51 protein-coding genes and 1 pseudogene (2 of these 52 running past the window's edge) are annotated in these 56,916 nt (G+C 62.1%); 30 read left to right on the plus strand and 22 right to left on the minus strand.

What is annotated here, in order from left to right; genetic code table 11:
- The 8 genes from ACYU81_RS15295 to ACYU81_RS15330 form a co-directional block, all read left to right on the plus strand.
- Positions 1-783: the 3' portion of a spinster family MFS transporter gene (locus ACYU81_RS15295; RefSeq protein WP_460988474.1), read on the plus strand. The gene continues 600 nt to the left of window position 1, outside the view; 783 of the gene's 1,383 nt are visible here — the last part of the coding sequence; its start codon lies beyond the left edge, outside the window; the stop codon is at positions 781-783.
- A gap of 49 nt (positions 784-832) precedes the next feature.
- Positions 833-1,762: a phytanoyl-CoA dioxygenase family protein gene (locus ACYU81_RS15300; RefSeq protein WP_460988475.1), complete on the plus strand. Its 930-nt coding sequence runs from the start codon at positions 833-835 to the stop codon at positions 1,760-1,762.
- A gap of 210 nt (positions 1,763-1,972) precedes the next feature.
- Complete coding sequence (locus ACYU81_RS15305; RefSeq protein WP_460988476.1) at positions 1,973-3,718, plus strand: N-acyl-D-amino-acid deacylase family protein; 1,746 nt, start codon at positions 1,973-1,975, stop codon at positions 3,716-3,718.
- A 20-nt stretch (positions 3,719-3,738) separates the two neighbouring features.
- A complete protein-coding gene (locus tag ACYU81_RS15310) occupies positions 3,739-4,587 on the plus strand; it encodes a TauD/TfdA dioxygenase family protein (RefSeq protein ID WP_460988477.1) in 849 nt (282 codons plus the stop codon).
- A gap of 161 nt (positions 4,588-4,748) precedes the next feature.
- Complete coding sequence (locus tag ACYU81_RS15315) at positions 4,749-6,107, plus strand: spinster family MFS transporter (RefSeq protein WP_460988478.1); 1,359 nt, start codon at positions 4,749-4,751, stop codon at positions 6,105-6,107.
- 23 nt (positions 6,108-6,130) lie between these two features.
- Entirely contained in the window at positions 6,131-6,805 is a 675-nt protein-coding gene (locus ACYU81_RS15320; RefSeq protein ID WP_460988479.1) for an SDR family NAD(P)-dependent oxidoreductase, read from the plus strand.
- The gene (locus ACYU81_RS15325; RefSeq protein WP_460988480.1) at positions 6,805-7,827 is read left to right on the plus strand and encodes a zinc-dependent alcohol dehydrogenase; all 1,023 of its coding nucleotides are present in this window, start codon (positions 6,805-6,807) and stop codon (positions 7,825-7,827) included. The genes ACYU81_RS15320 and ACYU81_RS15325 overlap by 1 nt, the downstream gene beginning before the upstream one ends.
- Positions 7,828-7,994: 167 nt before the next feature.
- Positions 7,995-9,683 carry an FAD-binding protein gene (locus tag ACYU81_RS15330; protein ID WP_460988481.1) on the plus strand — a complete coding sequence of 563 codons (1,689 nt, stop codon included), beginning with the start codon at positions 7,995-7,997 and terminating at the stop codon, positions 9,681-9,683.
- Positions 9,684-9,902: 219 nt separating this feature from the next.
- Here the strand turns inward: ACYU81_RS15330 and ACYU81_RS15335 are convergent, their stop codons facing one another.
- Together ACYU81_RS15335 and ACYU81_RS15340 are read right to left on the minus strand one after the other, a co-directional pair.
- The gene (locus tag ACYU81_RS15335; RefSeq protein ID WP_460988482.1) at positions 9,903-10,406 is read right to left on the minus strand and encodes a lipocalin-like domain-containing protein; all 504 of its coding nucleotides are present in this window, start codon (positions 10,404-10,406) and stop codon (positions 9,903-9,905) included.
- A 102-nt stretch (positions 10,407-10,508) separates the two neighbouring features.
- A complete protein-coding gene (locus tag ACYU81_RS15340; protein ID WP_460988483.1) occupies positions 10,509-13,070 on the minus strand; it encodes a TonB-dependent receptor in 2,562 nt (853 codons plus the stop codon).
- A gap of 523 nt (positions 13,071-13,593) precedes the next feature.
- On the opposite strand from ACYU81_RS15340, the gene ACYU81_RS15345 reads away from it, so the two are divergent.
- A complete protein-coding gene (locus tag ACYU81_RS15345) occupies positions 13,594-14,595 on the plus strand; it encodes a cyclase family protein (RefSeq protein WP_460988484.1) in 1,002 nt (333 codons plus the stop codon).
- Between the two features lie 18 nt (positions 14,596-14,613).
- On the opposite strand, the gene ACYU81_RS15350 is transcribed toward ACYU81_RS15345, so the two are convergent.
- Both ACYU81_RS15350 and ACYU81_RS15355 read right to left on the minus strand, forming a co-directional pair.
- A complete protein-coding gene (locus ACYU81_RS15350; protein ID WP_460988485.1) occupies positions 14,614-15,282 on the minus strand; it encodes a TetR/AcrR family transcriptional regulator in 669 nt (222 codons plus the stop codon).
- Positions 15,283-15,467: 185 nt separating this feature from the next.
- Positions 15,468-15,926: a nuclear transport factor 2 family protein gene (locus ACYU81_RS15355; RefSeq protein WP_449469716.1), complete on the minus strand. Its 459-nt coding sequence runs from the start codon at positions 15,924-15,926 to the stop codon at positions 15,468-15,470.
- Between the two features lie 143 nt (positions 15,927-16,069).
- Here ACYU81_RS15355 and ACYU81_RS15360 point away from each other — a divergent pair, with 143 nt between their 5' ends.
- From ACYU81_RS15360 to ACYU81_RS15370, 3 genes are read left to right on the plus strand one after another with little or no spacing between them, the layout of a single operon-like run.
- Positions 16,070-16,816, plus strand: coding sequence for an SDR family NAD(P)-dependent oxidoreductase (locus tag ACYU81_RS15360; RefSeq protein ID WP_460988486.1), 747 nt, complete (start codon positions 16,070-16,072; stop codon positions 16,814-16,816).
- Between the two features lie 40 nt (positions 16,817-16,856).
- Complete coding sequence (locus ACYU81_RS15365) at positions 16,857-18,032, plus strand: sulfotransferase family protein (RefSeq protein ID WP_460988487.1); 1,176 nt, start codon at positions 16,857-16,859, stop codon at positions 18,030-18,032.
- A 2-nt stretch (positions 18,033-18,034) separates the two neighbouring features.
- Positions 18,035-18,976 carry a haloalkane dehalogenase gene (locus ACYU81_RS15370; RefSeq protein ID WP_460988488.1) on the plus strand — a complete coding sequence of 314 codons (942 nt, stop codon included), beginning with the start codon at positions 18,035-18,037 and terminating at the stop codon, positions 18,974-18,976.
- Between the two features lie 98 nt (positions 18,977-19,074).
- On the opposite strand, the gene ACYU81_RS15375 is transcribed toward ACYU81_RS15370, so the two are convergent.
- Entirely contained in the window at positions 19,075-19,962 is an 888-nt protein-coding gene (locus tag ACYU81_RS15375; protein ID WP_460988490.1) for a helix-turn-helix domain-containing protein, read from the minus strand.
- 102 nt (positions 19,963-20,064) lie between these two features.
- Between ACYU81_RS15375 and ACYU81_RS15380 the strand changes: the two genes are divergently transcribed.
- The 3 genes from ACYU81_RS15380 to hsh3 are packed head-to-tail and all read left to right on the plus strand — an operon-like array spanning position 20,065 to position 22,394.
- Complete coding sequence (locus ACYU81_RS15380) at positions 20,065-20,829, plus strand: SDR family oxidoreductase (RefSeq protein ID WP_460988491.1); 765 nt, start codon at positions 20,065-20,067, stop codon at positions 20,827-20,829.
- 57 nt (positions 20,830-20,886) lie between these two features.
- Entirely contained in the window at positions 20,887-21,648 is a 762-nt protein-coding gene (locus tag ACYU81_RS15385) for an SDR family NAD(P)-dependent oxidoreductase (RefSeq protein WP_460988492.1), read from the plus strand.
- 26 nt (positions 21,649-21,674) lie between these two features.
- A complete protein-coding gene (gene hsh3 / locus ACYU81_RS15390) occupies positions 21,675-22,394 on the plus strand; it encodes a 7-beta-hydroxysteroid dehydratase Hsh3 (RefSeq protein ID WP_460988493.1) in 720 nt (239 codons plus the stop codon).
- Between the two features lie 18 nt (positions 22,395-22,412).
- On the opposite strand, the gene maiA is transcribed toward hsh3, so the two are convergent.
- Genes maiA through phhA form a run of 5 tightly spaced genes read right to left on the minus strand, consistent with a single transcriptional unit; the run spans position 22,413 to position 27,546 of the window.
- Positions 22,413-23,057 carry a maleylacetoacetate isomerase gene (gene maiA / locus ACYU81_RS15395; protein ID WP_460988494.1) on the minus strand — a complete coding sequence of 215 codons (645 nt, stop codon included), beginning with the start codon at positions 23,055-23,057 and terminating at the stop codon, positions 22,413-22,415.
- Positions 23,054-24,352 carry a fumarylacetoacetase gene (gene fahA / locus ACYU81_RS15400; protein WP_460988495.1) on the minus strand — a complete coding sequence of 433 codons (1,299 nt, stop codon included), beginning with the start codon at positions 24,350-24,352 and terminating at the stop codon, positions 23,054-23,056. The genes maiA and fahA overlap by 4 nt, the downstream gene beginning before the upstream one ends.
- Positions 24,352-25,653 carry a homogentisate 1,2-dioxygenase gene (hmgA, locus tag ACYU81_RS15405; protein ID WP_460989115.1) on the minus strand — a complete coding sequence of 434 codons (1,302 nt, stop codon included), beginning with the start codon at positions 25,651-25,653 and terminating at the stop codon, positions 24,352-24,354. Before hmgA ends, fahA begins: the two co-directional genes overlap by 1 nt.
- Before the next feature lie 7 nt (positions 25,654-25,660).
- Positions 25,661-26,692: a 4-hydroxyphenylpyruvate dioxygenase gene (gene hppD, locus ACYU81_RS15410; RefSeq protein ID WP_460988496.1), complete on the minus strand. Its 1,032-nt coding sequence runs from the start codon at positions 26,690-26,692 to the stop codon at positions 25,661-25,663.
- A 5-nt stretch (positions 26,693-26,697) separates the two neighbouring features.
- Positions 26,698-27,546, minus strand: coding sequence for a phenylalanine 4-monooxygenase (gene phhA / locus ACYU81_RS15415; protein WP_460988497.1), 849 nt, complete (start codon positions 27,544-27,546; stop codon positions 26,698-26,700).
- Positions 27,547-27,655: 109 nt separating this feature from the next.
- Between phhA and ACYU81_RS15420 the strand changes: the two genes are divergently transcribed.
- Both ACYU81_RS15420 and ACYU81_RS15425 read left to right on the plus strand, forming a co-directional pair.
- Positions 27,656-28,126 carry an Lrp/AsnC family transcriptional regulator gene (locus tag ACYU81_RS15420; protein WP_460988498.1) on the plus strand — a complete coding sequence of 157 codons (471 nt, stop codon included), beginning with the start codon at positions 27,656-27,658 and terminating at the stop codon, positions 28,124-28,126.
- Positions 28,127-28,249: 123 nt separating this feature from the next.
- On the plus strand, positions 28,250-28,912 hold the full coding sequence (locus tag ACYU81_RS15425) for a TetR/AcrR family transcriptional regulator (RefSeq protein WP_460988499.1): 663 nt from the start codon (positions 28,250-28,252) through the stop codon (positions 28,910-28,912).
- A gap of 43 nt (positions 28,913-28,955) precedes the next feature.
- Here ACYU81_RS15425 and ACYU81_RS15430 read toward each other — a convergent pair whose 3' ends face one another.
- On the minus strand, positions 28,956-29,765 hold the full coding sequence (locus ACYU81_RS15430; RefSeq protein ID WP_460988500.1) for an SDR family NAD(P)-dependent oxidoreductase: 810 nt from the start codon (positions 29,763-29,765) through the stop codon (positions 28,956-28,958).
- A 163-nt stretch (positions 29,766-29,928) separates the two neighbouring features.
- On the opposite strand from ACYU81_RS15430, the gene ACYU81_RS15435 reads away from it, so the two are divergent.
- Together ACYU81_RS15435 and ACYU81_RS15440 are read left to right on the plus strand one after the other, a co-directional pair.
- Complete coding sequence (locus ACYU81_RS15435; protein ID WP_460988501.1) at positions 29,929-31,077, plus strand: JmjC domain-containing protein; 1,149 nt, start codon at positions 29,929-29,931, stop codon at positions 31,075-31,077.
- Positions 31,078-31,080: 3 nt separating this feature from the next.
- Complete coding sequence (locus tag ACYU81_RS15440; RefSeq protein ID WP_460988502.1) at positions 31,081-31,620, plus strand: pseudouridine synthase; 540 nt, start codon at positions 31,081-31,083, stop codon at positions 31,618-31,620.
- 15 nt (positions 31,621-31,635) lie between these two features.
- Here ACYU81_RS15440 and ACYU81_RS15445 read toward each other — a convergent pair whose 3' ends face one another.
- Positions 31,636-32,031, minus strand: coding sequence for a polyketide cyclase (locus tag ACYU81_RS15445; protein ID WP_460988503.1), 396 nt, complete (start codon positions 32,029-32,031; stop codon positions 31,636-31,638).
- Positions 32,032-32,236: 205 nt separating this feature from the next.
- Here ACYU81_RS15445 and ACYU81_RS15450 point away from each other — a divergent pair, with 205 nt between their 5' ends.
- The 4 genes from ACYU81_RS15450 (at position 32,237) to ACYU81_RS15465 (ending at position 35,468) form a co-directional block, all read left to right on the plus strand.
- Positions 32,237-33,820 (plus strand): hypothetical protein, encoded by a 1,584-nt coding sequence (locus ACYU81_RS15450; RefSeq protein ID WP_460988504.1) that lies wholly within the window; start codon positions 32,237-32,239, stop codon positions 33,818-33,820.
- A 78-nt stretch (positions 33,821-33,898) separates the two neighbouring features.
- Positions 33,899-34,312, plus strand: a complete 414-nt coding sequence (locus ACYU81_RS15455) for a GlcG/HbpS family heme-binding protein (RefSeq protein ID WP_460988505.1) — start codon at positions 33,899-33,901, stop codon at positions 34,310-34,312.
- Between the two features lie 164 nt (positions 34,313-34,476).
- Positions 34,477-35,034, plus strand: coding sequence for a PRC-barrel domain-containing protein (locus tag ACYU81_RS15460; protein WP_460988506.1), 558 nt, complete (start codon positions 34,477-34,479; stop codon positions 35,032-35,034).
- 110 nt (positions 35,035-35,144) lie between these two features.
- Positions 35,145-35,468 carry a hypothetical protein gene (locus ACYU81_RS15465; protein ID WP_460988507.1) on the plus strand — a complete coding sequence of 108 codons (324 nt, stop codon included), beginning with the start codon at positions 35,145-35,147 and terminating at the stop codon, positions 35,466-35,468.
- 58 nt (positions 35,469-35,526) lie between these two features.
- Here the strand turns inward: ACYU81_RS15465 and ACYU81_RS15470 are convergent, their stop codons facing one another.
- Positions 35,527-36,231, minus strand: a complete 705-nt coding sequence (locus tag ACYU81_RS15470; protein ID WP_460988508.1) for a pentapeptide repeat-containing protein — start codon at positions 36,229-36,231, stop codon at positions 35,527-35,529.
- A 24-nt stretch (positions 36,232-36,255) separates the two neighbouring features.
- Positions 36,256-37,002, minus strand: coding sequence for an SDR family NAD(P)-dependent oxidoreductase (locus ACYU81_RS15475; protein WP_460988509.1), 747 nt, complete (start codon positions 37,000-37,002; stop codon positions 36,256-36,258).
- Positions 37,003-37,216: 214 nt separating this feature from the next.
- Here ACYU81_RS15475 and ACYU81_RS15480 point away from each other — a divergent pair, with 214 nt between their 5' ends.
- The 5 genes and pseudogenes from ACYU81_RS15480 (at position 37,217) to ACYU81_RS15500 (ending at position 42,107) form a co-directional block, all read left to right on the plus strand.
- A complete protein-coding gene (locus tag ACYU81_RS15480; protein WP_460988510.1) occupies positions 37,217-37,951 on the plus strand; it encodes a TetR/AcrR family transcriptional regulator in 735 nt (244 codons plus the stop codon).
- Positions 37,952-37,953: 2 nt separating this feature from the next.
- Positions 37,954-38,367, plus strand: a complete 414-nt coding sequence (locus tag ACYU81_RS15485) for a VOC family protein (protein ID WP_460988511.1) — start codon at positions 37,954-37,956, stop codon at positions 38,365-38,367.
- Between the two features lie 59 nt (positions 38,368-38,426).
- Positions 38,427-40,373, plus strand: a complete 1,947-nt coding sequence (locus ACYU81_RS15490) for a flavin-containing monooxygenase (RefSeq protein WP_460988512.1) — start codon at positions 38,427-38,429, stop codon at positions 40,371-40,373.
- Between the two features lie 147 nt (positions 40,374-40,520).
- Entirely contained in the window at positions 40,521-41,705 is a 1,185-nt protein-coding gene (locus ACYU81_RS15495; RefSeq protein ID WP_460988513.1) for a cytochrome P450, read from the plus strand.
- Between the two features lie 18 nt (positions 41,706-41,723).
- A pseudogene (locus tag ACYU81_RS15500) lies at positions 41,724-42,107 on the plus strand (group III truncated hemoglobin).
- Positions 42,108-42,158: 51 nt separating this feature from the next.
- On the opposite strand, the gene ACYU81_RS15505 reads toward ACYU81_RS15500, so the two are convergent.
- From ACYU81_RS15505 to ACYU81_RS15535, 7 genes are all read right to left on the minus strand, one after another.
- On the minus strand, positions 42,159-43,463 hold the full coding sequence (locus ACYU81_RS15505; RefSeq protein ID WP_460988514.1) for an NtaA/DmoA family FMN-dependent monooxygenase: 1,305 nt from the start codon (positions 43,461-43,463) through the stop codon (positions 42,159-42,161).
- Between the two features lie 186 nt (positions 43,464-43,649).
- Positions 43,650-44,924, minus strand: a complete 1,275-nt coding sequence (locus ACYU81_RS15510; protein ID WP_460988515.1) for an MFS transporter — start codon at positions 44,922-44,924, stop codon at positions 43,650-43,652.
- Positions 44,921-45,136 carry a hypothetical protein gene (locus tag ACYU81_RS15515; RefSeq protein WP_460988516.1) on the minus strand — a complete coding sequence of 72 codons (216 nt, stop codon included), beginning with the start codon at positions 45,134-45,136 and terminating at the stop codon, positions 44,921-44,923. The genes ACYU81_RS15510 and ACYU81_RS15515 overlap by 4 nt, the downstream gene beginning before the upstream one ends.
- Positions 45,137-45,402: 266 nt before the next feature.
- Complete coding sequence (locus tag ACYU81_RS15520) at positions 45,403-49,140, minus strand: cadherin domain-containing protein (protein ID WP_460988517.1); 3,738 nt, start codon at positions 49,138-49,140, stop codon at positions 45,403-45,405.
- 145 nt (positions 49,141-49,285) lie between these two features.
- The gene (locus ACYU81_RS15525; RefSeq protein WP_460988518.1) at positions 49,286-50,653 is read right to left on the minus strand and encodes an HlyD family type I secretion periplasmic adaptor subunit; all 1,368 of its coding nucleotides are present in this window, start codon (positions 50,651-50,653) and stop codon (positions 49,286-49,288) included.
- Positions 50,653-52,365: a type I secretion system permease/ATPase gene (locus tag ACYU81_RS15530; RefSeq protein WP_460988519.1), complete on the minus strand. Its 1,713-nt coding sequence runs from the start codon at positions 52,363-52,365 to the stop codon at positions 50,653-50,655. Before ACYU81_RS15530 ends, ACYU81_RS15525 begins: the two co-directional genes overlap by 1 nt.
- Positions 52,366-52,602: 237 nt before the next feature.
- The gene (locus ACYU81_RS15535; protein WP_449469658.1) at positions 52,603-53,406 is read right to left on the minus strand and encodes an SDR family NAD(P)-dependent oxidoreductase; all 804 of its coding nucleotides are present in this window, start codon (positions 53,404-53,406) and stop codon (positions 52,603-52,605) included.
- A gap of 156 nt (positions 53,407-53,562) precedes the next feature.
- Between ACYU81_RS15535 and ACYU81_RS15540 the strand changes: the two genes are divergently transcribed.
- A complete protein-coding gene (locus tag ACYU81_RS15540) occupies positions 53,563-54,405 on the plus strand; it encodes an SDR family NAD(P)-dependent oxidoreductase (protein ID WP_460988520.1) in 843 nt (280 codons plus the stop codon).
- Between the two features lie 668 nt (positions 54,406-55,073).
- A complete protein-coding gene (locus ACYU81_RS15545; protein WP_460988521.1) occupies positions 55,074-55,442 on the plus strand; it encodes a cupin domain-containing protein in 369 nt (122 codons plus the stop codon).
- 406 nt (positions 55,443-55,848) lie between these two features.
- Here ACYU81_RS15545 and ACYU81_RS15550 read toward each other — a convergent pair whose 3' ends face one another.
- Positions 55,849-56,916 carry the 3' portion of a helix-turn-helix transcriptional regulator gene (locus tag ACYU81_RS15550; protein ID WP_460988522.1) on the minus strand. 27 nt of this gene lie beyond the right edge of the window, so the window shows 1,068 of its 1,095 coding nt (coding positions 28-1,095); the start codon falls outside the window, past its right edge; it ends in the stop codon at positions 55,849-55,851.

Raw genomic sequence — 56,916 nt, forward strand, 5'->3', positions numbered from 1 at the left:
ATCCTGATCGCGATCCTCTTCCCCCTTATCGCCCGCGAGCCGATCCGTGGCGGCACGGAAGACCCCTCCGATCAACCGGCCGAAGCGCCCGCGACACTCAATTTCTTTCAAAGCCTGCGTGTCCTCTCACAACGGCGCGCCTTCCTGCACATCGTCGCCGGGACCGCGATCATGGCCTTTGCCCAAACCGGCATTTCGACCTGGCTGCCCTCCTTCCTCATCCGCAACCATGGCATGAGCCTGGCGCATGTCGGCGTCGGCCTCGGCCTGCTGACCGGCATATGTGGAGCTATCGGCACCTGGGCAGGCGGCTGGCAAGGAACGCGGCTTGCCAAATCGGGCCTCCATATGGCGCTCTGGCTGCCGATCGCGGGCATGCTCCTCTGCATCCCGCTGGACATCATCGCGCTCAGCATGGCGGATGGGCAGGCGGTTCTCCTCGTCCTCATCCCCAGCTACATCGTCGGCTCCTTCTGGACCGCACCCTCGATCGCCCTCACCCAAAGCCTCGCGCCGGTATCGATGCGCGCGCGGGCAAGCGCCATGAACATCGTTGCGGCGAACCTGATCGGCGTATCGATGGGGCCTCTTGTGGCAGGCGTGCTGAGCGACGCCTTCGCCTATCTGCGCGGCGGCGACGCGGCGCTCGGCCTGCGGGACGCCATGATCTGCCTCACCGCCTTCTTCCTGTGGGCCGCCTGGCACTGGACCATGGCGATGCGCGCGCTGAAGCAAGAAAGTACAACGACTGTACGAATTGATTGCACAGCGCAACGGTTATAAAATACAGGTGAACCGAAACACCGGACGAATATCGGAGAGAGGATAAGCCATGGCTACCGGAAACGCGAAAAGGCAGGTCACGCACAATATGGGCGCAATGGACACGCGCCCCGTAAAGCCTCTGGAATTTGACGGCCCCCTGCCGCAACCGACCAAGGACATGGACCAGATCCGCGCCGATCTTGACCGCGCGGGCTACGCCGTCGCGGCCGAGGTCGTCAGCAAGGACAAGGCGCGCGAAATGCGCGACTTCCTCGCCGCCGAAATCGCCCGCGAAGAAGCGATCGATGAAGAGCGCGTCCGCCGCTTCTACACCGATAATGACGACCTTAATCGCCGCATGTCGGGTTGCCATCTGATGAACCGGGAACGCTTCTTCCGCGACATCCTCGAACATGAACTGCCGCTTCAGCTCACCCGCGAACTGCTGGGGCCGCAGACGCTGGACGAATCCTATCTGGTGCACAGCTATGGCGCCAACGTCACCCGCCCCGGCAGCGCGCAACAGGGCATCCACCGCGACCGCAGCGGCGCGATGCCGCTGTCGGCAGGCGCCGCGCAGACCCGCTTCATCTGGTGCCTGGATGATTTCGTCGAAGCCAATGGCGCGACCCGCATGGTTCCGGGCAGCCACCGCGACACGGAGCCACAATCCTGGGCCGTCCAATATGAATCCGTGCCCGCCGAAGCGCCCGCCGGATCGGTGCTGATCTATACCGACCTGCTGCTGCACGGCACGGGCGCGAACACGTCAACGGACCTTGAACGCGCTGGCGTGATCATCGGATATTGCCCGCCCTGGTGGAAGCCTATGATCAACTTCCCGATGACGATCGACCCCGAAGTGATGAAGGGATCGTCCAAAATCCTGCGCCAGATCCTTGGCTACAGCTCGGTCTCCGTCGGCTTCGACGAACCCTGGACCTATGCTCCCGACGCGGTGAAGGAACTGATCGTCACGCCCGAGATGGAATGGTGAGGTAAGAATGCGGGGCCTGCCGCGACCGTTCCGGCCAGGCCCGCTTCTCCGCTTTCAGCCCCTCTGCACATCAACGGCTTCACCTTCGGCCGATGAGCTGCCGCACGCCTTTTCCGGATAGGCGGCAAAGCTGCGCCTATGGGTGAACCCTATTCCATATTGGGAATAAATCTTCGCCGTACAGCAGAACCAACGAGAGCGACCCGGCGCATGACATCGCAGACATTCGATTTGATCATTCGCGGCGGCTTGGTGATCGACGGCACCGGCCTCCCCCGCCGCCGGATCGATGTCGGCGTCAAGGACGGCCATATCACCGCCCTGGGCCTCCTCGCCGAAGCGACGGCGGAGCAGGAGATCGACGCCACCGGCATGATCGTCGCACCGGGCATAGTAGATCCGCACACCCATTATGATCCGCAGATCACCTTCGATCCCTACGCCACCATGTCCTGCTTCCATGGCGTCACAACCGTACTGGCGGGCAATTGCGGCTTCTCGGCGGCGCCCGTGCGCAAGGATGACCGGGAATTCCTGACCGACATCTTCGCCAGCGTAGAGGATATGAACCCCATCGCCCTGTCCGGCGTACCGTGGGACAATTTCGAAACCTTCCCCGAGTATCTGGCGTCCTTGAAAGGCAGGCTAGGCGTCAATTTCGCCTGCTATGTCGGCCATTCCAATATCCGCCGCTGGGTCATGGGCGAAGGCGCCTACGACCGCGACGCAACGGCCGAAGAGATCGCCGCCATGCAGGCGATTGTGGATGAAGCAGTCAAGGCGGGCGCCGCTGGCCTCTCCTCTTCGGCCGCCCCCACGCATCTCGATATCAAGGGACGCCCAGTACCCTCCCGCCGCGCCAGCCGGGACGAACTTCTGGCGCTCAGCGCCGCCGCCGGACGGACGCGGCCGGGCACCATCTGCTACCTGCCCGCCAGCGCCATCGGCGGCATGACGCAGGAGGATTATGACCTCCTGCTCCAGATCGGCGAGGCATCGGGCCTCCCCGTGATCATTCAGGGCATCGGCGGGGCGAGCAAGGTCGATGTGCCAACCGCCAGCTGGGACAGGGCGTCCCGCTTCCTCGACGATGCAACCGCGCGCGGTACGCCTGTCTATTCGCTGCTGATGAGCCGCCCGTTCGACCGCACCGTCGAAATCGGCCCCAACAATGTCCACTATAAGGCGTGCTTCGCCTTCAACGACCTGTTGAACTTGCCCGACGCGGAAAGGCGCGCCGCACTGCGCGACACAATATGGCGCGACCGGGTTCGCAACTCCGTCGAAGAGTGCAACCGTGACCCGTCAAAGGGCACCACACTCCCCCCGCCGCAATGGCCCGACGTCTATGTGGTGCAAGTCGCCGAGGAACGGAATCGCTCCCTCGAAGGCAAGTCGATCGGCGCGCTGGCGCAGGATTGGGGCGTCGCGCCGATGGACGCGATGCTCGACCTGGCGCAGGATGAGGATCTGCGCACCACCTTCCGCTGGCGCACCGAAAGCCCCGAATGGGCCGCAGCAGTCGATGTGGCACAGGGGCATCCCAACATGATCGTCGGCGTGTCGGACGGCGGCGCACATCTGCACAAGGATGATGGCGCGGACTGGAGCTCCTATTTCCTGCGCTCCTGGGTTCTCCAGCGCAAACGCTGGACGCTGGAAGAAGGCATCCGCCAGATAACGCAAGTCCCGGCCGCGATGCTCGGTTTCGCCGATCGCGGCACGCTGCGCGTCGGCGGCTGGGCCGACATCATGATCTTCGACCCCGAAACCATCGGCCCGTGGCGCAAGGAATTCGTGCACGACCTGCCGGGCGGCATCGGCCGTTGGAAGGCGCTGGGCACCGGGGTCAAGGCGACCATCGTCAACGGCCAGCCGATCGTCATCAATGGACAGCTGACCGGCGCCCTGCCGGGCCATGTCGTGGCGCCGGGCGCCCCGCTGGCCGCTGCCTGAATCATCGGAAGGAAATCGTCATGATCGAAGTCATCAAGCTGACCGGCGCGATCGGCGCGGAAATAAGGGGCGTCGACCTCTCCACCGATCTTTCGCCCGAAACCGTCGCCGCGATCAGCGACGCGCTCTATGACAATTATGTCGTCTTCTTCCGCAATCAAAAGTCCTTGTCGGAGGAAGAACATATGCGCGCCGGGCGTCATTTCGGCACGCTCGACCTCTCGGAGATTCAGCCCGATCCCGCCGCCCGGCGCGAAGTGCTGTGGATGGAAAGCAATTCAGCAAAAGGCGCGGGCGCTGAATATCTCCATCGGGATCGCACCTATCTCGAAGCGCCGCCCATGGGCTCGCTGCTCCAATGCATGGTGAAGCCCGACGTCGGCGGCGACACCTGCTGGATCAGCTCGGTCGCCGCCTATGAAGCGCTGTCCCAGCCGATCAAGGACCTGATCGACGGCCTCAGCGCCCTTCATTCCATCCAGCCGCTCGCCGCCCGCAGCCAATCGATGCGCGACATGCTGGGGGACAAGGTGCACAGCTTTTCCACCGCCATCCACCCGCTGGTGGAAGTGCACCCGGTCAGCGGACGCAAGGCGCTCAACATCAACGCCAACTGGACGACGCAGATCATGGGCGTGTCGCAGGAGGAAAGCCGCATGCTGCTCGACTTCCTGCTCAATCATGTGAAGCGGCCGGAATTTCAGGTCCGCTTCTCCTGGAATGTTGGCGACATCGCCTTTTGGGACAATCGCACGACCCAGCATTGCGCGATCGCGGATTACAACACCCGCCGCGTCATGAAGCGCGTCGCGCTCGTAGGCCATCCGCCCAAAGGTCCGCATGATCCCATAACTGCCTCAGCGCACTGACAACCGTCGCATATTCACGGGCAGCACTTCATATTTGCGGATTGGATGACCTCCGCGCTTGCGAATCCGATGCATCTGCGCCATCCCTCCCTGAATAATTGCATTCGGCCATGAAGTTTTTGCGACGCGGACCGGCTGCCTGCCAATGTGAGGAGAGAATGATGGCGCCGACGGAGGAACGCCCGGCCCACGCGGGCTATGCGCTCTATATCTTGCTGCTGCTGCTCGCGATCAATTCGTTGAGCTACGCGGATCGCCACGTCTTCTCCGTCCTTATTCCCGCGATCAAATCGGAATTCGGCGCGTCCGATTCGCTCCTCGGCCTCGTCGGCGGACCCGGCTTCGTCGCCAGTTACGTGTTGTTCAGCATGCCGCTCGCGCGCCTCGCAGACCGTTGGTCGCGACGCGGGGTCCTCACCCTGTCCGCGACCTTGTGGAGCGCGGCAACGGCAGCATGCGGCGCGGCTGGCAATATATTACAGATGAGCGTCGCTCGCCTGATGGTCGGCATCGGCGAAGCGGGCGGCCTGCCGCCTGCGCAATCCCTCCTCGCCAGCCTTTATGACGAGCGTCGCCGGTCTAGCGCCATGGGCGTCCTTTCCGCCTCCACCTATATCGGCGTCGTGCTCGGCCTGACCGGCGGCGCAGCCGTGGCCGCGATGTGGGGCTGGCGCTGGGCCTTTTTCGCGCTCGCCATTCCCGGCTTCCCCCTGGCGCTGCTGCTCTGGCTTACCGGCCCTCGCCGCAGCAAGGCTATGCAGGTTACCCGCGATGGGCCGTCCGAAAGCCTGTGGCGCGCCATCCGCCGCTGCTGGTCGATCCCGTCCTTGCGCCTGCTTGGCCTGGGCGTCGGCACCTTCAACATATTCGGCTATGCCGCCGCCATCTGGACGCCCGCCTTCTTCATGCGCTCCCATGGCATGACCCTTGTCGAGGCAGGCACTTGGCTCGGCATCGGCGCGGCGATCGGCGGCATCACGGGCAGCTTGCTCAGCGGCGTCATCGTGGACCGCCTGCGCGTCCGTGGCGAAGCTTGGCAACTGCGCGTGCCCGCCATCGCCTTCCTCCTCGCCTTCCCGGTCTTCATCGTCATGTTCACCCTGCCGGGCGGAACGGCGGTGCAGATCGGCGGCCTGCGCGTCCCTGGCGTCGCGCTGCTTTCCATCCTCACCGGCATGATGGCGGCCATGTGGGCAGGCCCTTCCTTCGGAGCCGCCGCCCGCCTCGTCCTGCCGCATCAACGGGCGCAGGCAACCGCGATGCTGGTCGTCATCATCAACGTGATCGGCAGCGCATTTGGCCCAGTGATAGGCGGGGTCGTCAGCGACTTGCTGGCTGACCGGTTCGGCGCCGAATCCCTCCGCGTCAGCCTCTTCTTGCTTTCGGTACTGACAATTTTCGGCGGGCTGCTTTTCTGGCGGGCTTCGGTTCATTATCCCCACGATCTGACCCGCGTCGGCGGCCCTGATGAAGCCCCCTCGCCGCTCGGCCAAGGGAAGCTGAAAGAATCGACGCTCTGATCGCAGAGACAGGAGAAGAGAGCATGAAAACGCACGCAATCGTGACCGGCGCCGCCGGCATATTGGGCCAGGCCGTCACTCAGGCGCTAAGCCAGGCAGGCTATAAAGTGACCGGCATCGACCGCGCCGACAGCGCAGGCGCCGCGATGCAGGGCACCTATCTGGGCGGCGTCGACCTCGCCGATCCCGACGCAACGGCAACTGCGGTCAATCAGGCGATCAACGCCAACGGCCCGGTCGCAGCGCTCGTCAATGTCGCAGGCACCTTTCGCTGGGAAACCGTCGCGGATGGCGATGTCGCGACCTGGGCGACGCTGTTCGACATCAACCTGCGCACCGCCGTCAACGCCGTCCGCGCCGCCCTCCCCTCCCTGCGCGACGGCGGCGGCGCCATCGTCAGCATCGGCGCGGCCTCCGCGATCAAGGCTGGGGCAGGCATGGGCGCCTATGCCGCCAGCAAGGCGGGCATCGCAAAGCTCACCGAAGCGCTGGCCGAAGAAGAAAAGGACAATGGCGTTCGCGTCAACGCCGTCCAGCCCTCCATCATCGACACACCCGCCAACCGCGCGGACATGAGCGATGCGGACTTCAGCCGCTGGGTGTCCCCCGCGCAGGTCGCCAGCGTCATCGCCTTCCTCCTGTCGGACGGCGCAGCCGCTGTGACGGGCGCCTGCATCCCCGTGACGGGCCGCTGCTGATGCGCGCCGCCATCTTCCGCGGAGCAGGCCAGCCGCTCGCCATCGAAACCGTCGCCGATCCGGTGCCAGCCGCCGACCAGGTCATATTGGAAGTCGCCAATGCCGGGATTTGCGGGTCAGACCTCCACATGGCGGAAAGCGCCCATACGCCCTCGGGCCTCATATTGGGGCATGAGTTCGCCGGCACCATCGCCGCCCTTGGCCGCGACGTGAAAGGCCCGTGGAAAGTCGGCGACCGCGTGACCGCCCTTCCCTTGAACGCCTGCCATCACTGCCCGGCCTGCGATGCCGATCTGCCCGCGCTCTGCCCGACCAACCTGTTCACCGGCACCAACCTCCTCGCGCAGGGAGCCTATGCGCAGCTCGTGTCGGCCCGCGCCGACATGGTCCAGCGCCTGCCCGAAGGCGTCACCCTTGAGGAAGGCGCGCTGGTCGAGCCGCTCGCCGTCGGCCACCATATCGTGTCCCTGGCCCACATGCCCAAGGATGCGGCCGTTCTGGTGCTCGGCGCTGGCCCCATCGGCATTGCGGTCGCCCTGTTCGCCCGCCACGCCGGTGCGCGCCATGTGGTGGTGAGCGAGCGCTCTCCCGAACGCCGCGCGCTGGCGCAGCAAGTCGGCGCCACCGCCGTCATCGATCCACAGGCGCAGGACGTCGCCGCCGCCTTCGCTCAGGCAACCGGCGAAAATGCGCCCCGGATCATCTTCGAATGCATTGGCGTTCCCGGCATCTTCAACCAGGCGATGCAGCTCGCCGCCGTCCGCGCGCAGATCATCGTCGCGGGCGTGGTGTTGCACGACGAAACGATCACCCCCGTCATCGCCCTCGGCAAGGAACTGACCATCCGCTACAGCCAGGCCTACAACGAACGGGATTTCGAGGCAGTGATCCACGCCATCGCCACCGGCACGATCAAGCCAAAGCCTATCCACACCTCCACCGTTAGCCTGGATGAACTGCCCGCCGCCTTTGAGGCGCTGCGCAGCCAGCCGCGCGAATGCAAGGTGCTGATTCGCCCCTGAACCGTCATCCTTGCATGCTAAAATCACCCGCCAGCTACGCAAGAAGTTGACATTATAGCCCGGAAGGGCACAGTTCGCGTGAATATTGCGGGAGGGGATTAGCGCAGCGGCCTGATGGCGGCAGCGCTCCTCGTCCGCTTTGGAACCCGGATCGGAATGGGGCTATAATGAGCAATTGGGACAAAGAAGTCGACATTCTGGTGGTGGGGTCGGGCGCGGGCGGCCTGCTCGCGGGCCTCGTCGGCGCGCACAACCGCGCCGACGTGCTGATCGTCGAAAAGGCCGACCTGTGGGGCGGCACGTCGGCGACATCGGGCGGCGGCATCTGGATTCCGGGCAGCGACGTCGCCAGGGCGGCGGGCTTTGAGGACAATCTCGACAACGCCTTCACCTATCTGCGCGGTCTGTCCGCCGACAATGTCCCCGACGAAAATATCCGCGCCTATGTCGATAATGCCGCGCCCATGCTGCGCTGGGTCATGGCGAACACGCCGGTCCAGTACATGGCCTTCCCCTATCCCGATTATCATGCGGAAAATCCCGGCGGATCGGCGCAGGGCTATCGCACCCATCTGCCCATGCCGATCGATGGCAAGCCGCTCGGCAAGGAAATCCGCACCCTGCGCTTCGCTTCCCCTGCGGCCAGCCTGTTCGGCTATCTCAACTGGCATTTCAGCGAAACGAGCGAACTGCTCTACCGCACGAAGGGCTGGGTGAAGAACCTCGTCGTCAACATGTCGCGCTACTGGCTCGACCTTCCCTTCCGCCTGACTTCGCGCAAGGATCGCCGCCTGACGCTCGGCAATGCGCTGACCGGCGGCCTGCGCATGGCGCTCGATAAGGCGGGCGTGCCCGTCTGGCTCAACACCCCGCTCAGCGAACTGATCCGCGAAGGTGGCCGCGTCACCGGCGCCGTGGTCGAAAAGGATGGCAAGCCCTACCGCATCGGCGTGCGCAAGGGCGTGGTCCTCGCCGCTGGCGGCTTCGACAAGAACCAGACGATGCGCGACGCCAATTCGCCGCTTTACCCGACGTCGCGCTACTCGGGCGGCGTCACCAGCAACACCGGCGACGCAATCCGCGCGGGTGAAGCCGTCGGCGCGAACATGCTGAACCTGCAATCGGCCTGGGCCGCGCCCGTCTTCTACGTGCCCGGCGAGGATCGGGGACGGCTCTGCACCGTCGAGCGCGCGCTCCCCGGCTGCCTCATGGTCAACCAGAGCGGCAAGCGCTACCTCAACGAAGCCGCCTCCTACCATATCGTCGGCCAGCAAATGGCCCGGCGGGAAGCGGAACATAATGACGCCAGCCCCAGCTGGATGATCTTCGACCACACCTATCGCCATAAATTCCCGATGGGTCCGCTCTACCCGCTCATGCCGACGTTCATCCACAACAAGGGCGTGCGCAGCATCTTGAAACAGGGCCGCTCTATCGAGGAACTGGCAGGCAAGATCGGCATCAATCCTGCGGCCCTTTCGGCCACCATCGCCCAGTTCAACACCCATGCGGCCAAGGGCGAAGACCCCGAATTTCATCGCGGCGAAGCGGCCTATGACAAAATGTATGGCGACTTCCGCCACGGCCCCAACCCCTGCCTGCGCCCACTCGACAAAGGCCCCTTCTACGCCATGCCGATCTATCCGGGCGACATCGGCACCAATGGCGGCCTGCTCACCAATGCCAAGGCGCAGGTTCTGGACGACACAGGCGCACCGATCACCGGTCTGTACGCGGTCGGCAACAACGCCGCCTCAGCCATGGGCGAAAGCTATCCCGGCGCAGGCGTCACCATCGGCCCCGCCATGACCTTCGCCTATGTCGCCGCCCGCGACATGACGGGCGGCAACGCCTGATCCTGACAAGCTGAAGAGGCGGCCTGCCCGGCTGACCGGCAAGGTCACCTTTTCAGCGGGGAGGTGAAGGCTGGAGCATGATCATGTTCTAGTGGTCGTCACCCCAGACTTGATCCGGGGTCCCGCTTCTTATCTGACGCTGCCGAGGCAGCGGCACCCCGGGTCAAACCCGGGGTGACGGAAAAGCAGCCTTAATGACGATGCTTCCGTGTAAGAAGATCACGCACCGCCCATCGCCCGAGCCACATCCGTAACCACACGCCGCCATTCGATCCGCACCAGATCATCGCCAATCGCGGCCTCCAGGAACAGCCGGTTGCCCTCAAACGCATAATGGCGTGGCTGGTCTAATCCGATCCAGTCCGGATACCATGCGCCATCGACATGGTGCGTGACGATCCCCGCTTCCGCATCGATCGAAAAGCGGCCGAAATAGCCGCTATAGCCGCGCATCGACGCCCCCAGCGCCGCGTCGCTCACCTGATAGACGCTGGGCTCACCGAACCTCTGCCGGTTCGCCTGCATCAGGTGACAACTCATATGTCCGTCGGCGCTGTACATGATCTGGCCGACGGCATCGGTGCCGAATGGATGGTCGCGCGTGCCATCGGCATGAAAGGTCGTCCACAGGACCAGCTGCCACCCGCCAACAAAGGCGGCGAATGCCTTTTGCGCGCTCATGTCCGGGCGGTTGAGCCGCTCGGGCAATCCGTTCACAGCCATTTCTCGTCCTCTCCCCGGTTCATTCCGCCGATGCCGAATGATGCCTCCCGCGCCTCGCATGTCCACAAAGAAAAAGGGCCGGGTTTCCCCGGCCCTCCTTAATCATTCGCCTCCGAAGCGATATTTCAGGCGCAGCCCGTACATGCGGGGTTCGCCATAAAGGCTCGTTTGGTACAACAACCCACCCTGCTGATACACATTGCTGTTGCTGATCCGGTAGAGCTTGTTGGTCGCATTGGTGACGAACAGACCGACATCGAACCCGCTGCCCGCAACGCCGTTCCAATCGAGCGACATGTTGAGCAGGCCAAAGGCTTCCAGATAGGCGCCCGGCTGTAGCGCGGGCACGTTGCCGGGATCGGTATACTGACGCGAGCTGTGCGAATAGTTCGCGAAGAAGTTCAACTCACCCATGTCATCGCCCACCGGCACCGTAGCATTGGCGTGAATGCTCCAGATATAGGGCGACACATATTGGAAAGGCAGGCAGCTCAGGTCCACCGTACCACCAGGCGCCACGCCGCCGTTGCAGCCGAAACCGCCTGTGGACGTGGTGAACTCATATTTCTTATACTTCGCGTCGGTGTGGCTGAAATTGCCGCCGATCTCCAGACCCTTGAACGGCTGCATCGACGCTTCGACCTCGACGCCCTTGATCCGCGCATCGGCATTACGGACAACCGCGCCGCCAGCAGCCGACGCCGGATTATAGTCCGCCCCCGCCCGCTGAATGTCCTTGTAATCCGACAGATAGGCGCTGGTGTTCAGGCGGAATGGAACATCGGCAATCCGGAAGTCGGCTTTAAAGCCAGCTTCATAGGATGTGACCGTTTCCGGCTGGAAGGTGCGGGTAGTGGTGAACACGGCCTGCTGGTTGAAGCCGCCTGCCTTGTACCCACGGCTCACCTTGCCGAACAGCAGCACGTCGCGCATCACCTTGTAATCAAGGCCGATCAGCCAGGTCGAAGCCTTGCTGTTCAGGTCCGCAGTGTAGGTGCAATCCGCAAGCGCAGTACCGATCGGCACGATGGCGCTGGTCGAACCGCACTTCGCGGTCGTGCCCCCAATCTGCGGCAAGAAGGAAGTGGAGAAACCACGGATCTTGTCCCAGGTGTGACGATAGCCGCCGGTCAGGCGCAAACTCTCCAGGGCAGGTGACACTGCCCCGAAATCAAACGTTGCCTGAGCGTACAGCGCCTTGGACGTCTGGGTCGTGCCGTAGGTGCTGTAGTTCGCAGGGCACACGGCAATGCCCGGAGTGCCGACATTTGTCCCGGTGAACGCCGCCGGGCAATAAACGATCGCGGCGCCAACCTGCTTGCCGCTTGGGCGCTGGTCATAATAGAACCCGCCGACTGTGTAGGTCAGATGCTTGTCCAGCGCGGAACCCTGCAACTGTAGTTCTTCCGTGAACTGCTTCAGGTCGTCGCGCGGGAAGCCCGGATCGGATGCGTTGAAATAGGTGAGCGGCGTGTTGTCGCCGGGCAAAACCACTTGGCCCGGTGCAGGCAGGCGATTGGGATCGACGTCGTGCTGCTGCAGGATCGTGCCGTCGCTGTCATAGGCATAATCCAGCTTCAACTTCTGGAAGCTGACGATATTGCGCAACGTCAGTTCGTCACTCAACTCGATGTCGGTCGTGTTGGAAACGCCCCAGGTCTTGGTGCGCGAAAAGATATCAATGCCCAGCGCGGTCTGACGCGGCCCCAGTGCGTTCGCCTGTGCCGACGCGGCGCGGTAGACATCGCACGATGCGATAGCTCCAGGAATGGTCGCGCCTTCATAGCAAAGGTTAAGCGCAGACAGACCGGCGATGTTAAAGCCCTTGTGGATAAAGCCCGCGCCGTTGTTCTTGGAGTTCGAGCCATAGATCATCGTGTAGTTTTCGATGGTCTCGGTAGGCTTGAACGTGATGCCGATGCGACCCGAATACCAATGTTCGTTGTCGCGATCCTTGTTCCACACGACATCGCGCGTAAAGCCGTCGCGATCATGGAACGCCCCCACGACGCGGACCAGCAGCTTGTCCTCGATCACCGGGACATTGACCGCGCCTTCGACGTATCGGCGGTTATAATTGCCAATCTCGCCCTTGATCCAGCCGCCAAACTCGTTCGTCGGCTTCTTGGGCACCAGCAGCACCGCGCCGCCGGTCGTGTTACGGCCGAACAACGTACCCTGCGGGCCGGACAGGACCTGCAAATTCTCCAGGTCCACGAAGTTGCCGGGTCCGCCCTGTTGGCTGAGCGTGATGCCAGCGGGCAGCGGCACTTCGTTCATATAAACGACGACGCCCGGCGATGCCTGGAACGTCGCGCCCTGACCGCGAATGGTGAAGGACTGCGACTCGCGCGACCCTTGTCCGTTGGGGCCAACGACCAGTGACGGAACGCTCGCCTGAAGGTCCTGTTCCTTGGCAATGCCCTGCTGCTCCAGCCGGTCGGCGGACAGCGCGGTGATCGCGATCGGAACGTCCTGATTGCGTTCCTCGCGGCGGTTGGCGGTCACGACGATGTCGGTCAGGCCGATATTCTCGTCCGCGCCCTGCGGCTGTGCTTCGGTCTGGGCCAGGGCCGCCGGCACAAACATTGTAACGGCAACACCAGCCATCATGCTGGTGGCAAGCAGCGGCAACCGCCGCCGCGCGCGGATAACAGACGACATTCACACTCTCCTATGCATATGATGCAGGGCTGGCGGCGTTCTCACCGCAACCCCGATCCTCTCCACTGTGTTTTTTTGATTCAGCTGATCGCCGCCACAGGGCCGAAACAGCCCCGCCTCCGCCGACATGGCGATGGCTCAGGCTGGCGCGTCGATGTTCGAAATGGATGGTGCCGCGGCTTCTTCGTATGCGTTCATCTCACGATGTCATGCAGGCCGCACTCTAACTCCCCCTTTTTAAGGCCCGTGCCCCACCCCCGTTCGCCGGGTGTTGTGTAAGCACTCACTTTCACAGGCCTATTAACACGACATGTTGTGAAATCAATATCTCAACCGCTGTCAATTCTGCATTTCATTCATTATTTTGAAACCAACATCCCAATCTTCCGTCCACTGAAAACGAGATCAAGCCGCCTCTCATGTGGTAATTTCCCTACGCCACGACCGACCGTTAATGCGCGACGCCTTGCGTCGGGTAGTCGGGCAGCTTTACCCTGACCGGGTAACATAAAGGAGAGTGGACATGCCGCGCTGGGTGCACCGGCCCGAAGGGTCGAATTGGGGCGATTTCGGTGAGGATGATCAGATCGGCCGGATGAACCTGATCACGCCCGAACGCCGCCGCGCCGCCATCGCGGAAGTCGTCGAAGGTATAGCCTTCACGCTCAGCCTGCCGCTCAACGTGCCCACCATTCCCCTCGCGCCTTTCCGCCGCCCTCCGCTGCTCAGCGCAGCCTGCGATGAGGAGGGCGAAATGTACAACCGCCTCGACCCCAATGGCGAAGAATCCACCTGCGATGACCGGGTCCTGCTCTACACCCAGCATTCCACGCAGTGGGACGCGCTGTCACATCGCGGTCGCGCCTTCGATGCGGACGGCGACGGCGTGGCGGAGCTGGTCTATTATAACGGCTTCCGCGCTGGCGATCATATCAGCGGCCCCGGCGGCCCGGCTGGCGAGACCTGCGCCCGCGCGCTCGGCATAGAGACATTGGCGATGGCAGGCGTGCAGGGTCGCGGCGTCATGGTGAACCTGAAAGCCGCCTATGGCACGGAGTACCGGCCCATCTCCCGCGACGATCTGCTGCGCGCGATGGATGCACAGGGCGTGGAGGTGCGTACAGGCGACTTCCTGCTCCTCTATACCGGCGTCGACCGGATGGTTCTCGACCGGGAAGCGAGCGGCAAGGATACGCCGCTGGCCATGGCGGGGTGCGCGCTGGACGGCCGTGACGAAAGCCTGCTCCAATGGATCGTCGATAGCGGCATCACCGCCATCTGCTCCGACAATATCGCGATCGAGGCGCTCGACCTCATCCTTTCGCCTGAACCACCCCCCATCCGCCTGCCCATCCACGACCTCTGCCTGTTCCGGCAGGGCATTTTTCTGGGCGAACTTTGGTATCTGGAGCAACTGGCCGCATGGCTGCATGAACGAAAACGCCATGCTTTCCTGCTCACCGCGCCGCCGCTCCGCCTGCCGGGCAGTGTTGGTTCACCCGTGACGCCGATCGCGACCGTATGAGGGCTAACCGGAACCGCGTCAGTTCTTCTTTGCGGCGCTATCCTCGTTCAACATCGCGCCTGCGCCGTTCAGGAACAGGCTTGTCACGGTTTCGGCATTGGCCTTGATCTGTGCCGGGGTCATGGCCTTTGTATTATAGATCACGCGATACTGCCACCGCCGCAGCAGCAGGGCGACATACAAATCGGCCAGCGTTTCAGCACGCGGCTTGCTGAAACCATGCTCCCTTAAAATCTGCTGCAACGGATCAAGCTGGAACCGCTCGAACTGACGCCGCGACACATCCTCCAGTTGCGGAAAGCTGATGCTTTCGCGATAGATGATGCGGGCCAGCCTGACCTGCCGGTCATGGTTTATCCTAGTGCTCACATGCAGCGCATAGCGCATCAGCTGCTCACGCAGCGTGCCCTTGCAATCCCCCGGGAAGTGATGACGGATGGCCGACATTTCCAGACAGGCTTCGAACAACGCGACCTTGTCGGTATAGCGATTGTAAACCGTCCGAGTGGATACGCCCGCGCGCTCGGCGATCGAGCGCACCGAGGCACCATGGAAACCATGGTTCGAAAATTCCTCCAGCGCCGCTTCCAGCATTGCCTCTTGTTTCAGCTCAGCCTCGCGCGCATTGGGCCTGCCTACCCGCCGCGTTGCCCCCTCAACCCTTTTTTCCGCCTCGCTGCTGATCATCGACTGGCCTCGTCCCCCCTTGGCCTGGCACCATGAACCCGCACGAACGCCGTGCAGCTCTAACGCTCGGCTATAGGATATATTGACCGGTCCAGATAGTGGCGGAACGCGCAAGAATGCTTCCGACAGCGGATCCCGGGCGGGGACCCGATCAGGGCACAAGTTGGAGGCCGCTTAGCGCGCCTTCATGCCACGACCGTTGGCACGGGCGGCATGTCCGGCACATTATGGGCGTAACCCATTTCCTCATATCGTTCCGCGATCCTCCACCCCTTGTCGGTGCGGATCAGCTTGTCGCGATACCAGAGGCCGATGAAGAACACCTGCTCCGCGCCATCTTCGCCCTTATAGACCATGGGATTGAAAAGAACGGTCCGGCTGCGCGCCGTGTCCCCGTCCAGTTCCAGCTTGGTCGTTGCCACCATATGCTGGAATAGCGGGAATCGCTCCATGGCCACGGGCAACCATGCCTTGATCTGAGCGACACTGCCCTTCGCGCCGCCGGTTTCGCTGTAATCAATCACTGCGTCGGGCGTGAAGACGTCGTCCAGCCCATCCCAGTTCCGCTCATCAATGGCATAGCTATATCGGGACAGAAGATCCTGAATCTCCAGCCGATCCGATATTTCCTGAAGCGAAAGCATCAGACATCCTCCTTCTGATTTTATAAACCGAAACAGGCCCGTCGGGTTCGCGCTTGTCAAGTTTTTCCGTGTATGAGCCTTGAATTGCGTAGCAAACTGACGCAAGCATCAACCAACAAAATGACAGGTTAAGGAGAGGTAGCATGCGTCTGGATGGCAAGACGGCGATCGTGACCGGCGCGGCTTCGGGAATCGGTCTGGCGGTGGCAAAGCGGCTGGCGGCCGACGGCGCCGAGGTGATCATCGGCGATCGCAACGCGCAGGGTGTAGAGGAGACGGCACAGGCCATCGGTTCGGCGGCTACCGCCCTCGCGCTCGACGTCGCGGATGAAGCATCCTGCCAGGCCATAGTTGATCGCGCGGTCGCGCTTCATGGCGGGCTCGACATCCTCTGCAACATCGCTGGCGTGCTGGATTTCGGCCGCTTCGAAGATGTTGATCGCACCCGGTGGGACCGCGTCATCTCGGTCAACCTGACGGGCGTCTATCAGATGTGCCGCGCCGCTATGCCTCACCTGGTTGAGCGCCGCGGCAATATCGTCAACATGGCGTCCGCTGCTGGCCTTGTCGGCGTGCCTTATAATTCGGCCTACACTGCGTCCAAGCATGGCGTGGTCGGGCTGACCCGCGCGCTGGCGCTGGAATTTTCGAAGGAAGGCGTGCGCGTGAACGCCGTCTGCCCGGGCGGCGTGGACACGCCGATGCTGCATCAAACTCCGCCGGAAAATATCGACTGGCAGATGGTCATGCGTTCGGCTTCCTGGCTCGACAGCGGCGCAATGGCGACCACCGATGACATCGCCGACACCGTCGCCTTTCTGGCATCACCAGAGGCCCGGCGCATCACCGGCGTTGCCTTCCCCGTCGACGGCGGCCAGACCGCAGGCTGATCCTATCCAACCCCAAGCTTTTTGAAGAAGAGTGACGACCATGGCGACCCAGCCCGACCAGATCCAGACCCAGCCCCTCGAACGGGAGGCGCTGCTGCAACAGGCGCGTGAAAGGGCAGGGCTCGCCGATTTCGGGGACGAATGGTTCTTCGAACCGATGGATCACTTCATCGAAGCATCGAACCGCGAAGGACGCCTGACCCCGGCCGGGCGCGCTTCGACAACGGAAGTGATCGTCAAGGGCCTGGTCAGCCGCCTGCGCATGGTGGAGGACATCAAGCGCCACCCTGAAATCCTTGACGAACAGGTAGACGTCGCGGGCATCATCCTCGGCCTGCCGCGCACCGGCAGCACCATCTTCCAGCGCCTGCTCGCCAGCGCGCCGGGCATGACGGGCCTGCGCTGGTACGAGGCGCAGAATTTCGCCCCCTTCCCCGGCGAAGAACGCGGCAATCCGGTGGACCGCCGCGCCTATGCGCAGGCGATGATCGACGGCTGGCTCCAGCTTTCACCCGAACTGGCGTCCATCCATCCGCTCGAACCCGACGCGCCGGACGAAGAAATCCTGGTCCTTGGCCAGATGTTCGTCAGCACGATGATCGAGGGCATGAATTATGTGCCCAGCTTCACCCGCTGGCTTAACACTTACGACCAGTCCAAGGGACATGAGGACCTCAAGACAGTCCTCAAATATCTCCAGTGGCAGGACCCTTCGCGCAAGGGCCGCAAGTGGATATTGAAGAGCCCCTCGAACCTCCCCTATGCGGAGGTCGCGGCAAAGGCTTTCCCGGACGCGCTGCTCATCATGACGCATCGCGATCCGTTGCAGACCGTCCCCTCATACGTCTCCATGCAGGCCGCGCTTTACAAGCTCAGCGCCACCCTCACCGACGCGGAAGTCGGTGCCTTCTGGTTCCCGCGCCTTGTCGAATGGATGCGCATGTTCGAAACGGCGCGTGAACGGATCGGCGAGGACCGCTTCATCGACATCGACTATCGCGAAGTCGGCAAGGAACCGATGGCGCAGGCCGAACGCGTCCTTTCCCGCATGGGCATCCCCGTCGATGCCCAGCTTGGGGAAGTGCTTGCCGAATTCCTCGCGGGCAACAAGCGTGAGCAGCGCCCGATGCACGATTATTCGCTCGAACGCTTCGGCCTGGATGAAGAAGCGATCAAGCGCGAATTCGCCACCTATCGCGAACGCTACATTTCCTGACGATGGAAGTCCGGCCCGGCATATTACGCACGCCCGAAGCCTGCTTCGATGCGCTGCCGGGCTATGACTTCGAGCCCCATTATGTGGAGGTGGCGGATGCCCGCCTGGGGCCGCTCCGCATGCATTATGTAGACGTAGGGGATCGGAACGCCCCCATCGTCCTCATGCTGCACGGCAATCCGACCTGGAGCTATCTCTACCGCCACATGATCGGCCCGGTCGCGGCGGCGGGTTATCGCGTCATCGCGCCGGACGTGATCGGCTTCGGCAAGTCGGACAAGCCCGCCTTTCGCGCCGATTACAGCTTCGACCGCTTCGTCCAATGGATGCGCGCCTTTATCGAAACACTCGACCTGCGCGGCGTCACCCTCGTCTGTCAGGATTGGGGCGGCCCCATCGGCCTGCGCGTCCTGTCCGAATGTCCCGAGCGCTTCAGCGCTGTCCTCGCCACCAACACGCTCCTCCAAAATTGCGACCCGCCGCCACTAGGCGTACCCAATTGGCCCAGCGAGCAGATCGCCGCCTGGGTCGAAACCTGCCGCACCAGCGAAGATCTGCCGCTCGACCTGCTGGTCGGTCGTGCCTGCGTCACCAATGTTTCGGCAGAAGTCCTTGCCGCCTATGCCGCGCCTTTCCCCGACGCCGCCTACAAAAAGGGCATGCTGCAAATCACCTGCGGCATCCCGATCGCCGAAGGCGCGGAAGGACTGGAGGCAAACCGCGCCGCCTGGCGCTTCCTCGAAAGCTGGGACAAGCCTTTCCTCACCGCCTTCAGCGATCAGGACCCGGCCACCATTGCCTGGGAAGCGATCTTCCAACGCCGCATCCCCGGCGCACAAGGCCAGCCGCACACACGCATCCCCAATGGCGGCCATTTCGTGCAGGAGGATCAGGGCACAGCGCTGGCGCAGGTGCTGATCAAATTTCTAAAGGCCAATCACTAAGTCCGTTCGCTTCGAGCGCAATCGAGAAGCGAGAGCACACCGTGTCTCGACTTCGCTCGACACGAACGGCAATTGAGTGCGAACTCCAGTTACCACCCCTAATGAAACCCCTGCCGGAACGCGCGCGGCGTCAGCCCCGTAGCCCGCCGGAACGCGGCACTGAAAGCGCTCGCCGTCGCAAAGCCGAGCGCCTCCGCGATCCGGTTCATCGGCAGCAATCCGCCCCGGATCATGTCCTGCGCCCGCTCCATCCGGATCGCGGCGGCATGGTCGGACAGCGCCATGCCCGTCGTCGCCGCGAAGGATCGCGACAGGTGCGACCGGCTGATCCCGCACAGGCTGGCAAGCGCCTGCGTCGTCGGCCATTCCCCATCGCTTGACCGCAGTGCTTCCTCGATCCGCGCAAGCTGCCAGGGCGCAAGGCCACCCTGCGCCGCATCAGCCTGCCGCGCCCGCCGGAACAGCCGCGCCAGTTCCACCATCGCCAGCTGCACCAGCGCCTCAACCGCCATCTCCGCGCCAAAGCCCGGCGTCACCGTTTCCTGCTTCAGCCGCTCCGCCAGCGCCATCAGCACAGGTGAGTTGATCGCCGCGCACCGGCTCAACCGCCGCGAGTCCCAGTCCGACAGTCCCGTTACAGCGGCAAAGCGCACCGGATCGAACCGGCAGGTCAATATGTCCAGCGTGCCCCCATCGCCGCGCGAGTGCATGGCAATGCCGCCGGGCCGCAGCATCAGGCGGCCGACCTTGTGTCGCCGCCGATCGCCCAGGTCGAACATGATCTCGCCCTGCGTTCCTTCGGCCCGCGGCATGACGATCGACATAATCGGCGCTTCGTCCAGTTCCCACATCTCGTTTGGCCGGGGCAGCTCATAACGACGGAGCTCGACGCGCGCGGCGCTGCTGACGGCGACGGCCAACACCGTCCATGGTCCGCTATGGCCGCTCGGCATGGCTTTGGCGTCGGTCAAAAGCTGCTGCGTCATAACCGCAACGATAATCTCATGCGAGCGAGAGAACAAGCACTGGCTATGCGCAGAAAAAACTGCCATCTACAACGCAACAAAGCAAAAGATGGAGAGTGTTTCATGAGCAGAACCATAGTCGTAACCGGCGCTGCATCGGGAATCGGCGCCGCCACCCGCGACAGGCTGGAACGTGGCGGCCATCGCGTCATTGGCGTCGATCTGCGCAATTCCGACATCGATGCCGATCTGGGCACCGTCGAAGGCCGAACCGCCATGGTCGATCAGGTGACGCGCCTTGCGCCCGATGGCGTCGATGCCGTGCTCGCGGGCGCGGGCATCTCACGTCAGGATATGGACCGCGAAACCATCGCCATCAATTATTTCGGCGCGGTCGCAACGCTGGAAGGACTACGACCCCTGCTGGCGAAATCCGCCCGGCCCCGCGCCGTCGCCATCTGCTCCACCGCCGCCATGTTGCCATCGAACAGCAAAGTGATCGAACTCTGCCTCGCGGATAAGGAAGAAGCCGCGCTGGACGCCATCGCCGCCGACGGGGGCAACGCCTATGCCACGTCGAAAAACGCCTTGTCCCACTGGATGCGCCGTGCAGCGGTAAGACCTGAATGGGGCGGCGCGGGCATCCTGCTGAACGGCATCGGGCCGGGCGTCGTAAAGACGCCGATGACGACGCCGCTGCTCGATCAACCGGAAATGGTGAAGCTGATCAACCAGAGCAATCCGATCGCGATCAAGGATTATGCGGGACCCGAAGACATTGCCGAACTGCTCGATTTCCTGCTCAACATGGAAAATAACTATCTTCTCGGCCAATTGATCTTCATCGACGGCGGCAGCGACGCAATATTGCGGCCTCAGCAAGTCTGACGCCAAAGGGGCGGCGGCCCACGATAAACAGAAACTAGGCCAAGGAAAGGAAGAGCGATGTCGGCTCTGCAAGGCAAGGTTGCCCTGATAACCGGGGCGGGACAGGGCATCGGGCAGGGCATCGCCCTCGCCCTCGCCAGTGAAGGCGTCGACCTGCTCCTCGCCGGACGGACGTTTGAGAAGGTGCAGGAAACCGCGCAGCTTGCGCAAGAACGCGGCGTACGCGCCGTCGCCGTCGCCTGCAACGTGAAGGACGCGGACGATCTCGCCACCGCCGTGGACAGGGCGGTCACCGATCTGGGCGGCGTCGACATCCTGATCAACAATGCGCAGGAAGTGCCGCTTGGCCTGCTCGATGAAGTGACGGACGAGGCTTTCCTCGCCGGATTTGAATCCGGCCCGCTCGCCTCCTTCCGCCTGATGAAGCTCGTTCGTCCCCACATGGCGGCGCGCGGCGGCGGCACCATTTTCAGCTTCGCCTCGTCCGCTGGCATCCGCTGGGACATGACCGGCTATGGCTGTTACGGCGCGGTGAAGCAGGCGACCCGCGTCCTTACACGCGCGGGTGCAGCCGAATGGGGGCGGCAGAATATCCGCGTCCTCACCATCGCGCCGCATGCTGAATCGCCGGGCCTCAAATGGTGGATCGAAAATAATCCCGAAGAGGCAAAGGCCTTCTTCCGCACCATCCCGCTCGACCGCATCGGCCGGCTGGAGGAAGATATCGGCCGCGCCATCGTCGCCCTGTGCGGATCGGACCTGTCCTATCTGACTGGCGCCACCATTCCGCTCGATGGCGGACAGGCCAATTTCGACTGACCTGAAAGATTGATGGAGAGATCTGAATGGAAAAGCTGATCTATGCTCTTTGGGCGCCGGAGGGCGCAAGCCGCGCCGATTATGCGGAACGATTGAAAGCCACACTTCCTGCCGCCCTCAAGGAAGCGGGCGCCAGTGCGATCCGCCTCAATGTCCGTGACGCAACCGTGGAACCCGCCGCGCCACTCCTGCAGACATCGCAACAGCCGCAGCAGGACGCGGTTGTGCAATTCTGGCTGCCCACCTCTAATGCCCATTTCCGCGGCCCTATCGATAGCATAGTAGCCGAACATAGCGGCCGGTTCGCGGCATGGCTGGTTGCGGAATCCACCATCATCCCCAACCGGGATCATGTGCCGCAGGCAGGCGCGCGCACCTGGGGCTGGTCGCAGGCCAGCTTCATCTCCTTCCGCCCGGACATGAGCTGGGACGACGCCGTCGCCCACTGGCATCGTCATCACACCCGCGTCGCCATCGATACGCAGGCGAATTTCGAATATGTCCAGAATATCATCGTCCGCCCGCTAACGTCTGACGCGCCCGATTATGATGCCTTTGTCGAGGAATGCTTCTCGCCGGAAGCAATGACCGTTTCCCCCGCCTTCTTCGACGCGGTGGGCGATGAGGAAAAATTCGCGCGCAATACAAAGGACATGGCGGAAAGTTGCGCGGGCTTCATCGACTTTTCGCGCATCGACATCATCCCGACGAGCCAGTTCGACTTCGCGCATCTGGACGGCAACTAAGGTCTCGAGACAGTTAGGCTAACCCGCATCCGGCTGCCGATCCGGATGCGCCGCCTGAACAGCAGGCAGCGCCAGGGCAGCCTCTCCCGCCGCCACCAATCGGGGATAGGGCGACAAATCGACCCCGAACCGCCCAGCATTATAAAGCTGCGGCACAAGATAGCAGTCGGCTAATGTCGGTCCGCTCCCATAAGCGAAGCCCGCCCCATGCCGCGCGACCAACTGCTCAAGCGGCGCAAAACCCTCCGCGATCCAATGCCTCACCCACTCCTTCACTTGATCCTTGGATGCGTGAAACTGGCTCTGCAATCGGTTGAGGACACGCAGATTGTTGAGAGGATGGATGTCGCAACCAATCAACGCCGCCATCGCACGCACAACCGCAACTTCATCCGCATCGTTGGGCAGCAAAGGCGGCTCGGGCCACTTGCCGTCGATCCATTCGAGGATGGCGGGACTTTCTATGAGGGTCCTGCCCTCCACCTCCAAAGCGGGCACCAGGCCATGAGGCGCGATGGCGAGGTAATCGGCGTCCCGCTGCTCCCCCGCGCGCAGATCATGACTGACCTGAACATAGTCGACGCCTTTGAGGTTCAGCGCGATGCGCACGCGATAGGCGGCCGACGAACGCCAATATCCGTGCAGGGTGACGGGCGCGGTCATGCCGGCATCACCACGGCTCGGCATTCGCCAAACCCAATCGGAACAAAGCCCGGCGCGTTCGCCGTTGCGCGCAGGAAAATCTCGTCGCCGTCCTCGACAAAGGAACGCTTCTCTCCATCAGGCAATATCAGCGGCTCTCGCCCACCTTCGGTCAGCTCCAACATGCTGCCATACCCTTCCCGTGTCGGCGCGGAGATCGTGCCCGTGCCCAACAGGTCCCCCGGATTGAGGTTGCACCCATTGGACGCATGATGCGTCACGATCTGGTTGACCGTCCAATACATGTTGCTGGCTGGCCCGGTGCTGAGGCGAAATGGCGGCTGCCCTTTCTCCCGCATGCGCTGCGTCTGGATGAATACTTCCAGCGTCAGGGCAAGCGCCCCATGTCGCTGATCCGCATCCGAAGAAAGATAGGGCAATGGCAGCGGATCACCCTCCGGCCGAGCAGATTGAGCCATGCGGAAGGGCGCCATGGCTTCGGCCGTCACCACCCAGGATGAGATAGTCGACTGGAAATTCTTCGCCAGAAACGGCCCAAGCGGCTGATATTCCCACGCCTGCAAATCCCGCGCAGACCAGTCGTTCAAAAGGCAGAATCCAGCGACATGATCCCCCGCCTCATCGATCGGGATCGGGCTGCCCAGATCATTGCCCGTCCCGATCCAGACACCCAGCTCCAGCTCATAATCAAGCCGCGCGGTCGGGCCAAAAACAGGCTCCCGCGCATCTGGCGGCTTGCGCTGTCCACACGGCCGCAGCGCCGGCACGCCGGACGGGCGTATGGACGACGCACGGCCATGATAGCCGATGGGCACATATTTATAGTTGGGCAGCAGCGGATTATCGGGCCGGAACTGTCGTCCGACATTGTTCGCATGATGAATGCCCACATAGAAGTCGGTGTAATCGCCAATGCGCGCGGGCAACTGCATGGTGACTTCGCCCGATGGATAGAGCATCGACTCCACCGCCGCACGGCTCGCCGGATCAGATAGCAATGCGCTGACCCGCCGCCGCAGCGCTCGCCTCTGCTCCGGCGCAAGCATGAGCATCCGGTTCAGCACCGGGTCCGCGCAGACCTCCTCCCACTCCCCACCAAGCAGCCCCGCTTCCGCGCAAGCTCGCAGGTCGAGGATGATGTCGCCAATCGCCACTCCGATCCGCGCATTCTCCTCACGCGGCGCGAAGATGCCCAACGGCAGGTTCTGGATCGGAAAGTCCCTATGTCCCCGCGCGCTTTCCACCCAACTGGTCAGCGCGGGATCATGGGTCTCATCACATTCCCACCAGTTCATCAGCGCGGCTCCTCCGGCGGCAAAGGAAGCTGCGCCTTGGCAAAGCCCTTCCAGCAGCCATCATAATCGCGCTGAAGCAGCGGCGTCTCCATCGCCCATCCAGTAGGCGCATAGGGCAGGCGGCTTTCGAACATGAACGCCATCATCGCGTCTGCCTTCACCGGGGCGAGCTCAGCCGAAACCGCCCTGCCATGGCTTTCGACATCCGGCCCATGCGCGGACATGCAATTATGGAGCGACGCGCCGCCGGGCATGAAGCCTGACGCCTTGGCATCATATTCCCCTTCGATCAGGCCCATAAATTCGCTCATGACATTGCGATGAAACCAGGGCGGCCGAAATGTATCCTCCGCCACCATCCATCGCGGCGGAAAGATCACGAAATCGACATTCGCCGTGCCGGGCGTATCGCTGGGCGACGTCAGAACCGTGAAGATCGATGGATCGGGATGGTCATAGCTCACCGTTCCCATCGTGTTGAATCGGCGCAGGTCATAGCGGAACGGTGCAAGATTGCCGTGCCATGCGACCACATCGAACGGACTATGGTCCGCCCTGCTCGTCCAGAGCGACCCCATATATTTCTGCACAATCTCAAACGGCCGCTCGACATCTTCATAGGCCGCCACCGGCGCTTCAAAGTCCCGCGCATTGGCAAGCCCGTTCGACCCGATCGGCCCAAGTTCGGGCAAGCGAAACGGTGTCCCGTGATTTTCGCAGACATATCCCCGCGCTGCCCCGTCGAGCAGCTCGACACGAAAACGCACGCCCCTCGGTATCAGGATCATGTCCAATGGCGCAGCCGTCAGGACACCCATTTCGGTCACGATCCGCAACGCCCCTTGCTGCGGCAGGATCAGCATTTCGCCATCAGCAGAAAAGAAGGCCCGGTCGATCATGGACCGATTGGCGGCGAACATATGAACGGCGCAACCCAATCCCTGCGTCACGTCGCCATTCATCGCATAAGTAACCAGCCCGTCGATGAAGTCGGTCGGCGCTTCCGGCATGCCCAACGGGTCCCACCGCAATCTGTTCGGCGAAAGGAGGCCGTCAGGGAGCGGCCCGGACCGCAAAAGCCGCGCACCGTCATATGGCTGATACGGACCATGCTCCGCCGATGGCCGCATCCGGTAAAGCCAGCTGCGCTGGTTCTGGTGCCGGGGCGCGGTAAAGGCCGTGCCCGAAAGCTGTTCGGCATAGAGGCCATAAGGCGCATGTTGAGGCGAATTGCGCCCAATCGGCAGCGCCCCCGCCACCGCTTCCGTCGAATGGACATTGCCGAAACCGCAAAGCGTCATGTCAGCCTCACTCGTCAACAGTGATTACGCCGCGCCGTATCTGGTCCAACTCGATACTTTCGAACAATGCCTGAAAATTGCCGTTGCCGAAACCTTCATTGCCTTTGCGCTGGATGATTTCGAAAAAGATCGGCCCGAACATATTCTCCGTGAAGATCTGGAGCAATATGCCCTCCCTCTCCACATCACCGTCAATGAGTATCCGGTTCTTCCGCAACCGCTCCAGATCCTCGCCATGTCCGGGCACGCGTGTGTCGACCAGCTCATAATAGGTGTCGACAGTATCTTGCAGCCGAACGCCCCGCGCACGCAGCTTTTCCACCGTCGCGTAGATGTCATCCGTGGTAAGCGCCAAATGCTGGATACCCTCGCCATGATATTGGCGGATGAATTCCTCGATCTGGCTCTTGTCGTCCTGACTTTCATTCAGCGGTATTCGGATCGCCCGATCCGGTGCGATCATGGCCTGACTCAGCAGCCCGGTAGCTTGTCCCTTGATGTCGAAGAATTTCTGTTCCTCGAAATTGAAAAGCGTGCGGTAGAACTGGCTCCACACCCGCATATGTCCCCGCCGGACATTGTGCGTCAGGTGATCGAGCATATCGAGACCCGCATTGTTCGCGGCCTCCGCCCACCGCCATCCGGGGAACTCCGCCCAATTCTCATAAAGGTCTTCGCCGTCTTTGACAAAGTAGAGGTACGATCCACCAATTCCCTGAATGACGGTATCATCCTCCTCGGTCGGCTGCGCGCCATGTTCAAGCGCCCACGCCATCGCCGCTTCGGGATCGGCCACGCGAAAGGCCATGGCGCTGGCCGACGGGCCATGCTCGCCGCGAAACGCCGCGACCCGCCCCGCATCGTCCCGGTTCAGCATCAGGTTGATGCGACCCTGCTTATACCGCGTGATGTTCTTGGAAGGATGACGATGCGTCGGGACAAAGCCCAACTGCTCGAACTGCGCCGCCATTGCATCGGGGTCTGGCGATGTAAATTCGACAAATTCAAACCCGTTGAGGCCCAATGGATTGTCAGCCATTTTCGTCACCCTCTTTTCCTTGATCTTGCATAATCCTGCGTTCCCCGGCTGAAGACTTGGTCCTGCGGGATGATTTCGTCCGCCTCTATGGACTCCTCTTGCTTCAGCTCTTCATAAAGCGGGGCGAAGTCCGTCTCGACTGTCTGGCGCAGCAGGTCATCGAAGCTGTCGATGACGAAATAGGACTGTTGATAATCATCAATCCGATATTTGGTGCGCATGAGCCGCTTCAGGTCGAAACCGATCCGGTTGGGCGATGGATCATCCAGCGCAAACAGGGACTCGCCATGGGAAGAGACGATCCCCGCACCATAGATTTTCAATTCCGGCCCCTCGCGCATCAGGCCGAACTCGACCGTGTACCAATAAAGGCGGGCCAGCTTCTCGATCGCGCCAAGACCATCCGCGCGCAGCCCGCCTTCGCCATAGGCCTGCATGTAATCGGCGAAAACCGGATGGGCGAGCAGCGGCACATGGCCGAACACGTCATGGAAAACGTCCGGCTCCTGCAAATAATCCAGCTGATCCGGCCTGCGAATGAAGCGTCCCGCCACAAAGCGCCGGTTCGCCAGATGTTGGAAGAACGTCCTGTCCGGCACCAGTCCCGGCACCGCGACAACTTGCCAGCCTGTCCTCTTCATCAATCGTTCGGACAATTCCTCGAAATTGGGAATGCCCGGCTTCGCGATCCGCAGAATATCCAGACCGTCCGTAAATTCCTTCACCGCCCGGCCGGGCAGCAGGGCCGCTTGCCGGGCGAACAGCTCATTCCAAACGGCATGCTCCTGAGGCGTATAGCTTCCCCAGTCCTGCGGAATTGTCCAATCCTCCGCAGCGTCTGCGGGGCGTTCCATCGTTGAAGCGACCATCTGGAGGTTATGACACGCCCCCCATGTAAAGGGGTTCCAATTTCACGCGAAATGGGCGAGTTTGAGAAATACGATCGTCACATCAGGCCACAACATGAAAGATTTTCGTCAGATTGATGAGATTGACCGCAGGATCATCTCGATTCTCCAAAAGGATGCCACGGTCAGTCATGCCGAACTGGCCGAACAGGTCGGCGCCTCTACCGCTTCATGCTGGCGCCGGATAAAGGCGCTGGAAACGGCCGGCATCCTGATTGGCGCAGTCCGCCTCGTGAACCCTGAAAAGGTCGATCGCGGCGTCAATGTGCTCTGCAACATCCGGATGCGCAGCCATGCGCGCGACGCAAGGCAGGCGTTTGAGGATTTCGTGGATGGCCACCCGGAAATCGTGGAGTGCTTCTCCATGTCGGGCGAGTGGGACTATCTGCTCCGCATCGTGGTTGCCGACGTCGCGGACTATAATCTGTTCCTAATGCACACATTGCTGGGCCATCCGTCCGTCGCCAGCGCCGCGTCCCATTTTGCCCTGTCGATGACCAAATATACGACCGCCCTACCCGTGTGAGCAGCAGGAAGCGGCCTGCGACCGTCAGGAGCGTCTCGTCCCGCCTCCCGGGGCAAAGCGGGACGCTTTTTTCGTGGGCGGCCGGGTCTTGCGCTTGGCGGCCGATCAAGCCAAGCAAGGATCATGCACCAGGGAAATAGGCGAAGCGGCGCAGGTCGGCCGCGCGCGGCAGAGATTGAAGAACGCGCGGAAGCCTTGCTCGAAGCGGCCGAACAGGCGTTGATAGAACTCGGCTATGAACGCGCCACCCTGACCTTGATCGCCCAGCGCGCGAGCGTTTCGAAAAAGACCATCTATGCCAAATATGGCGGCAAGCCGGGATTGTTGCGGGCCGTGCTGGACCGGATTGCCGACCGGAACATGGCCGCCGATCTCCGCCTGCTCGATCGAGATAACCCCGTGGAGGGCCTTTACGAGTGGGCTCGCATGATCATGCGCAGCACCCGGACCAGGGCTGCGCATGCCGTCACCGCGATCAGCATGCGCGAAGGACTGCGTTTCCCGGAATTCCGCGATGCGATGGGGGAGGCACGGACCCTGCGCCAGCAGACCCCCCTTCGCTCCTATCTGGAACGCCTACGGGCGCGGGGGCTTATCCGTCCAGTCGACTGCGAAGAGGTCTCGTCGATGTTCCTGTGGATATTGTCGCAGGACATGGTCGACGCCGTTTCCGCGGGCACGGTCGAACCGCTGACCGACGAAGAAGCCGATGCAAAGGCACGACGCGTGGCAGAATTGATCGCGCAAGGATTGATGCCCAAAGCGGACAAGGCCTGCACCCTTTAAAGCGCAATAAGGAGCGGCCTTCGCCGCCCCTCGTCACTGCCGCTCAATATTGACGGCCAAGTCCACCATCATGATAGATGGACGCCCCAGTCACAAAGCGGGACTCATCAGACGCCAGATAGACAAAGGCATGGGCCGTATCTTCCGGGAAGCTTTCGATGCCCAGCGGACACATGTTCACCAGCTCCTGAATACCTGCCTGCGCCGACTCGTAGAGGCCAAGCTGTACATATCCCTCATAGCCTTCCTTCAGCAGCGGCGTCGTCGTCTGCCCCGGATGCACTGAATTGACCCGGATGCGCTTGGGGCCAAATTCGATCGCGCCGCACATGGTCAACATGCGCTGCGCCGCCTTCGACACATGATAGCTGAGGTTATGGGCGTTGGGCATGTGAGACGCCATGGACACGGTATTGATCACCGAACCACCGCCCGAAAAGCGGTTCACGGCATCGGCCAGAGCAGGCGCGCAATGCTTCATGCCCAAAAAGCCGCTGTCATGGTTGACGGCCATGACCTTGCGCAGGTCCTCCAGCGACGTGGCTTCGATACCGCCATGGATGGAAATACCGGCATTGTTCACCAGCACGTCGATCGCGCCGAATTCAGACATGACCATCGATACCAGCTTGGCCCAGTCCGCTTCCAGCGTCACATCCTGCGCGACGAGCTTGAACCGGCCAGCGCCATGCTTTCCGTCCATCTCGTTGCTGACTGCTTCGTCGGTACGAAGATCGGTAGCGATCACCGCGCGCGCACCTTCCCGCAGGAATGCGTCACATACCGCCACGCCGATATTACCCTGACGGCCTGCTCCCGTTACGATCGCGACCTTGCCTTCCAAACGCGCCATTATTCCTCATCCTTTCCACATTTCACAAAATGGGTATCGGTGAGTTCCATAATGAGTCAAGGCGCGAGTGTCGATTTCAAGCCACCACAGGATGCGCCAGACCGATGCCATCAGGCCGAGCCGAGTTTTTGACAGCCGCGTGCCGGGGGCGCATGGGCATCCAATGCAACTCGCCCATTTCGACATCGACATTTTCCTCCGCGACTATTGGCAAAAGCGCCCGCTGCTGATCCGCAATCCGTGGAACGGCTGGGACAATCCGCTCGACCCGGACGAACTGGCCGGACTTGCCTGCGAAGAGGGCGTCGAATCCCGCCTTATCACGCGACAAGCTATTCAACTGACGATGGAAAGCGGCCCCCTGCCGGAGGCGCGCTTTGGCGAACTCGGAACCGGGCCATGGACGCTGCTGGTGCAGGCGGTGGACCACCACGCCCCCGGCGTGGCGGCCCTGCTGGAACCTTTTCGCTTCATCCCCGACTGGCGCATCGACGATGTGATGGTCAGCTACGCCACGGACGGCGGCGGCGTGGGGCCGCATTTCGATCAATATGATGTCTTCCTGGTGCAGGGCCTCGGCAAACGGCGCTGGCGCGTCGGGCCAAAATGCAGTTCGGCGACACCTTTGCTGCCGCATGACGATCTACGCCTGATCGCCGATTTTGAAGCGGAGGGTGACTGGATATTGGAACCCGGCGACATTCTGTACGTGCCACCCTGCTTTGCGCATGATGGTGTGGCGATTGGTGATGATTGCATGACCTATTCGATCGGGTTTCGCGCGCCCTCTCGCGCCGACCTTGTCGAAGGCTGGTCCGCGCATCAGGCGGACGGCATGGCGGAGGAGGATCGTTATGCCGACCCCGGTCTCGCCCGACAATCCAATCCGGGAGAAATCACCGCGCCTACGCTCGACCGGCTGCATGCAATGGTGATGGAGGCATTGGCAGATCGCGATGCCTTCGCCCGCTGGTTCGGGCAGCATAGCAGCGCGCCCAAATATTCCGATTCCGATTGGCGGCCCGAAGAACCGATTGCAGCCGATGATATACGGGCATGGCTTGCCCAAGGGGCATCGCTCCAGCGCAACCCGGCCAGCCGTTATTCCTTCATCCGGCAGGGATCATCCATTCTGCTCTTCGTGGACAACCATTGCTTCGATTGCGGGGCCGACACTGCCTCCCTTGCCGAACAACTCTGCTCAAACACCATGGTCGCGGCCAATCCGGACCTTGCGCAAAACCCCGGCGCGGTCGGCCTCATCAAGACCCTGATCGATCAGGGCAGCCTCGCCTTCGAAGAGGATGATTGATCAATGGCCCTCATCCTCTTCAACAAACCCTATGGCGTGCTGTGCCAGTTTACCGATGAGAGCACCGGGCCCCCACGACCAACACTCGCGGCGTTCATCGACAGGCCGGGCGTCTACCCTGCCGGGCGGCTCGACCTCGACAGTGAGGGGCTGCTGCTGTTGACCGATGACGGGCGGTTGCAGGCGCGTATCGCCGACCCCCGGTTCAAGACGCCCAAAACCTATCTCGTTCAGGTGGAGGGGGAACCCGGCGACGCGGAACTGGAGGCGCTACGACGCGGGGTCAAGTTGAAGGACGGCCTTACCCTGCCCGCGCTGGTGGAACGCATCGACCCGCCTGCCCTCTGGCCGCGCGATCCGCCGGTACGCTTTCGCAAGAGCGTGCCCGACTGCTGGCTGCGCCTCACGATCCGCGAAGGACGTAACCGGCAGGTGCGCCGAATGACGGCAGCCGTCGGCCACCCCACCTTGCGCCTTGTCCGGTGGAGCATCGGAGATTGGACGCTGGACGGCATTGAGCAGGGACAATGGCGGGAGGTATGATCTCCCGCAGGCCACTCAGCCTTCGATCAGGCGCTTCAACGCCTTCAGATCGCGGTTGACCCATCGGATGTCAGCCGCGAACCGTTCATCATCCATGCCCGGCTGACGAAAAAGCGTCAGCATGACCTCCGCGCCTTCCCCATTTTGCACGACACGCAAGGGGACATGGACCTGATCGCCACCGCCCAGATCCACCTGATGATCCATCACCCCCAGATCATTATGGGGCGTGAAGCGGATACGGATCGGCCCTTCCGGTCCATCGGCCAGCCAACCGTCCCCATCTTCGCGCAACCCCGATTCCGCCAGGCCAGAGGCCCATTGGGGGAAAAATTCGGGGCGCCACATCCTTTCGTAAAGAGCCCGCCATTCCTGATTGATCGACACGCTGAAAGTCCGGGCGGGTAACACTGCTGTCTCCTGTCGTGATGTAACGGGAAATCCCTTTAGCCTGTTTCATGAATGCCCGGAAAGGCCGCAAAGCTTGCCGACCCAGGAACTTAACGCCGCGACAATGCCTTCCTTCGCCGCACAGCCTGCCTTCCCAGCGGATCGGCAAAGCGAAAAGGGCCGCCTTCTCTCTTGACGGCTCGATTTACCCGCGCAGGGAGAATGCATGACCTATCGCCGGATCAGTTCGACACGCCTTTGCATCCTCGCCCTCGCCACCTGCATGGCGTCCGTCGGCGCGTCCGCGGCAGACCCGGCGCCCTTCGACCTCCCCGGCCCCGAACTGCTGGTGACCGTCAGCCGCGCCGGGCGAACCCTGCCGATCGGGCAAGTGCCCGCACTGGCGTCGGGCGACGTCGTCAGGATCGAAGCCAATCTGCCCGAAGACCAGTCGATCCGCTACCGCCTGGTGTCGGCATTCCTGCGCGGCGTCACCAACCCGCCACCCAAGAGCTGGATCTCCAGCGCGGAAACATGGCAGAGCAAGGACCGGAAACGGACATTGAAACTGACCGTGCCGGATCATGCGCGTCAGCTAGTGTTGTTCATGGTGCCCGATACCGGCGGCGACCTCAGCACCATTTCCGACGCGATCCGTGGCCGCCCCGGCGAATTCGTCCGTGTAACGCAGGACATCAACAAGGCTTCGCTGGACCGGAGCAGGCTCAATGCCTTCATCCTGGGCATCCGGTCGCAGGAAAACAGCCACCCTGAATATCTGAGGACCGTAGCCCCAATCCTGTCCTCAAGCCTCGCCGTCAAACTGAACCCCGACTGCCTGGCGAAAATCGTCGAGTTTCAGGCCGCCTGCCTCGTCGAAAATCGCGACAGTCTGGTGCTCGGCGACATCCACAGCAATTCGCTCACCGAAACCATCATCGGCGCGCCCACCGACCTCGCCCTGCAACTCAGCGCGACGCGGGAGGGGGGCTATGGCTTTTACAGCCCCTATATCGGCGTGGTCCGCGATCTCGCGCGCATATTCGGCGCGTTCAACAATCCGGAATTCAACTATCTGCCCGCGCTCGGCCTTCAGAATGGCAAGTCCGTGTCTTTGTTGCTGAACAGCGCCCCCTCCTTCCGCAAGCCCAAGTCCGTGCTGGTGGCCGCCTTGCCCGCCATCGAAAAGAATGTTCCCCCGCCCCTACGCCGGAGCAGCGACGCTCCGATCTGCGGTTCGCGGCCGGGAATCGTCCTGGGCGTCGATGGCGCGCCGCTCGTCTTTGCCACCAACTATGCCCACAACATGGTCTTGCGGCTGACGGACAAGGACGGCCACATGGTCGAAGCACCGCTCATCGCGCGAGCCGACAAAGGCGGCTACATATTCGCGCCTTCCTTCAAGGTTGAGGACTTGAGCGGGCCGATGAAGGGCCGCTTGCACGGGCATTGGGGTTTTGAATCCTTTGACGGGCCGGAATTCGCCCTCCAATTCCCGCAAGCGGGCAGCTTGCAGCCCTCCGCCGACCAGCGCCTGATAGCGGGAAAGAATGACAGGCTGCTGCTGACCGGCCCCACGACGGCTTGCGTGAGGAATGTTGCCGTCCAGCTGCCGGAAGGGCGGAGCGTCTCAGTAAAGTGGCAGGCTTCCGGCGATGACGCCATTGCCATCGACATGCCCCTGTCAAACGTCGCGTCGGCAGGCAATGTGATCGTCGCGATCCAGTCGTTCGGCGGGGAAAAGCCCGAATTGCTGACCGTCCCGGTCGAGGCGGATCAAAGCCTCTCCCAACCGCCTCCCCCTCTATAATGCTGGCAAGACGCGCGGCGGGTGATAAGGCGCGCTTTTCCTCAAGCGCCCCGGCGCATCAATAACGGATCGAGTGGCATGAAGACCAAGCACTGCCTTGAAGCAAGCGATGTAAAGGCGATCCTCGCCGCAGCCGAAGCAGAGGCTTTGGCCAATGGCTGGGCCGTGACCATCGCGATCGTCGATGACGGCGCGCATCTGCTTGGCCTCATCCGTCTGGATGGCGCCGCCGCCAGCACCGTGAAGATGGCGGAGGCAAAGGCATCGACATCCATACTCGGCCGCCGGGAAACGAAGGTCTATGAGGATCTGGTGCTTAACGGCCGCGTTTCGATGCTGTCCGCGCCCGGCATGCCCGCCATGCTCGAAGGTGCCGTCCCGATCGTCATCGACGGTGACTATGTCGGCGCCGTAGGTGTCTCCGGGGTCAAGTCGGATCAGGACGCCCAGATCGCACGCGCCGGAATCGCCGCGATCCTGCCGCAGGACTAGTCATAGGCCGCGAACGCCACGCGACTCTCGCCACCCATTTTTGCAAGGCTCCCGCTCCGCGCCGCCACCAACATGGCTGGCGCGCGTTGAAGCGTCGTTCGATGCTTCGAATGTAGGAGCCTGCTCTGGAAAATGTTGCTGGTTGGGTCGCGCCCATAGCGACCATGATCGCCGCGATGATGACCGCCGCCAATCTCGGCGCGCGCGTCACCGGCTGGGGTTTCGTCGTCTTCACCTTTGGATCGATCGCATGGTCGGTCGTCGGCCTGTCCTCCGGCCAGACGAACCTCGTCGCGACGAACGGCTTCCTCACCTTCGTGAACCTGATCGGCGTATGGCGATGGCTCGGTCGCCAGCGCGCTTATGAGGATGGGGGCAAGTCGGCCGCCCAATCCAGCCGCCGATCGCCCTACCCGACCCTCTTCACGGCCACCGGCATCGCGGGGGTTCCGGTCGCGGCATCCGACGGACAGACGGTCGGCAAGGTCGTCGAAGCCCTCGTCACCTGCGAAAACGGCAGTGTCAGCTATGTCGTCATCAGCGCCAGCGGGGTGGGCGGCATCCATGAAGTCCTGCGCGCCGTGGCCCGTGACGATATCCGCTTTTCCTGCGATCGCTTCACACTCAATCGGGACAGCACCTGGTTCGAAGCATTGCCGCCGCTACAGGATGGCGACTGGCCAGCCGCCCCCGCCGAACTGCCCCAGGGCGATGCACCATGACCGAAGCGTAAGGGGGGAAGGCTGCGACCTGCCGTTCGTCGCAAATCCGTTGCCTTCGGCGGAACGGATCGCGATTAGCAGGGAAAGGGAAAAAAGAGGGGCAAGGGTCCATGAAGGTCAGGATAGTCGCATGCGTGGCCGCGCTCGGTGCCGCGCTGCTTCCAGCAGTTGCGCTCGCGGACGATCCGCATGACCCCACCATGCGCAGTTCTGCGGCACGGGCACGTGACCGGGCAATCATCCGGCAGATGAACCAGCAGCAGCTCGCCTATGTTCGCGACCGCGATGCGCGGATCATGCGCAACTATCGCCGTGCGCAGGGCGGCGGCGATGGCTATGCCGATGCTCGCGCGGATTATGATCGCCAGATGGCGTCATGGCGGCGCGCAGTGGCGGCCTGCAACGCCGGGCGTTGGGAATATTGCGACAATTAAGGGTGCATGATCCCGACACCCGTCCAATTTGAGCGGCGCGAGCGAAGGACTCGAACCCTCATCGCACGTTCAATCCCAATTCGCTGAGCAATTGCCCCGCCTGCTCCCGCGATATGGTCGCGCCACGAAAGCGGGACGCGTCCTCCAGCCTTACGCCGCCAAGGTCAGCACCGCGCAGGTCCGCGCCTTCGAACCGGGCGCCGGTCAGCAGCGCCTCCCGCAGGCTGCAATCCTCGAACGATGCCATCCGAAAATCGCATTTGCGCAAGTCCGCCTGAGAAAAATCGACTCGTGCGAGCCTCGCCTTCATAAAGGAACGCCCGGTCAGCTTCGCACCGATCAGCAGCGTTTCTTCAAAATGGACGTCTAGCGCCCGAACATCCGACAGGTCGGCGCCCGTAAGCTTGCAGCCGAAAAAATGCACCGCTTGCAACATACTACGCTTCAGCGAAGCACCGTTCAGGTCGCTGTTGGCAAGGCGCGCTTCGCCAAGATCACAAGCTGTGAAATTGGCCGAACCGGCGCGGCACGACTGCCAGGTGCTGCGATCAAGTTTTGCGCCGGTGAAGTCGGCGCGTCGCATGTCGCATTGTTGAAACGACCATTGGGACAGGTCCAGATGCGAAAGGTCCGCACCCTCCATCACGCACTCGGCCAACGAACGCGGCGCGCCCATCAGCGCTTCGATATCCTGGCGCGCCAAAGTCTGCCCGCGGATCACTTGGTCGTCACTAACATGCTGCATCTGTATGCTGTTAGACATGATCCCCCGGGCAGACCAGCTATGCTAAAGCTGCGCTTCCCCGCCATCGACGAAATAGTCCGACCCAGTCACATAGCTCGCCTCGTCAGACAGCAGGAACAGAGCGACGGCCGCCGCTTCCTGCGCCGTTCCAAGGCGGCCCAGCGGATTGCTTCCGGCCATCTGCTGTTCGACCGCAGCAACATGCTCTTCGGGCAGGCCGAGGCGGTTGAAAAAGTCGGTCGCGATCGGTCCGGGGCTCAATGTGTTCACGCGGATGCGGCGCGGGGCCAGTTCATAGGCAAAGCCTCTTGCAAGCGAGCGGACGGCCCCCTTGGTGGCGCCATAAAGGGCGCTTGCGGGCAGCCCCTTATCCTTCGCGACGGATGCCGTGATCAGGATTGATCCGCCATCGCGGATCAACGGCGCCATCGCCTGCGTCCCGAAGATCGGCCCGCCGACATTCAGGTCCATGAGGTTCCGGTAAAGGTCAGCACTGATATGGCCAAGTGGCGCGCCTGCCCCGACGCCCGCGTTCAGGAACAGGCCATCGATCTTGCCGAACAGGCGGGCAGCTTCCTGCGCGAGCGCTTCGGCGGCTTCCGGACGGGACGCGTCATTTTGCAGGACGTGCACGCCGGGCAACTGCGCCGCGACGCTGTCCAGTCTTTCCCGGTTCGATCCGGTGATCAGCACCGATCCACCTTCCTCCATGATCCGCTGGGCCGCGGCGAGGCCGATACCGCTGGAACCGCCGGTAATGACGACGGACTTGTCCCTGAACCTCTGCATGCCTCTTTTCTCCATTCGACAATCTGTTCCGATCCATGGCTTGCCCACCTGGCGGAAAAGCTGATCGCCAAGTTGGACGCAGCCGCGCCGCCGATCAACAAGGATGTTTCCCTTGCGGACCAACTGGCGTCAATGATCTCGTATGGCATACGTAAATTGACAGAAGAGCCCAAACCCTTATTTCTGACAAGGTATAAGAGTGGGAGCGGTCAAGATGACGGGCGGTTTGAACATCGGGGACGGGACGACGCTCGACGCTGCTTCTCAGCCGGGCATTTCCGCGCGCGGAAGGGGGCGCCCTCGTCGCCTGGCGCGCGACACGATCATCCAGGCGGCACTGGTTCTGCTCGACGAAATGTCGATCGACCGATTTTCCATGGGTCTGCTCGCAAAGAGCCTGAAAGCCGGGGTCATGACCCTTTACAATTACTTCCCCAGCCGCGACGATCTGCTGATCGCCGTCGCCGACGAAATATATAGCCGGTTCGATTATCCGGCGAAGGGCAACTGCTGGCAGGACGAAGTGCGCCAGTGGTTGTGGGCGACAGAGGATCTCTTCCAGCGCTATCCCGTCGCGATGAAGCTCAGCCTGTGGGATGGCCATGCATCACCGGGCTGGTTGCGCACATGGATACCTGTGGTGGAATTGATCAGCGCGCAGGGGCTGACCGGCCCCGACCTTGCCTTTGCGGTGCGGTGGTTCACGACATCGGCTCTCGGCTTCATCACGTCCCAGCCGCCTCCTCCAGAGCACAACAACCAGCGGACGACCGCGCATATCCATGCCCTGACGGCCTATGAGGCTGCGTTGTTGCAGGGTCTTCAGCACGACCTGCTGCAGGTCGATCGGAAAGCGGCCCTCACCTACGGCTTCACCCACATCATAGCCGGCCTGGAACGCATCATCGCGGAGGCGGCGAACGCGCAATCGGAAATGACGGGAGAGTGACTTTGAGCAATGCAGGCGACACGCGATTCGGCTTCACAAAGCTGATCGTGCAGGATGAGGAAGCCATGGCCGCCTATTATGGCGCGGTGTACGGGCTCAACCGCCTGCACCGCGTGGAATCGGGCGATCCCGCCGTTATGGGGCGCCTGCGCGAAGTGATTATGGGTCCAGGTGAAAGCATGGGCGTAGAATCGTTGACGATGATCAACTTTTTAGATAGGCCTGCTCCACGCGACCGGGAAGTGATCCTTGGATTCATCACCACGGACCTCGACGCGCTTGCCGAACGGGTGCTCGCGCACGGCGGCAAGCATGTCGGCCCGGTTCGCGAAATGCCCGAACATGGCGTGCGCGTCCTGTTCACCAGCGACCCTGAAGGACGGTTGAGCGAGAATGTGGAGATGATGGCGAGATAATAGCAGGGCGACATCGCCCCCGCATCCCCCACAAATCCCCAGCTCTCATGGAGAGACATATGGATATGAGAACGAAGACTTTGCCGAACATGCTTGACAGTGGCAGCCGCCCCCTTCCGCTGGCTGATGGCCCCGAACTGCGCGCAGCGCTTAAGGCGGCCAATCTCCAGACCTTGCTGATGGTCTATGTGCATCTGACGCATGATGAATCGATGCTTCAGAACTTCCAGGTCCACATTCACCCCCCTTACACCAACCCCGACTATGTGATCCCGCAGGACTGCATCGACGACCTGCATGAAAAGCTGGTCCATGTGCTGACGACGCCGGGCGCGGCCAAGTCAGAAGATCCACCGATCGAACTGATGCAAAAGATGATGAGCATCGGCGTCGGCGAGCCGGTGGAGGACGAATTCGTCCCCATGGTCGTCGAACAGGGCGGCTTCAAGCGCAGCCCCGCGCGCAAGGAACAGCCCGGCCGCACCCCGCCCCCCGCTGGCTTCAAGGTGCTGGTCATCGGCGCGGGCCTTACCGGCATTCTCGCCGGGATCGAGCTGGAGCGCGCCGGTTACGATCATGTGATCATCGAAAAGAATGAGGAAGTCGGCGGCACCTGGTGGAAGAACCGCTATCCGGGCGTCGGCGTGGATACGCCTAGCCACTTCTATTCCTATTCCTTCGAAATCAGCCCGGAATGGAACCACTACCACCCGCATGGCGCGGACATGCGCGAATATTTCCGCGCCGTGGCCGACAAATATGACGTCCGCCGCAACATCCGGTTCAAGACCATGGTGCACAGCCTGGTCTTCGATCAGGATGAAGCCGTGTGGAACGTCACCATCGAGGATTTGAACACCGGCAAGCGCGAAGTCATCAAGGCCAATGCCGTGTTCAACGCGTTCGGCACCACCGACCGTTGGAAGCTGCCCGAGATCCCCGGCATCGAAAGCTTCAAGGGCATCATCACCCACTCGGCCGACTATGACGAAAATATCGACCTGAAGGGCAAGAAGGTCGCCGTCATCGGCACCGGCGCCAGCTCCGCGCAGATCGTGTCCACGATCGTCAAGGAAGTGGATGAACTGGTCGTCTTCATGCGCACCAAGCACTGGATGATCAACAATCCCGAAGTGAAGGCGGAAGTCCCAGACCCGGTGAAATGGGCGCTGCGGCACATTCCCTATTACAAGGAATGGTTCCGCTTCCGCGTGTTCTGGTTCGCGGCCGACGGCCTCTATCCCAATGTGGTGAAGGACCCGTCCTACCCCGAAGACGGCATCGCCGTGTCGGCGCTCAATGAAGGCATGCGCCAATATGCCTTGTCGCACATGCATCACAAGCTGGCGGGACGCCCTGACCTTATCGAGAAGCTGACGCCCGACTTCCCGATCTTCTCCAAGCGCGTCGTGATGGACGCGGGCTGGTACGATGCCCTCGTGCAGCCGCACACGACGCTGGAGACGGCGGGCATCGCCGAAATCCTGCCGAACGGCATCCGCACGAACGACGGCAAGTTCTACGAACTCGACGTGATCATCTGCGCGACCGGCTTCAACGCATCGTCGCTGGTGCAGGATCTGGAGATCAAGGGCCGCGATGGTCATGATCTGGCGGTGGACTGGGCGGACGAGGAAGAGCGCGCCTATATGGGCACGACCATCCCCGGCTATCCCAACTACTTCCTGTCGACCGGCCCCAATATCGGCCCGAACCACGCAGGCGGCCTCAACATCGTCAGCGAATCGCAGGTCCATTATCTGATCGAATGCCTCGATCACATGATCGCGACCGGCGCCCGCACGATCGAAGTGACGGAGGAAGCCTTCCTGCGTCACAACAAGCGGATCGACGATCAGATGAAGCACATGATCTGGACCCATCCCAAGTCGAAAAGCTATTATCAGAACAGCAAGGGCCGGCCCGTCGGTCCCTGGCCTTTCCGCCTCGTCGACATGTGGAACGAGCTGCAAGAGCCCGTGCTGGAAGACTATAAGTTCGACTGACCGTAAGGACGGGGGGAGGAGCCGGGCTGCTGCGCGGCCAGGCGCCTCCCCTCCCCAAATGATTGATCGGGACAGGTGGGGCCTTGACCGGCATCGGGGGGCGCCTAAGTTAGGCGCTCGTCGTGCATCTCATGAGGGTCGACGCTGATGGACGCTCGCCTTTCCGCCGCCTGTCCTTTTCATCGCGAAGGCGATGACCGCAAGTCAGCCGCAGCCGCCGACGCCGGTGGGACCGTCGATCCCGATATGCGCACCCGCGATTTCGCCGAAGCGCGCGCCATCTTGCGTCACCCGAATGTACGGCAGGCCGGTTTCCTGGCCGAACAGGTCGGCAGGATCGGCAGTGCGACGCGCCAGCCTATCCTGTTCCTCGAAGGCGAAACGCATCGCGTTCAGCGCAGCGCCACCGCCCGTTTCTTCACGCCCCGCATCGTCACCACCCACTATCGCGAGTTGATGGTAGAACTCAGCGACATGCTGGTTTCCCGGTTCGCGAAGGACAAGACCGCCTTCCTCGACCAGCTCAGCCTTGAGCTTGCCGTCGCCGTCGCCAGCCATATCGTCGGCCTGACCGACAGCGATCCAAAGGGACTGGCACGGCGGCTGGACGTGTTCTTTACCGGCGATTTCCGCCCGCATCCGGGCAAGTTGGCGTCATTGGTCAAATTCGTGCAATCCCAATATCGGGTGCTGTCCTTCTATTATCATGACGTCGCCCCAGCGATCCGCGCGCGGCGAAAGCAGCGGCGGGACGATGTCATCTCCCACCTTATCGACGAAGGTTATAATGGCCGGGAGATATTGACCGAATGCCTGGTCTATGGCGCGGCTGGAATGGCGACGACACGCGAGTTCATCGTCATGGCCGCCTGGCATATGCTGGAGCGCGAGGATTTGAAGGCCGCCTTCCTCGCCGCGGATGAAAAGAGGAAGATCGCCCTGCTGGAGGAGCTGCTGCGGCTGGAGCCGGTCGTCGGCTATCTCTACCGCCGCATGCCAGCCGACGAGGTGGAGGCAGCGGGCGCGCCTCCCGGTGCCGCTGTCGCCATCGACGTACGCGCCGCGAACACGGACACAACGGCCTTTGGCGAGCGGCCTTGCGAGTTTGTGCCGGGCCGGGAAGTCAGCGCCAAATATGGCAATGCGGGCCTGTCCTTCGGCGATGGAGAACATCGCTGCCCCGGCGCGCAAGTCGCGCTTCAGGAAAGCTGCCTCTTCCTGGAACGCCTGTTGCAGGTGCCGGGCCTGAAGCTCGACCGGGCGCCGACGCTGGCGTGGAATCCGCTGGTGACAGGCTATGAACTGCGCAATGCTCTCATTTCCTGCGATTGAGCGAATGCCGCCTGACTGATGAGCAAGATAAGCGAAGAGGATATCGACCGGCTGGTCCCCGCCTTTTACGATCGGGTGCGCGCGGACCCGATCCTTGGGCCGATATTCAATCAGGCGATCGACGACTGGCCGCTTCATCTGGAAAAGCTCAAGGCATTCTGGTCATCGGTGATGCTGGGAACCGGCCGGTACAAAGGGCAGCCGATGGTTGCGCATGTCCGGCACGAACCGCACATGACCGCCGATAATTTCAGCCGCTAGCTTGCCCTGTGGCGACAGACGAGCGGCGACATCCTCGCGCCAGACGTCGCCGCGGCCTTTCGGGAAAAGGCCGACCGGATCGCGGAAAGCCTGCAACTGGGCATTCAATTCTACCGCGACAGAAACGCTCGAACCGGGTGAGCGCGGACGATCGCCAAGCAACCATCCGCCACCAATGCCGACAACCAGACCTCAAAATTCGCGCAGGATTTCGCGCAGCGTGGTGCCTTCATACTCAGTGCGCACCGCGTCCGCCTTCTGAAGCGCAGGAATGACCCCATTGACCAGATCGGGCAGCTGGCGATTATAGCCGGACCCCTCGATCAATATGCCGTCGCCACCCACTTCGTCCATGACCGCCATCAGCTGATCCGCGACCTCTTGCGCCGTGCCCCTGAATCGGGAGCCGCTGCCCCCTTTCCCTGAGGAAAACAGGTCGCGAAGGGATTTGCCCTCCTCCCGCCCGGCCTTTTTCATATGTTCCAGTGCGCTGGTGTGGCCGCCTGCCACAATGTCCTGCGGCACGGGCGCATCCACATCGTAGAGCGAAAAGTCGATGTCGAGCGAGGATGAAGCCATGACGATATTATGCTCGAACGCCGCCTGCTTTTCGGCCTCGGTCATTTCGGGCGGCTCTCCGCCCTCGGGCAGGATGTTGACCGGCGTCAGGAAGAACACCTTGATGCTATCAGGATCGCGACCCTGTTTTTCGGCGCGGTTGCGGATGTCCTCGCGATAGGCCTTCATGCCCTTCACCCCGCCGGTCATCATGCCCAGCACGACTTCGGCGTTCTTGGATGAAAAATCACGGCCCCGCTCGGACGCGCCCGCCTGTGCCAGAACCGGATAGCCTTGGGACGACCGCAGCGTGTTCAGCGGCCCGCGCGAACGGAAATGCTTGCCCTCGAAATTGACGGTGTGAACCTTGGTGTGATCGACATAGACGCCTGTCTCGGTGTTCGCGACCAGCGCGCCTTCTTCCCAGCTATCCCATAGCTTCTTGCACAGTTCGACAAACTCATCGGCGATGTCATAGCGCTCGCTGGGGGGCAGCAGCTTTTCCATGCCAAAGTTCAACGCCGCGTTCTTCTCGCTCGACGTCACCATGTTCCATCCCGCGCGCCCCTTCGTCAGGGAGTCGATGGTGGAGAGCAGCCTTGCAAGCAGATAGGGCGGATAGAAGGTCGTCGAAGCCGTCGCGATCAGGCCGATATGCGATGTTTCCTGCGCCATCACCGGCAACAACGGCAGCGGGTCGAGCTTGGGCGACAGCGTCGCATTCTTCAGGTCCAGCTCCATCGAACCGCCGTAGCGGTCACCCACGATCACCGTGTCTTCGAAGAAGATGAAGTCGAACTTCGCCGCCTCCAGCATCTTGGCCAGTTCCTTATGGTAGGAACCATCCGCCCATTGCGATCCAAGCTCCTTGCCATCGCCCGGCCAGGACGTCGCGCCGAACTTCGTGAAATAGCCAAGGTGGAATTTCGTGTGGGCCATCGACGGAAACCTTTCTCACCAGTATTTCCACGCCTGTGCCCCCCTATGCGTCCGCAGCACATGGGGAAAGCAGGCATGCCGCCGAAACCGCTTCAACGGCCCCGACGCTCTCTGAACATTATCAATAGTTGACATTGTTCAACCAAACGGCGAGTGAATTTATCCGCCCTTGCGGAACGCCTTTTTTCAGGCTGCTTTCGCAGGCGGCAGCCCGGCGTCGGGAATGTCCAGCTGCACCTCCCTATTGCGCGCATGATATCTGCTCATCCCGAAGAATATGGCAGCGGCAAAGGTGCAGAGTGCAAACACGCCGACAAATACCGGTTCATAACTGCCCGCAAAGTCACGCAGCCATCCTGCGGCAGGCGACATGAAGAAGGAGAATGGCAGCGTCATGACGCTCAGCAGACCCAGGACCTTTGGCAAGGCCTCAAAACCATAAAGCTGAACGACCAGCGCGCTGATCGGAGGGAAAACCGAGGCGCCGCAAAAACCGGTCAGTAACGCCGCGACATTCAATGCGAACATCCCTCCTGACAGGCCCATGATCGCCCAGGCCGCAGCGAAGCCCAGGCCGACCAGGCCGAGAGTCCTGGCCGAACCGACCCGGTCGCACGCAAAGCCCGCCACCAGCGAGCCGACGATGCTGGCCACGCCTGAAACGGCGAGCAGCACTGCTCCCGTCTGCAAAGACCCATGATATCCCTCGACGATGGGCAGAAGATGCGCGCCACCCATGATGGCCGTGCCATTCAGGATGCCGTCACCGACCGCGATCAGCCAGAACAGCGCGCCGCTCAAAATGGCGATCTGCGTCGGACCCGATGTCACCCCCTCGGCCCAGCCGGATTCGTCCGGCGCTTCGACCGGCGGATCGATCACCGTCAAGGTCAGCGGCAGCAAGAGCAGATGCGGGCCGGCGAGCAACAGGAAAAAGCTTTTCAATCCATAATTTTGGATGATGCTCACCCCAATGACGGGCAGGACGGTCACGAATAGGGGCAGAAAGGCAATGCCCATCACCTTGCCCCGCGCTTCGGGATACCAGCCACTCGCCAGGACCGCAGGCGGCAGAGCAGAAAACAGGGCAGCGCCGGGACCGATCAGAAGGCCGCACACAGCCAGCGCGATCGGCATGGTCGGCGCATAGGCCAGCGCCGTATATCCGATCAGGGAGATGAAGACGCCGGTCGACATGACCCGGCGAAGGCCCCATCGACCAATCGCAACCGCTATCAGCGGGCCAAATGCGGTGAGCGACAGGACGGCAAGGGAGAGAGCCATCGTGGCCATGGCCAATGACGCATCGTACCGGTCCTGCAATGCAAGGACGCTGACGCCCAGACCACCGAACGCACAACCCGTCCCGACATTTTGCGCGAACATGGCCCGCAAAAGCATCCCGCGCCTGCGTCGCTGCAGCGCGATGCCCTGACCACCCATGCTCACAACTTCAGTCATGCATTTACCGCCTTTGCGACCGGACGAACGATCGTCCCTAAAAATTGTCCGACCACCGCCAGGAAGATGGTAGGCCCATCACTTCTCCAGCGAACGCTTCTTCCAAAGTTCAGGCAAAGTGTTGGCGGCGACCCGGCGCGAATCGACGGGATGCTGGCCCACCCGTTGACGTTCGTCAACTGTTTCATCTGGCGCCATTCCATGATGGCCATGGTTCGTTCGCGAATATGCGTGAACGCCGCACCAAAGACCCGTTCTTCGACCTCAACATGGACCGGTCATTATGGTTCCCAGGCGGTCCTGCTGCCAGCAAACGGCGTCCTGGTCGAGGAACTCAGCCGCGCCGACACCAACCTAAACGCGCATCTTGCGTCCCTAGAGCATTTTCGAAGCAGATGGCATCATCTGCTGGCTCGGAAAATGCGGAAAACAAAGGACGAATAGAGCATGATCCGATCCAGTCTGATCGGATCATGCTCTAGATAAAGCTACTCACATCCACGCCCGCCAGCGTATTGACCCCGACCAGTATCACGCTCTGTTCGAATGTGCCGTCGCCATTGCCGTCGTAGAATATCCAGCCGTCGGTCGTCCCGGCAATGAAGGTCACATGGTTGACGCCCGCCGTCACCTTGGCAGCGTTCAGCGCGTCGGCGAAATTGTTGGTCGCGATCGCCGCCTCGGCATAATCGACGGCGGGCAGGCTGCCGTTCAGGAAATCGAAATCGATGCGATCCCCTTCGCCGATACGGAAGTCGTTGATGCGGTCATAGCTGGAACTGTTCAGCGATGATGCCAGCCCTGCAAAAACGAAGGTATCTGCTTCCGTGCCGCCCGTCAGCGTATCCTTGCCCCCGCCGCCGATCAGGATGTCGGCGCCCGCTCCGCCCTTCAACGTGTCGGTCGATGCCCCGCCATCCAGAAAATCGTCGCCCGCTCCACCATCCAGAAGGTCGCCGCCGTCTTCGCCAAACAATCTGTCGTTGCCGCCATTACCCACCAGCGAGTCATTGCCTAACCCGCCCCATAGGCTGTTGGCGCCGCTATTGCCGGTCATGGTGTTGGCCAGATCGTTGCCGATGCCGTCGATATTGCCAGCGCCGGTCAGCACCAGCTTTTCGACTTCCGCCGCCATTCGATAGCTGACGGACGCATTGACCTGATCGGTGCCGCCGCCCACGGCTTCGATGATAATGTCATCATTGGCGGCATTGCCGTCATCGGACCAGCTGTCCACCACATAGACGTCATCGCCCAGGCCGCCGGTCATGCTGTCCGCGCCAGTACCGCCGTCCAGGCTGTCATTGCCCAGCCCGCCGATCAGCGTGTCGGCCCCGTCGCCGCCGAACAGCAGGTCGTTGTCATCACCGCCATCCAGCAGGTCGTTGCCGCCATTGCCGGACAAATTGTCCTGTCCCAGCCCGCCGAAAATCTGGTTGGCGGCCTCATTCCCGACGATGATGTTGGCAAGGTCGTTGCCGATGCCGTTAATCGGGGCAAGCCCGGTCAGGGTCAGCTTTTCGACCTCCGCCGCCATCCGGTAACTGACCGACGCGTAGACAAGGTCAGTACCGCCCGACGCCAGTTCGATCACCTGATCGTCATTCCCGGCAAAGCCGTCGTCGGAATAGGTATCGATATAGAAGGTGTCGTTGCCCGTGCCGCCATCCATATAGTCCGCGCCTGCGCCGCCATCGATGATGTCGTTCCCCGCCATGCCATAGATGGTGTCGTTGAGCGCCGTCGTCTGGTAACCCAGCACGCTCGTCGTCGGATTGATGCTGTTGTTGCCCGACGATCCGATGATGGTTTTGCCGGTTTCCGAAATGTCGGTGATGCTGATGGACAGCAACTGGTCATCGACATAACTGCCATCGGTCGCCCGCACGATCAGCTGATAGACGCCGTCCTGGTCCGCATCCAGGCGGTTTTCATAGTCCACCGGGGTCAGGAAGGACACTGCGCCCGTCACCGCGTCGATCGTGAACAGCGACGCATCGGCCCCGCCCGCGATCGCAAAGCTCGGGGCCGTCCCGTCCGCATCGGCGGCTGTCACGGTCGTGACCGCCGTCTGGTTTTCCGCCATGCTGATGGCCGCGCTGGCTCCGCCTCCATTGGAGGTGATGACCGGCGCATTGTCATTGACGTTGGTGATGTTGATCGCCAGCGTTTGCGCGACATTGTTGGTGCCATCGCTGGCCGTGACGACGACATCGTAAGTGCGATCGCCATTGGCATCGCCGGGCGCTTCGAAATCGGGCGCCGCCTTGAAACTCAGCGCGCCGGTCACCGCATCGATCGTGAACAGCGCGGCGTCCGCTCCGCCGCTGATGCTGTAGCCCAGCGCCGTGCCATCGGCATCGCTCGCCTGCACCGTCGCTGCCAGCAGACTGTTTTCCGCAACCGACAGCGCTGCCGATGCCGCCCCGGCGTAGGATGTAAGGACCGGTGCATTGTCATTGAGGTTGGCGACCGTGACCGCCAGCGTCTGCCGATCGGCGTTCGCGCCGTCGCTGGCCTGCACGATCACGTCATAGACATTGTTATGATCGGCATCCGCCGCCACCTCATAGTCCGGCCCCGTCTTAAAGCTCAAGGCGCCGGTCGCAGCGTCGATGGTGAACAACGCGGCGTCGGCGCCGCCCGCTATCGAATAGCTGATCGATGGCCCATCGGTGTCTGTAGCCGTAACGGTGGTAACGGCGGTCGCATTCTCATTGATCGTGATCGCGGCGGCGGCGTCTCCGCCGTTGGAGGTGATGACCGGCGCGGCCCCATCCGCCACGTCGCGCACGGTGACGGACAGGCTTTGGGTGTCGACGCCACCATTGCCATCATTGGCGGCGACGATCAGCTGATAGACATTGTCGCCATCCGCATCCGCCGGATTTTCAAAGTTGGGCGCCGCCAGAAAGCGCAGCGCGCCCGTTACGGCATCGATAGCGAACAGCGCCGCGTCAGCACCGCCCGCAATCGAAAAGCCTATGGTCTGGCCGCTGTCCGTATCCGTCGCCGCGACGGTGGTGACCGCCGTGCTGTTTTCATCGATGGACAGCGCAGCGCTAGCGCTACCGCCATTGGATGTGATGACCGGCGGGGCATTAAGACCCGCCGATGGAATCGTCACATCAGCGAACTCGAAAAATTCGACGTTGCGGATCGTCTTCGTACCCTCGGGCGATCCGGGACGCAGGTCACCGGCAATATAGCTGCCGTCGGGTTGAAGCGTGAAAATATAGTCCGCCCGATTCCCGGAAAAGACCAGCGTGTCGATGTCGGCGCTACCGTCGATTAGGTCGTTGCCCGCCCCGGCCAGGATACGGTCGTTGCCCGCCCCGCCGTGCATATAATCGTCGCCAGCCCCGCCATCGAGCAGATCGTCGCCCGTGCCGCCGTACAGCTCGTCATTGCCCGCGCCGCCATACAGCTGGTCATTGCCGGAATCGCCGTTCAACGTGTCGTTGCTGGATGTGTTCGCGTCATCGCCATATAATATGTCGTCGCCAGTGCCGCCCGACAGCGTGTCGCCGCCCGCCTGACCATAGAGGATGTCATTATCATCCCCACCGTTCAGCTTGTCGCTGCCCCGGCCGCCCCAGATGAGATCATTGCCAGCACCACCGTCGATGATGTCGTCGCCCGAGATATTGTTGAACCCCAGATCGTCGCCATAAAGCCGGTCGTTGCCCAGCCCGCCCGAGATATTGTCGCTGCCGCGCCAGCCGAAGATGATGTCGTCGCCTGCGTCGCCCTGAAGGTTGTCCTTGCCCGCGCCGCCCATGATGATGTCGTTGCCCGCGCCGCCCTGAACCAGCACGTCCTTTGCATAATCGATGCCGCCAAAGCCGTGGTTGGTCAGGTCGATGACATCATCGCCATCGCCCAGCCAGAACTGCTCGATATTGTCAAAGCCGCCAAAGCCGCCCGAAATGGTCCCGTTATTATAGAATATGGCGTCGGACAGGTTGGACCCATAGACGATATCGGTGCCGGTGCTGCCCAGCAGCAGATCCATGGAAATCTGGATATTGGACGCAGCGATCTGATATTGCGTTCCGGCGTCGGTCAGGATTGCCGTGTTCCACACCAGCTGCGCCAGCACGGCATCGGGCCGCACGATATCCAGGTTCGACAAGCGGGTGAAGGCAAAGAACAGGTCCTTCTCGGCCGTGCCGGTGACTGTCGAGCTGCCGACAACATTATAATAGCTGGCCATATCGTCTCCCCATCTCGTGCCAGGATGGCTGGGGCCTGCCCCCGGCCCGGAGCGTATGGAAAGCTGATACCCTCGAAACGGCCTGCGCCGCGAAGATCATCGGGATAAAGGTGGCACCCTTAAGGGTAAGGCACCGCCAATATGCTTATTGTTCGCGGAACGACCGCCACATCAGGTCGGTCAACGGGTCGAACATATATTGCAGTGCCGTGCGCCGCCGCAGGGGAACCACCACCTCCACCGGCATGCCCGGCTTCAAAACGAAATCGCCGCGCGCATAGCGCCGGATGAGCGCGATCTGCTCCGGCGGTATCTGCACTTCCCCCACGAAATAGGACAGGCCTGTCTTTTCCTCGACGAAGCTGTCCGCCGACACCCGCGTCACCCGCCCGTCGATGATCGGCAGGCTGCGCGCTGGAAACCCTGCAAAGCGCACCTCTGCCCTTTGCCCCACCGCCAGGTCGTCAATGTCGGCGGGGGAAAAGCGCGTTTCTATCACCACCGCGCCGTTGCGCGGCACGATGTCCATCAACACCTGACCAGCGGCGATCACGCCGCCCACCGTATGGACCGACAATCCAACCACCGTCCCGCTGACCGGCGCGCGTACTTGCGTCCGCGCCACTTCATCGCGGGCCGCCGTCCATTTGGGCAGGACATCGCCCAGCTGCGTTTCGACGTCCCGCAATTCGGCCGTCACCTTTTCCTGCAACCCTTGCTTCGCCTCCAGCGCCTTCAGCCGCGCTTCCCCGGCCATGCTGACGGAGCTGTCGCGCGCCGCCAGCAACCGCGCGCGTTGCCCGATCAGGTCGGCCTTCGCCCGTTCCAGCGCGCGAATGCGGGTCTTGCTGACAAATCCCTTGGCCGCGACATCTTGCAGGCTGTTCAATTCGTCGCTGATCAGCCGTTCCTGCTCGACCACCGCCGCGACCTGCTCGCGATAGCCCAGAACCTGCGATCCCGCCTGGCTGCCTTCCTGCATGGCAACGCCCTGTTGCGTCGCCAGCAACGCCGATCGCGCGCCCATTTGCGCCCGCTGCGCCTGCATGGCGGCGTCGGCATCGGCGATGTCCACGCCCGTCAGCGACCGGAACTCGACCGGCACAGCGATCGCCGTCCCCGCCAGCTCCGCCCTCAGCCGAGCGCGCTGCGCCATCAGCCAGATGGCCTGGGAAGCCAGCACCCGCTCCTGCGCCGTGACCGCCGGCGCGGCAAGACGGATCAGCACGTCGCCCTGCCGAACCTGCTGCCCTTCCTTCACCAATATCGCCGCGACGATCCCGCCGTCGCGATGCTGGACGCTCTGCCGCTGCCCCGCGACGGTCGCACGGCCCGGCGCCAGCGCCGCCGCGTCCAGTCGGGCAAACGCGGCCCAGCCCAGGAACAGCAGGAAAAACGCCGCTGCAATCAACAGACCAGCCCGCACTTCCCGGCGGATATCCGGCCCCACGGCGGGCGCCGTCCCACCCTCTCCATTGGTCAACAGGAGCACGCGCCGCGACCGCATCAACATCACGCCCCCTCCGCCGAAGCCAGTGATCGTGTCGCGGTGAGCGCGTTCAGCACCTTGTCGCGCGGGCCATTCATCCGCATGCGGCCACGGTCCAGCACCAATATCCGATCCGCTGGCGCCAGCAGGCTGGTGCGATGCGCCGTCACCATGATCGCGGCGCCGCGCGCCTTCGCCTGCCGCAGCGCGTCGATCAACCGCGCCTCTCCATCGGAATCTAGATGCGCATTGGGCTCATCCAGGATCAGCACGGCCGGATCGCGAAACAACGCCCGGGCAAGCGCGATCCGCTGCGCCTGTCCCATCGACAGCCCCGTGCCGCCCCACTCCAGCATCGTCTCATACCCTCGCGGCAATCCCAGGATCATCTCATGCACGCCGCACAATCGGGCGGCGGCGATCACCTCGGCATCGATCCTGTCCCTGTCGGCGGCGGCGCTTCCCTCTTCAAAGGCGAAGCGGGCGATGTTGTCCCGGATCGTTCCGGCAAAAAGCGAAGGCTGCTGGGGCATATAACCGATATGCGCCGACAGCGCCTCGTCATCCCATTGCGCATAGTCCGCGCCATCGATGCGGATCGTACCCCGGCTGATCCCTATTGCCCCGGCGGTCAGGCGTGCCAGGGTCGACTTGCCCGCCCCGCTCGGCCCGATCACCGCCATCAATTCGCCCGGCGCGATGGTGAAGGACACATTGTTGATGATCAGCCGATCCGACTGACGATCATGCACGGAAATATTCTGGGCATCCACCCGGCCGGTCGGCGCGGGCAAGGCGGTGCGTGGCGCCGGATCGAACTCCCCCTCCAGCCAGATCTTGATCTCCGCATAGGATTCGCGCGCCTGCACGAAACTGCGCCATTGGCCGACCAGCTGGTCGATAGGGGACAAGGCACGCCCCAGCAGAAAGGATGAGGCAAAAATCGCGCCGCCGGAAATCTGCCCGTCGATCGCCAGCAAGGCGCCCAGGCCCAGCGCCCCCGATTGCAGTGCGTTGCGCAGAAAACGGCTGACCATCACCCACCGGCCCGCCGCGAAGCTGGCATTGGCCTGCCACTTCAGCATATCCGCCCGCTCGGCCAGGTGGCGGCGCACCATCGGGCTGCGCATGCCCAGCGCGCGGATCGTTTCCATCCCGCGCATGCTCTGGTCCAGGCTGGCATAGGACTGGCTCGCCGCCGCGTTGGCCTGCGCCAGCGGAGAATAAATCACCCGCTCGCTCGCCCACGCTATGACAAGCAGCACCACGCTGCCCACCAGCGCCAGCAGGCCGATCCAGGGATGGATGATGGTGCACACGATGATGTAGATCGGCGTCCACGGCACATCGAACAGCGCGTTCATGACCGGGCCGGTCAACGCCTGCCGAAGCTGGTCGCATTCGCGGATGGGCTGTTGCCGTCTTTGCTGGCCCGTCGCGGCTGGCGGCTGGCGCAGGGCCGCGGCGATCAACGTCCGCGCGAACCGCCGGTCCAGCGCGATGCTCGCCCGCACCATGATGCGCGAACGAACATATTCCAGCAGCGACAGCGTGGCGAAAGCCAACAGCACCACGATGGTCAGGAACCCCAGCGTCGTGGCCCCCCGGGTCGGCACGACGCGATCATAGACCTGCAACATGTACAGCGTCGGCGCCAGGAACAACAGATTGGCAAGCGCACTGAACAGGGCGGCCCACATCACATGCGCCCGCACCGCATTCAGCACGGCTCTCATCTCACGGCCTCGCCAACGCGCGAGCAAACGCTGCCGACGACGACTGAAACTGGCAGCGCCATCCTACCTCCCCAAAGCGCGACGGTTCAGCCCCACTCATCCCGTCGAACGCGCTACCGATCAACAGCGCAAAGGGATGCAGGGTGGCAAATCGGGTTGGTCAGACAAACTCTTGCGATCGGCCGTGCGACGCGCAGGCGGGGTTTGGTCTCCTCCGCGTCGCTCACCCTGTGATGTTCAGCTATCCGGGCCGAGGTCGGGCACCCATGCAGCGCCATTGATATGCGCACCTCCATCGACGAACAGCGTATTGCCGGTCAGGTATCGCGCGTCTTCGCTGGCCAGGAAAAGGGCAACGCCGCCGATGTCGGCCTCCGGGTCGCCCATTCGGCCCATCGGATTAGCTGCCGTGGTGGCCGCGGCGATCTCCGGCTCCGTACGTTCAAACTCCCGGTAACCGGCAGAAACGGCGGCGGGGCAGATGATGTTTGCGCAGATTCCGTAGCCTGCCCATTCTCTTGCCGCGCTGCGCGTATAGGCGCGAAGGGCTTCCTTGCCGACATTATATTCGGCGGTCCCCATATGCGCGTTGACGCCGTTGAGCGACCCGATGTTGATGATGCGGCCCCAATGTCTGCTACGCATGTGCGGGAACGCCGCCTCCATCGACCATTTCGCAGCGTAAAGGCACATGTTCATGCAGGATTCGAACTGCGCGTCGGACAGGTTTTCGATGCGTTGCAATCCGCCACCGCTAAAGGCGTTATTGACCAGGACGTCGATAGAACCGAACCGATCGACGCAGGCCTGAACGGCACCGACGACGTCATCACGCACCGTAACATCACATTTGCGGAAGTCGGCATCCACCCCGAGGGCGCGCAGTTCCTCCACGACCTCCACGCCTTTGTCCGCATTGAAATCCGCGACCAGGATCGACCCGCCTTCCTGCGCAAACCGCAGCGCCATGCCCCGGCCAATTCCATCCGCCGCTCCGGTAATCAGCGCCGAACGCCCGGCCAGCCTTTTTCCCACGCTCACGCCTTCATCTCCTACATCTATTGCATCGTTCCTGGCGACAGGGTTAATCAAACGATGACTCTTGTCAACAAACTAAGCCTGTGGTTTATCGCTCGGCGATGGTGTTTAAAGGCGATAGTCGGCAAAGTCCGGGAGAGGTTTGGGGGGTATGGCCCGATGATGAAACAGAGTGAAGAAGTTCAACCACCCGTGGCGCTGGTCACCGGGGCGACGCGAGGCATCGGTCGTGCAATAGCCATCGCCCTTGGCCGCGCGGGCTTCGCCGTCGCAGTGACCGGGCGCACCATGGCGGAAGGCGCTGGCCGTATGGAGAGCATGGGCAATACACCTGTGCCGGGCAGCGTGGCATCGACGGTGGAAGCGATAAGGGCGGCTGGCGGTCAGGCAATGGGCGCGCGGATCGACCTGCTCGATCGCGCATCCATCGATGAAGGGGTCGCGGCGGTACTCGACCGCTGGGGGCGGATAGACGTTCTGGTGAACAATGGCATCTACCAGGGGCCGGTTATCCTCCAACCGATCATGGACGTCGCGCTGGAAGACGCGGAAAGAGCGATCACCGGCAATTTCCTGAACCAATTTCACCTGAGCCAGATCGTGCTGAAGACGATGGTGGCACAGGGTTCAGGACGAATGATCTTCATGACGACCTTGTCCTCCATCGAAGTCGCCGCCCGATCCCCGGGGGTCGGCCTCTTCTATCTTGCGCCCAAGGCAGCGTTCAATCGTATCCCGGACCACATCAACCAGGAACATGGCAAGGATGGGATCAGCGCCTTCCTGATCGAACCGCGCTTCACCATGACGGACACGCTGCGCGCGGCCATGGGCGATCAGGCTGAAACGCTCGGATCGGGAGAAGCAGCGCGCGATCCGGAGGAAACCGCACAGACTGTCGTGTGGTTGGCGAGCCATGCGGACGCACCGGACCTGGCCGGACCAGAAATGATCAACGCGCCGGACTTCTTCACCGAACGAGGGATTGCGCCGCCGGGATGATCCCGGGATTGGCGCCTGTGCCGACAGTGCAATAGCTCAATTGGTTGACGCGGCGCCTCCGTCGTAGGGACGGTCCGCTCCAACCTCGTCCCGGCGCTTGGCCTCCAAAAACCTCATCAATGGGCACGAAGGTCGTTAGCAAGCACAGGAGAGAAGTTCCCAGTCTGGATGCCGACACAACGCGTGAACCCTCTTCGCCCGTTATCGCATCGCCACACGGCAGATAGATCCGTCCGGGATCTGGAAAGCTTGATGGCGGCCCATCTTGAACAGCTTGACGCGACGCTTAGCACCCATATCAGCTCCCTGGCCTATGCTATATCATATGTCAGCTGAGAGCGCCTATCTTATCGGCACCGTCATTTTCGGCCTGTTACTAAAGCATTTTCGAAGCAGATGGCATCATCTGCTGGCTCGGAAAATGCGGGAAACAAAAGACAAATAGAGCATGATCCGATTCAGTCTGATCGGATCATGCTCTAGTCTTGCAGGTGTCGCTGCAAATTCAAGCTTGGCGTTTCAGCCCGTGGCTGCATTGGACCACTATTTTCGCCTCAACCACCCCAGGGACGACGCTCGGGGACTATGCCACGCGATCCCCGGCACTCGGTATTTGCGAAAGGTGCGATTAACCTCTCCTTTCTCCTCCTCCGTTTTGCTGTCGGGCCATGGGGTCAGAAATAAGTTCATCCACTGCGACGCTTCGCAATCTGCTGGAAGTGTCGCGCGGACGCGAAGAGCACGAGCTGTTCGAAGATCTGCTACGCCGACCCGGTGTACGCATCGAACGCATTATATCGCAGGGACAAACGACGCCCCCTGACCGCCCTTATGTGCAGGAGTGGGATGAATGGGTGCTGATCCTGGCAGGCTCTGCCGAAGTCACTCTGGAGGGCTTTGGGCAGAGAAGCCTAATCCCAGGTGATCACCTATTCATTCCCGCAGGTGTGCCGCATCTCGTGATCTACACAGCCAACCCAACAATTTGGCTGGCCATCCATGTCGGTCAGCCACGGCCGACGGGTAGCAACCTGTGATCTTCAAGTTTCAAAATGCCCGCCCCGGATTTCAAGAAAAACCTCCCCAGTGGAATTGATCAACATCCGTATTCCCTTTGAGAGGCTTCTGTCTCAGGCCCGATGCTGCGACCGCCGAACGCAAAAGCGCTCTGCGTGTTCGCCCACGGTGCTGCCTTTCGATAAGCAGTGATAAAAGGTTCGAGCCGCGACCAAAAGTGCGAAAAACAGCCCGGCCGTCATGATGGCAGCCGGGCCAGTTGAAAGTCTCAACGGCTATGCCGTGAGCCTTCGGGTCGCGAGCTTTCCTTATCGACCTTGCTGAAGTTGGTCATACCCCGACCGGGGGAGAGCTACGGAATATTTCATCCTGAGGGTTGTTCTTAGCGGTCAAGTTGATTGGGCGTTTGGCCGATGCTTCGAGCCCTTACCGCCGGAGCATGTCGCTGAGCATCGCCATCAGATCCATCTCCCGAGAGACCCCAAGTTTGGAGTAAATGGATTTAATCTGGGTCTTGACGGTCTGGGTGCTCGTATCCCGTGCCGCGGCGATCTGATCACGCGTCTCGCCTCTAACGAGGGCCAATGCGACCTCGGCTTCAGCAGCAGACAGACCAAATGCCGCGCGCAAAACAGCAGGGGCGGCCTCGTGCCAGCGCCGGCCTGAGCGGACGATGACAAGAATTTGTGAGGCAAGGCTCAGCCGGTAAGGCTGGGAGGGAAGGCGGCAGATATCAACCACCATAGCCATCTGCTGGACAGCGCCTCCCAGCAGCAACGTCTCGATCCCGAGAGGCTGACGATGCCGCCGCGCGAGGGCTTTCAACAACGCTGCGTCGTCACGTGGATGCGGGAGGCCGATCTTCCCGTCTACTAGCCTAAAACGTCCAGCCGAGAGCAGTGCGGTGGCTTCGGGAGTCTCTCCCTTCAAATCGCCAGCTTCATCGCAAATAAAGATCGGCAGGCCAACATATTCGAGCGCACCATTCGCCAAGGCCGCGCCGCGATTTTCGAGCGCAATCTGGATTTTGACCGCCCTACGCACATGCGGCGTAATCGCGGCGAAAAGCTCGCGCATTTCTGCATCGGTCCTGCCGTCTTTCCGGCTACGGTTGAGAGCGAGGCCGACAAACCGGCCTCCCCCTTCAAGCAGCTTGGTTTGGCAACCGTCCATGATGTCATACGCGTCGCACATCTCACGATAGAGATCGAAACCAGAGCCGCGCCCGACCGCACGATAATCTGCTTCACTGCGAATGACGAATGGCTGATCACTGAGCGAGGCGCGCACGCGAACATTGATGTTGGGATCGCCGCGCTCCTGCTGGACGAAGCGCGCGACCTCATCTTGACCTATATCATTGATCCAGTTGAAGGGCACCTCGCCGGGCGCAAAACCGATAAGCTGGCCATAAGAGCTGCCAGTCAGTTCCGCCATGGCCCGTAACGCGCCCAGCCACTCATTTCCATCAATGGCAGCCATGGCGAAACGCTC

This window comes from Sphingobium sp. TomTYG75, assembly GCF_054771635.1.

What these genes read in the sequence shown, in the direction of transcription:
- ACYU81_RS15310 (WP_460988477.1), top strand. Translation starts at nt 3,739, where the DNA reads ATGATCGAAGTCATCAAGCTGACCGGCGCGATCGGCGCGGAAATAAGG.
- ACYU81_RS15385 (WP_460988492.1), top strand. Translation starts at nt 20,887, where the DNA reads ATGTCGGCTCTGCAAGGCAAGGTTGCCCTGATAACCGGGGCGGGACAG.
- ACYU81_RS15420 (WP_460988498.1), top strand. Translation starts at nt 27,656, where the DNA reads ATGAAAGATTTTCGTCAGATTGATGAGATTGACCGCAGGATCATCTCG.
- hmgA (WP_460989115.1), bottom strand. Translation starts at nt 25,653, where the DNA reads ATGACGCTTTGCGGTTTCGGCAATGTCCATTCGACGGAAGCGGTGGCG.
- ACYU81_RS15480 (WP_460988510.1), top strand. Translation starts at nt 37,217, where the DNA reads ATGACGGGCGGTTTGAACATCGGGGACGGGACGACGCTCGACGCTGCT.
- ACYU81_RS15425 (WP_460988499.1), top strand. Translation starts at nt 28,250, where the DNA reads ATGCACCAGGGAAATAGGCGAAGCGGCGCAGGTCGGCCGCGCGCGGCA.
- ACYU81_RS15380 (WP_460988491.1), top strand. Translation starts at nt 20,065, where the DNA reads ATGAGCAGAACCATAGTCGTAACCGGCGCTGCATCGGGAATCGGCGCC.
- ACYU81_RS15320 (WP_460988479.1), top strand. Translation starts at nt 6,131, where the DNA reads ATGAAAACGCACGCAATCGTGACCGGCGCCGCCGGCATATTGGGCCAG.
- ACYU81_RS15475 (WP_460988509.1), bottom strand. Translation starts at nt 37,002, where the DNA reads ATGCAGAGGTTCAGGGACAAGTCCGTCGTCATTACCGGCGGTTCCAGC.
- ACYU81_RS15345 (WP_460988484.1), top strand. Translation starts at nt 13,594, where the DNA reads ATGCCGCGCTGGGTGCACCGGCCCGAAGGGTCGAATTGGGGCGATTTC.
- ACYU81_RS15540 (WP_460988520.1), top strand. Translation starts at nt 53,563, where the DNA reads ATGATGAAACAGAGTGAAGAAGTTCAACCACCCGTGGCGCTGGTCACC.
- ACYU81_RS15315 (WP_460988478.1), top strand. Translation starts at nt 4,749, where the DNA reads ATGGCGCCGACGGAGGAACGCCCGGCCCACGCGGGCTATGCGCTCTAT.
- ACYU81_RS15545 (WP_460988521.1), top strand. Translation starts at nt 55,074, where the DNA reads ATGGGGTCAGAAATAAGTTCATCCACTGCGACGCTTCGCAATCTGCTG.
- ACYU81_RS15520 (WP_460988517.1), bottom strand. Translation starts at nt 49,140, where the DNA reads ATGGCCAGCTATTATAATGTTGTCGGCAGCTCGACAGTCACCGGCACG.
- ACYU81_RS15440 (WP_460988502.1), top strand. Translation starts at nt 31,081, where the DNA reads ATGGCCCTCATCCTCTTCAACAAACCCTATGGCGTGCTGTGCCAGTTT.
- ACYU81_RS15470 (WP_460988508.1), bottom strand. Translation starts at nt 36,231, where the DNA reads ATGTCTAACAGCATACAGATGCAGCATGTTAGTGACGACCAAGTGATC.
- ACYU81_RS15450 (WP_460988504.1), top strand. Translation starts at nt 32,237, where the DNA reads ATGACCTATCGCCGGATCAGTTCGACACGCCTTTGCATCCTCGCCCTC.
- ACYU81_RS15515 (WP_460988516.1), bottom strand. Translation starts at nt 45,136, where the DNA reads ATGGCCATCATGGAATGGCGCCAGATGAAACAGTTGACGAACGTCAAC.
- ACYU81_RS15335 (WP_460988482.1), bottom strand. Translation starts at nt 10,406, where the DNA reads ATGGCTGTGAACGGATTGCCCGAGCGGCTCAACCGCCCGGACATGAGC.
- ACYU81_RS15350 (WP_460988485.1), bottom strand. Translation starts at nt 15,282, where the DNA reads ATGATCAGCAGCGAGGCGGAAAAAAGGGTTGAGGGGGCAACGCGGCGG.
- fahA (WP_460988495.1), bottom strand. Translation starts at nt 24,352, where the DNA reads ATGAACTGGTGGGAATGTGATGAGACCCATGATCCCGCGCTGACCAGT.
- ACYU81_RS15510 (WP_460988515.1), bottom strand. Translation starts at nt 44,924, where the DNA reads ATGACTGAAGTTGTGAGCATGGGTGGTCAGGGCATCGCGCTGCAGCGA.
- ACYU81_RS15465 (WP_460988507.1), top strand. Translation starts at nt 35,145, where the DNA reads ATGAAGGTCAGGATAGTCGCATGCGTGGCCGCGCTCGGTGCCGCGCTG.
- phhA (WP_460988497.1), bottom strand. Translation starts at nt 27,546, where the DNA reads ATGGAACGCCCCGCAGACGCTGCGGAGGATTGGACAATTCCGCAGGAC.
- ACYU81_RS15455 (WP_460988505.1), top strand. Translation starts at nt 33,899, where the DNA reads ATGAAGACCAAGCACTGCCTTGAAGCAAGCGATGTAAAGGCGATCCTC.
- ACYU81_RS15355 (WP_449469716.1), bottom strand. Translation starts at nt 15,926, where the DNA reads ATGCTTTCGCTTCAGGAAATATCGGATCGGCTGGAGATTCAGGATCTT.
- ACYU81_RS15370 (WP_460988488.1), top strand. Translation starts at nt 18,035, where the DNA reads ATGGAAGTCCGGCCCGGCATATTACGCACGCCCGAAGCCTGCTTCGAT.
- ACYU81_RS15505 (WP_460988514.1), bottom strand. Translation starts at nt 43,463, where the DNA reads ATGGCCCACACGAAATTCCACCTTGGCTATTTCACGAAGTTCGGCGCG.
- ACYU81_RS15305 (WP_460988476.1), top strand. Translation starts at nt 1,973, where the DNA reads ATGACATCGCAGACATTCGATTTGATCATTCGCGGCGGCTTGGTGATC.
- ACYU81_RS15360 (WP_460988486.1), top strand. Translation starts at nt 16,070, where the DNA reads ATGCGTCTGGATGGCAAGACGGCGATCGTGACCGGCGCGGCTTCGGGA.
- ACYU81_RS15530 (WP_460988519.1), bottom strand. Translation starts at nt 52,365, where the DNA reads ATGAGAGCCGTGCTGAATGCGGTGCGGGCGCATGTGATGTGGGCCGCC.
- ACYU81_RS15330 (WP_460988481.1), top strand. Translation starts at nt 7,995, where the DNA reads ATGAGCAATTGGGACAAAGAAGTCGACATTCTGGTGGTGGGGTCGGGC.
- ACYU81_RS15490 (WP_460988512.1), top strand. Translation starts at nt 38,427, where the DNA reads ATGGATATGAGAACGAAGACTTTGCCGAACATGCTTGACAGTGGCAGC.
- maiA (WP_460988494.1), bottom strand. Translation starts at nt 23,057, where the DNA reads ATGACCGCGCCCGTCACCCTGCACGGATATTGGCGTTCGTCGGCCGCC.
- hppD (WP_460988496.1), bottom strand. Translation starts at nt 26,692, where the DNA reads ATGGCTGACAATCCATTGGGCCTCAACGGGTTTGAATTTGTCGAATTT.
- ACYU81_RS15495 (WP_460988513.1), top strand. Translation starts at nt 40,521, where the DNA reads ATGGACGCTCGCCTTTCCGCCGCCTGTCCTTTTCATCGCGAAGGCGAT.
- ACYU81_RS15300 (WP_460988475.1), top strand. Translation starts at nt 833, where the DNA reads ATGGCTACCGGAAACGCGAAAAGGCAGGTCACGCACAATATGGGCGCA.
- ACYU81_RS15340 (WP_460988483.1), bottom strand. Translation starts at nt 13,070, where the DNA reads ATGTCGTCTGTTATCCGCGCGCGGCGGCGGTTGCCGCTGCTTGCCACC.
- ACYU81_RS15375 (WP_460988490.1), bottom strand. Translation starts at nt 19,962, where the DNA reads ATGACGCAGCAGCTTTTGACCGACGCCAAAGCCATGCCGAGCGGCCAT.
- ACYU81_RS15435 (WP_460988501.1), top strand. Translation starts at nt 29,929, where the DNA reads ATGCAACTCGCCCATTTCGACATCGACATTTTCCTCCGCGACTATTGG.
- ACYU81_RS15525 (WP_460988518.1), bottom strand. Translation starts at nt 50,653, where the DNA reads ATGTTGATGCGGTCGCGGCGCGTGCTCCTGTTGACCAATGGAGAGGGT.
- ACYU81_RS15460 (WP_460988506.1), top strand. Translation starts at nt 34,477, where the DNA reads ATGATCGCCGCGATGATGACCGCCGCCAATCTCGGCGCGCGCGTCACC.
- ACYU81_RS15430 (WP_460988500.1), bottom strand. Translation starts at nt 29,765, where the DNA reads ATGGCGCGTTTGGAAGGCAAGGTCGCGATCGTAACGGGAGCAGGCCGT.
- hsh3 (WP_460988493.1), top strand. Translation starts at nt 21,675, where the DNA reads ATGGAAAAGCTGATCTATGCTCTTTGGGCGCCGGAGGGCGCAAGCCGC.
- ACYU81_RS15325 (WP_460988480.1), top strand. Translation starts at nt 6,805, where the DNA reads ATGCGCGCCGCCATCTTCCGCGGAGCAGGCCAGCCGCTCGCCATCGAA.
- ACYU81_RS15365 (WP_460988487.1), top strand. Translation starts at nt 16,857, where the DNA reads ATGGCGACCCAGCCCGACCAGATCCAGACCCAGCCCCTCGAACGGGAG.